At 71.3% G+C, this 52,976-nt stretch carries 59 protein-coding genes and 1 pseudogene (2 of these 60 only partly in view); 28 read left to right on the top strand and 32 right to left on the bottom strand.

All coding sequences use genetic code 11. The features are described 5' to 3' along the window. Window position 1 carries a 1-nt sliver of a hypothetical protein gene (locus ACIA8R_RS34870; RefSeq protein WP_397042134.1) on the top strand. It extends 575 nt beyond the left edge of the window, so only 1 of the gene's 576 nt is visible here; its start codon lies beyond the left edge, outside the window; the stop codon is cut by the window's left edge — 1 of its three bases falls inside, at window position 1. A gap of 140 nt (window positions 2-141) precedes the next feature. On the opposite strand, the gene ACIA8R_RS34865 is transcribed toward ACIA8R_RS34870, so the two are convergent. The 6 genes from ACIA8R_RS34865 to ACIA8R_RS34840 form a co-directional block, all read right to left on the bottom strand. Next, window positions 142-519 carry a hypothetical protein gene (locus ACIA8R_RS34865; protein ID WP_364102391.1) on the bottom strand — a complete coding sequence of 126 codons (378 nt, stop codon included), beginning with the start codon at window positions 517-519 and terminating at the stop codon, window positions 142-144. A 182-nt stretch (window positions 520-701) separates the two neighbouring features. Further along, a complete protein-coding gene (locus tag ACIA8R_RS34860; protein ID WP_364102388.1) occupies window positions 702-1,283 on the bottom strand; it encodes a hypothetical protein in 582 nt (193 codons plus the stop codon). Then, window positions 1,280-1,831, bottom strand: coding sequence for a sigma-70 family RNA polymerase sigma factor (locus ACIA8R_RS34855; RefSeq protein ID WP_357706421.1), 552 nt, complete (start codon window positions 1,829-1,831; stop codon window positions 1,280-1,282). The genes ACIA8R_RS34860 and ACIA8R_RS34855 overlap by 4 nt, the downstream gene beginning before the upstream one ends. A 155-nt stretch (window positions 1,832-1,986) precedes the next feature. Continuing rightward, window positions 1,987-2,451 (bottom strand): GNAT family N-acetyltransferase, encoded by a 465-nt coding sequence (locus ACIA8R_RS34850; RefSeq protein ID WP_397042133.1) that lies wholly within the window; start codon window positions 2,449-2,451, stop codon window positions 1,987-1,989. A 67-nt stretch (window positions 2,452-2,518) separates the two neighbouring features. After that, complete coding sequence (locus ACIA8R_RS34845) at window positions 2,519-2,980, bottom strand: NUDIX domain-containing protein (RefSeq protein ID WP_357706417.1); 462 nt, start codon at window positions 2,978-2,980, stop codon at window positions 2,519-2,521. 41 nt (window positions 2,981-3,021) lie between these two features. Beyond that, window positions 3,022-4,086 carry a hypothetical protein gene (locus ACIA8R_RS34840; protein ID WP_397042132.1) on the bottom strand — a complete coding sequence of 355 codons (1,065 nt, stop codon included), beginning with the start codon at window positions 4,084-4,086 and terminating at the stop codon, window positions 3,022-3,024. A 238-nt stretch (window positions 4,087-4,324) separates the two neighbouring features. Between ACIA8R_RS34840 and ACIA8R_RS34835 the strand changes: the two genes are divergently transcribed. Together ACIA8R_RS34835 and ACIA8R_RS34830 are read left to right on the top strand one after the other, a co-directional pair. Next, a complete protein-coding gene (locus ACIA8R_RS34835; protein WP_357706412.1) occupies window positions 4,325-4,660 on the top strand; it encodes a hypothetical protein in 336 nt (111 codons plus the stop codon). A gap of 41 nt (window positions 4,661-4,701) precedes the next feature. After that, window positions 4,702-5,514: an inositol monophosphatase family protein gene (locus ACIA8R_RS34830; protein ID WP_364102375.1), complete on the top strand. Its 813-nt coding sequence runs from the start codon at window positions 4,702-4,704 to the stop codon at window positions 5,512-5,514. An 8-nt stretch (window positions 5,515-5,522) separates the two neighbouring features. On the opposite strand, the gene ACIA8R_RS34825 is transcribed toward ACIA8R_RS34830, so the two are convergent. The 3 genes from ACIA8R_RS34825 to ACIA8R_RS34815 form a co-directional block, all read right to left on the bottom strand. Continuing rightward, window positions 5,523-6,020: a diadenosine tetraphosphate hydrolase gene (locus ACIA8R_RS34825; protein ID WP_364102372.1), complete on the bottom strand. Its 498-nt coding sequence runs from the start codon at window positions 6,018-6,020 to the stop codon at window positions 5,523-5,525. 62 nt (window positions 6,021-6,082) lie between these two features. Continuing rightward, window positions 6,083-7,132 (bottom strand): trypsin-like serine peptidase, encoded by a 1,050-nt coding sequence (locus ACIA8R_RS34820; protein ID WP_397042131.1) that lies wholly within the window; start codon window positions 7,130-7,132, stop codon window positions 6,083-6,085. A 138-nt stretch (window positions 7,133-7,270) separates the two neighbouring features. Beyond that, window positions 7,271-8,029 (bottom strand): NAD(P)H-binding protein, encoded by a 759-nt coding sequence (locus ACIA8R_RS34815; protein WP_364102366.1) that lies wholly within the window; start codon window positions 8,027-8,029, stop codon window positions 7,271-7,273. A 165-nt stretch (window positions 8,030-8,194) separates the two neighbouring features. Here ACIA8R_RS34815 and ACIA8R_RS34810 point away from each other — a divergent pair, with 165 nt between their 5' ends. Continuing rightward, window positions 8,195-9,082 carry a maleylpyruvate isomerase N-terminal domain-containing protein gene (locus ACIA8R_RS34810; RefSeq protein WP_397042130.1) on the top strand — a complete coding sequence of 296 codons (888 nt, stop codon included), beginning with the start codon at window positions 8,195-8,197 and terminating at the stop codon, window positions 9,080-9,082. 14 nt (window positions 9,083-9,096) lie between these two features. On the opposite strand, the gene ACIA8R_RS34805 is transcribed toward ACIA8R_RS34810, so the two are convergent. Together ACIA8R_RS34805 and ACIA8R_RS34800 are read right to left on the bottom strand one after the other, a co-directional pair. Then, on the bottom strand, window positions 9,097-9,510 hold the full coding sequence (locus ACIA8R_RS34805; protein WP_364102360.1) for a hypothetical protein: 414 nt from the start codon (window positions 9,508-9,510) through the stop codon (window positions 9,097-9,099). Continuing rightward, window positions 9,507-11,306, bottom strand: coding sequence for an alkyl/aryl-sulfatase (locus tag ACIA8R_RS34800; RefSeq protein ID WP_397042129.1), 1,800 nt, complete (start codon window positions 11,304-11,306; stop codon window positions 9,507-9,509). Before ACIA8R_RS34800 ends, ACIA8R_RS34805 begins: the two co-directional genes overlap by 4 nt. A gap of 159 nt (window positions 11,307-11,465) precedes the next feature. Between ACIA8R_RS34800 and ACIA8R_RS34795 the strand changes: the two genes are divergently transcribed. The 5 genes from ACIA8R_RS34795 (at window position 11,466) to ACIA8R_RS34775 (ending at window position 15,043) form a co-directional block, all read left to right on the top strand. Beyond that, entirely contained in the window at window positions 11,466-12,092 is a 627-nt protein-coding gene (locus ACIA8R_RS34795; protein ID WP_357706396.1) for an HAD family phosphatase, read from the top strand. Further along, a complete protein-coding gene (locus ACIA8R_RS34790; protein WP_397042128.1) occupies window positions 12,089-12,547 on the top strand; it encodes a GNAT family N-acetyltransferase in 459 nt (152 codons plus the stop codon). Before ACIA8R_RS34795 ends, ACIA8R_RS34790 begins: the two co-directional genes overlap by 4 nt. A gap of 18 nt (window positions 12,548-12,565) precedes the next feature. Then, window positions 12,566-13,504, top strand: a complete 939-nt coding sequence (locus tag ACIA8R_RS34785) for a ribose-phosphate pyrophosphokinase (protein ID WP_357706392.1) — start codon at window positions 12,566-12,568, stop codon at window positions 13,502-13,504. A gap of 53 nt (window positions 13,505-13,557) precedes the next feature. Then, window positions 13,558-14,304 carry a nucleotidyltransferase domain-containing protein gene (locus ACIA8R_RS34780; RefSeq protein ID WP_397042127.1) on the top strand — a complete coding sequence of 249 codons (747 nt, stop codon included), beginning with the start codon at window positions 13,558-13,560 and terminating at the stop codon, window positions 14,302-14,304. A 100-nt stretch (window positions 14,305-14,404) separates the two neighbouring features. Continuing rightward, a complete protein-coding gene (locus ACIA8R_RS34775; protein WP_364102345.1) occupies window positions 14,405-15,043 on the top strand; it encodes a maleylpyruvate isomerase N-terminal domain-containing protein in 639 nt (212 codons plus the stop codon). 19 nt (window positions 15,044-15,062) lie between these two features. Here the strand turns inward: ACIA8R_RS34775 and ACIA8R_RS34770 are convergent, their stop codons facing one another. After that, window positions 15,063-15,635: a TetR/AcrR family transcriptional regulator gene (locus tag ACIA8R_RS34770; protein ID WP_397042126.1), complete on the bottom strand. Its 573-nt coding sequence runs from the start codon at window positions 15,633-15,635 to the stop codon at window positions 15,063-15,065. A gap of 73 nt (window positions 15,636-15,708) precedes the next feature. On the opposite strand from ACIA8R_RS34770, the gene ACIA8R_RS34765 reads away from it, so the two are divergent. Together ACIA8R_RS34765 and ACIA8R_RS34760 are read left to right on the top strand one after the other, a co-directional pair. Continuing rightward, window positions 15,709-16,884 (top strand): FAD-dependent monooxygenase, encoded by a 1,176-nt coding sequence (locus tag ACIA8R_RS34765; protein ID WP_397042125.1) that lies wholly within the window; start codon window positions 15,709-15,711, stop codon window positions 16,882-16,884. 61 nt (window positions 16,885-16,945) lie between these two features. Further along, on the top strand, window positions 16,946-17,770 hold the full coding sequence (locus ACIA8R_RS34760) for an NmrA family NAD(P)-binding protein (protein WP_397042124.1): 825 nt from the start codon (window positions 16,946-16,948) through the stop codon (window positions 17,768-17,770). 1 nt (window position 17,771) lies between these two features. Here the strand turns inward: ACIA8R_RS34760 and ACIA8R_RS34755 are convergent, their stop codons facing one another. Genes ACIA8R_RS34755 through ACIA8R_RS34735 form a run of 5 tightly spaced genes read right to left on the bottom strand, consistent with a single transcriptional unit; the run spans window position 17,772 to window position 23,500 of the window. Further along, window positions 17,772-18,776, bottom strand: coding sequence for an ABC transporter ATP-binding protein (locus ACIA8R_RS34755; protein ID WP_364102336.1), 1,005 nt, complete (start codon window positions 18,774-18,776; stop codon window positions 17,772-17,774). Further along, a complete protein-coding gene (locus ACIA8R_RS34750) occupies window positions 18,773-19,753 on the bottom strand; it encodes an ABC transporter ATP-binding protein (RefSeq protein ID WP_397042123.1) in 981 nt (326 codons plus the stop codon). Before ACIA8R_RS34750 ends, ACIA8R_RS34755 begins: the two co-directional genes overlap by 4 nt. Further along, window positions 19,750-20,631, bottom strand: coding sequence for an ABC transporter permease (locus tag ACIA8R_RS34745; RefSeq protein ID WP_364102330.1), 882 nt, complete (start codon window positions 20,629-20,631; stop codon window positions 19,750-19,752). Before ACIA8R_RS34745 ends, ACIA8R_RS34750 begins: the two co-directional genes overlap by 4 nt. Next, window positions 20,628-21,683 (bottom strand): ABC transporter permease, encoded by a 1,056-nt coding sequence (locus ACIA8R_RS34740; protein ID WP_364102327.1) that lies wholly within the window; start codon window positions 21,681-21,683, stop codon window positions 20,628-20,630. Before ACIA8R_RS34740 ends, ACIA8R_RS34745 begins: the two co-directional genes overlap by 4 nt. Beyond that, on the bottom strand, window positions 21,680-23,500 hold the full coding sequence (locus tag ACIA8R_RS34735) for an ABC transporter substrate-binding protein (RefSeq protein ID WP_364102324.1): 1,821 nt from the start codon (window positions 23,498-23,500) through the stop codon (window positions 21,680-21,682). Before ACIA8R_RS34735 ends, ACIA8R_RS34740 begins: the two co-directional genes overlap by 4 nt. A gap of 146 nt (window positions 23,501-23,646) precedes the next feature. Here ACIA8R_RS34735 and ACIA8R_RS34730 point away from each other — a divergent pair, with 146 nt between their 5' ends. Beyond that, window positions 23,647-24,000, top strand: a complete 354-nt coding sequence (locus ACIA8R_RS34730; protein ID WP_357706372.1) for a DUF2809 domain-containing protein — start codon at window positions 23,647-23,649, stop codon at window positions 23,998-24,000. Between the two features lie 4 nt (window positions 24,001-24,004). On the opposite strand, the gene ACIA8R_RS34725 is transcribed toward ACIA8R_RS34730, so the two are convergent. Continuing rightward, window positions 24,005-24,265, bottom strand: coding sequence for a heavy-metal-associated domain-containing protein (locus ACIA8R_RS34725; RefSeq protein ID WP_357706371.1), 261 nt, complete (start codon window positions 24,263-24,265; stop codon window positions 24,005-24,007). Between the two features lie 113 nt (window positions 24,266-24,378). On the opposite strand from ACIA8R_RS34725, the gene ACIA8R_RS34720 reads away from it, so the two are divergent. Next, window positions 24,379-24,924: a type 1 glutamine amidotransferase domain-containing protein gene (locus ACIA8R_RS34720; protein WP_397042122.1), complete on the top strand. Its 546-nt coding sequence runs from the start codon at window positions 24,379-24,381 to the stop codon at window positions 24,922-24,924. A gap of 65 nt (window positions 24,925-24,989) precedes the next feature. Here ACIA8R_RS34720 and ACIA8R_RS34715 read toward each other — a convergent pair whose 3' ends face one another. Continuing rightward, complete coding sequence (locus ACIA8R_RS34715) at window positions 24,990-25,544, bottom strand: helix-turn-helix domain-containing protein (RefSeq protein WP_364102319.1); 555 nt, start codon at window positions 25,542-25,544, stop codon at window positions 24,990-24,992. Window positions 25,545-25,636: 92 nt separating this feature from the next. Here ACIA8R_RS34715 and ACIA8R_RS34710 point away from each other — a divergent pair, with 92 nt between their 5' ends. The 4 genes from ACIA8R_RS34710 (at window position 25,637) to ACIA8R_RS34695 (ending at window position 29,783) form a co-directional block, all read left to right on the top strand. Further along, window positions 25,637-26,653, top strand: coding sequence for a zinc-binding dehydrogenase (locus ACIA8R_RS34710; protein WP_364102316.1), 1,017 nt, complete (start codon window positions 25,637-25,639; stop codon window positions 26,651-26,653). Window positions 26,654-26,750: 97 nt separating this feature from the next. After that, window positions 26,751-28,280 (top strand): amino acid permease, encoded by a 1,530-nt coding sequence (locus ACIA8R_RS34705; protein WP_364102313.1) that lies wholly within the window; start codon window positions 26,751-26,753, stop codon window positions 28,278-28,280. A 119-nt stretch (window positions 28,281-28,399) separates the two neighbouring features. Next, window positions 28,400-29,236 (top strand): alpha/beta fold hydrolase, encoded by an 837-nt coding sequence (locus tag ACIA8R_RS34700; RefSeq protein ID WP_397042121.1) that lies wholly within the window; start codon window positions 28,400-28,402, stop codon window positions 29,234-29,236. Continuing rightward, window positions 29,229-29,783, top strand: a complete 555-nt coding sequence (locus ACIA8R_RS34695; RefSeq protein WP_397042120.1) for a TetR/AcrR family transcriptional regulator — start codon at window positions 29,229-29,231, stop codon at window positions 29,781-29,783. Before ACIA8R_RS34700 ends, ACIA8R_RS34695 begins: the two co-directional genes overlap by 8 nt. 4 nt (window positions 29,784-29,787) lie before the next feature. Here the strand turns inward: ACIA8R_RS34695 and lipB are convergent, their stop codons facing one another. Both lipB and ACIA8R_RS34685 read right to left on the bottom strand, forming a co-directional pair. Next, window positions 29,788-30,423, bottom strand: coding sequence for a lipoyl(octanoyl) transferase LipB (gene lipB, locus ACIA8R_RS34690; RefSeq protein ID WP_357706363.1), 636 nt, complete (start codon window positions 30,421-30,423; stop codon window positions 29,788-29,790). Then, entirely contained in the window at window positions 30,420-30,968 is a 549-nt protein-coding gene (locus ACIA8R_RS34685; RefSeq protein ID WP_397042119.1) for a TetR/AcrR family transcriptional regulator C-terminal domain-containing protein, read from the bottom strand. Before ACIA8R_RS34685 ends, lipB begins: the two co-directional genes overlap by 4 nt. Window positions 30,969-31,035: 67 nt before the next feature. Here ACIA8R_RS34685 and ACIA8R_RS34680 point away from each other — a divergent pair. Continuing rightward, window positions 31,036-32,388, top strand: a pseudogene (locus ACIA8R_RS34680) (FAD-dependent monooxygenase); the annotation flags it as partial. Between the two features lie 21 nt (window positions 32,389-32,409). Here ACIA8R_RS34680 and ACIA8R_RS34675 read toward each other — a convergent pair. From ACIA8R_RS34675 to ACIA8R_RS34665, 3 genes are all read right to left on the bottom strand, one after another. Next, complete coding sequence (locus ACIA8R_RS34675; protein WP_229824750.1) at window positions 32,410-32,541, bottom strand: PspC domain-containing protein; 132 nt, start codon at window positions 32,539-32,541, stop codon at window positions 32,410-32,412. Window positions 32,542-32,663: 122 nt separating this feature from the next. After that, the gene (locus ACIA8R_RS34670) at window positions 32,664-33,173 is read right to left on the bottom strand and encodes an HAD domain-containing protein (protein ID WP_364102302.1); all 510 of its coding nucleotides are present in this window, start codon (window positions 33,171-33,173) and stop codon (window positions 32,664-32,666) included. Further along, window positions 33,170-34,090, bottom strand: coding sequence for an AraC family transcriptional regulator (locus ACIA8R_RS34665; RefSeq protein ID WP_397042118.1), 921 nt, complete (start codon window positions 34,088-34,090; stop codon window positions 33,170-33,172). The genes ACIA8R_RS34670 and ACIA8R_RS34665 overlap by 4 nt, the downstream gene beginning before the upstream one ends. Before the next feature lie 75 nt (window positions 34,091-34,165). Between ACIA8R_RS34665 and ACIA8R_RS34660 the strand changes: the two genes are divergently transcribed. Together ACIA8R_RS34660 and ACIA8R_RS34655 are read left to right on the top strand one after the other, a co-directional pair. Continuing rightward, window positions 34,166-34,978 (top strand): NAD(P)H-binding protein, encoded by an 813-nt coding sequence (locus ACIA8R_RS34660; RefSeq protein ID WP_397042117.1) that lies wholly within the window; start codon window positions 34,166-34,168, stop codon window positions 34,976-34,978. 109 nt (window positions 34,979-35,087) lie between these two features. Then, a complete protein-coding gene (locus tag ACIA8R_RS34655) occupies window positions 35,088-35,912 on the top strand; it encodes an undecaprenyl-diphosphate phosphatase (RefSeq protein ID WP_357706357.1) in 825 nt (274 codons plus the stop codon). 5 nt (window positions 35,913-35,917) lie between these two features. Here ACIA8R_RS34655 and ACIA8R_RS34650 read toward each other — a convergent pair whose 3' ends face one another. Both ACIA8R_RS34650 and ACIA8R_RS34645 read right to left on the bottom strand, forming a co-directional pair. Then, a complete protein-coding gene (locus ACIA8R_RS34650; protein ID WP_397042116.1) occupies window positions 35,918-36,613 on the bottom strand; it encodes a hypothetical protein in 696 nt (231 codons plus the stop codon). An 80-nt stretch (window positions 36,614-36,693) separates the two neighbouring features. Beyond that, window positions 36,694-37,659, bottom strand: a complete 966-nt coding sequence (locus tag ACIA8R_RS34645) for a hypothetical protein (RefSeq protein WP_397042115.1) — start codon at window positions 37,657-37,659, stop codon at window positions 36,694-36,696. 71 nt (window positions 37,660-37,730) lie between these two features. Between ACIA8R_RS34645 and ACIA8R_RS34640 the strand changes: the two genes are divergently transcribed. After that, the gene (locus ACIA8R_RS34640; protein ID WP_364102289.1) at window positions 37,731-38,345 is read left to right on the top strand and encodes a TetR family transcriptional regulator; all 615 of its coding nucleotides are present in this window, start codon (window positions 37,731-37,733) and stop codon (window positions 38,343-38,345) included. Here the strand turns inward: ACIA8R_RS34640 and ACIA8R_RS34635 are convergent. Further along, on the bottom strand, window positions 38,294-39,445 hold the full coding sequence (locus tag ACIA8R_RS34635; RefSeq protein ID WP_397042114.1) for an MFS transporter: 1,152 nt from the start codon (window positions 39,443-39,445) through the stop codon (window positions 38,294-38,296). The genes ACIA8R_RS34640 and ACIA8R_RS34635 overlap by 52 nt on opposite strands. Before the next feature lie 89 nt (window positions 39,446-39,534). On the opposite strand from ACIA8R_RS34635, the gene ACIA8R_RS34630 reads away from it, so the two are divergent. The 3 genes from ACIA8R_RS34630 to ACIA8R_RS34620 are packed head-to-tail and all read left to right on the top strand — an operon-like array spanning window position 39,535 to window position 43,041. After that, complete coding sequence (locus ACIA8R_RS34630) at window positions 39,535-39,852, top strand: helix-turn-helix transcriptional regulator (RefSeq protein WP_357706352.1); 318 nt, start codon at window positions 39,535-39,537, stop codon at window positions 39,850-39,852. Then, window positions 39,839-42,355 carry an ATP-dependent RNA helicase gene (locus tag ACIA8R_RS34625; RefSeq protein WP_397042113.1) on the top strand — a complete coding sequence of 839 codons (2,517 nt, stop codon included), beginning with the start codon at window positions 39,839-39,841 and terminating at the stop codon, window positions 42,353-42,355. The genes ACIA8R_RS34630 and ACIA8R_RS34625 overlap by 14 nt, the downstream gene beginning before the upstream one ends. Beyond that, window positions 42,352-43,041: a hypothetical protein gene (locus ACIA8R_RS34620; protein ID WP_397042112.1), complete on the top strand. Its 690-nt coding sequence runs from the start codon at window positions 42,352-42,354 to the stop codon at window positions 43,039-43,041. The genes ACIA8R_RS34625 and ACIA8R_RS34620 overlap by 4 nt, the downstream gene beginning before the upstream one ends. Window positions 43,042-43,153: 112 nt before the next feature. Here the strand turns inward: ACIA8R_RS34620 and ACIA8R_RS34615 are convergent, their stop codons facing one another. Further along, window positions 43,154-44,332 (bottom strand): pyridoxal-phosphate dependent enzyme, encoded by a 1,179-nt coding sequence (locus tag ACIA8R_RS34615; RefSeq protein ID WP_397042111.1) that lies wholly within the window; start codon window positions 44,330-44,332, stop codon window positions 43,154-43,156. A gap of 57 nt (window positions 44,333-44,389) precedes the next feature. Here ACIA8R_RS34615 and ACIA8R_RS34610 point away from each other — a divergent pair, with 57 nt between their 5' ends. The 3 genes from ACIA8R_RS34610 to ACIA8R_RS34600 are packed head-to-tail and all read left to right on the top strand — an operon-like array spanning window position 44,390 to window position 46,845. Next, window positions 44,390-45,220: an SPFH domain-containing protein gene (locus tag ACIA8R_RS34610; RefSeq protein WP_364102274.1), complete on the top strand. Its 831-nt coding sequence runs from the start codon at window positions 44,390-44,392 to the stop codon at window positions 45,218-45,220. After that, window positions 45,213-45,386 (top strand): hypothetical protein, encoded by a 174-nt coding sequence (locus ACIA8R_RS34605; RefSeq protein WP_357706347.1) that lies wholly within the window; start codon window positions 45,213-45,215, stop codon window positions 45,384-45,386. The genes ACIA8R_RS34610 and ACIA8R_RS34605 overlap by 8 nt, the downstream gene beginning before the upstream one ends. 19 nt (window positions 45,387-45,405) lie before the next feature. After that, window positions 45,406-46,845, top strand: a complete 1,440-nt coding sequence (locus ACIA8R_RS34600; RefSeq protein ID WP_397042110.1) for an amidase — start codon at window positions 45,406-45,408, stop codon at window positions 46,843-46,845. Here ACIA8R_RS34600 and ACIA8R_RS34595 read toward each other — a convergent pair. The 4 genes from ACIA8R_RS34595 to ACIA8R_RS34580 form a co-directional block, all read right to left on the bottom strand. Further along, a complete protein-coding gene (locus ACIA8R_RS34595; RefSeq protein ID WP_357706345.1) occupies window positions 46,842-47,687 on the bottom strand; it encodes an aldehyde dehydrogenase family protein in 846 nt (281 codons plus the stop codon). The genes ACIA8R_RS34600 and ACIA8R_RS34595 overlap by 4 nt on opposite strands. 179 nt (window positions 47,688-47,866) lie before the next feature. Continuing rightward, window positions 47,867-49,285 (bottom strand): aldehyde dehydrogenase family protein, encoded by a 1,419-nt coding sequence (locus ACIA8R_RS34590; RefSeq protein WP_397042109.1) that lies wholly within the window; start codon window positions 49,283-49,285, stop codon window positions 47,867-47,869. Between the two features lie 84 nt (window positions 49,286-49,369). Continuing rightward, on the bottom strand, window positions 49,370-52,225 hold the full coding sequence (locus tag ACIA8R_RS34585) for an AAA family ATPase (protein ID WP_397042108.1): 2,856 nt from the start codon (window positions 52,223-52,225) through the stop codon (window positions 49,370-49,372). A gap of 104 nt (window positions 52,226-52,329) precedes the next feature. Next, complete coding sequence (locus ACIA8R_RS34580) at window positions 52,330-52,476, bottom strand: hypothetical protein (protein WP_357706342.1); 147 nt, start codon at window positions 52,474-52,476, stop codon at window positions 52,330-52,332. A 208-nt stretch (window positions 52,477-52,684) separates the two neighbouring features. Between ACIA8R_RS34580 and deoC the strand changes: the two genes are divergently transcribed. Then, window positions 52,685-52,976, top strand: partial view of a deoxyribose-phosphate aldolase gene (deoC, locus tag ACIA8R_RS34575; protein ID WP_357706341.1) — the start only. The gene runs 638 nt beyond the window's last position; only the first 292 of its 930 coding nucleotides appear in the window; the start codon lies at window positions 52,685-52,687; the stop codon falls past the right edge of the window.

The raw sequence follows: 52,976 nt of genomic DNA, 5'->3' as shown, positions 1-52,976 counted from the left end.
GGTCAGACGCGGCAGTACGCCGCGAAGCGGTGCTTGTGGCTGCTACTTCTCCGTACCGTTGAGGGGCGCGGCCTGCGTCCTCGTCGGCCTTGCCCAGGGTTTGGCGATGGCCCGTCACGCTCCATCGCGACGCCTGGCCGATCAATGCTCGAAATCACTTCGCAGGTAGCCGTGGAAGAGCGAGAAGGAGCTGTATTTTGATCGTTCTTCCTGGTCGAGGAACAGGTAGCCGGCGCGCACGTGGCCGGAGAAGTGGTCGTTTCCAAGAAGGAAGGTCACGCCGTCCGGATCGTCGTCGTTCGTGCGCTCGATGTCCACCACGAGCCCGTCCGGCATCATCGCGGGCAGGTTGATCTGGCGCACATCCTGGAACAGCAGCTCGATGTGCGGCGTATTCGGTTCGAACTCCGTCCGTAGAACGAGCCCGCTGTGCGTGGGCACGTAGCTCCAGATCCGGAAACGGCGGTTCGGGAAGCGCAGGGGGAAGGAGAGCCGGCCCGGATAGCGTTCGTGACTCACAACGGAAGCGCACCACGTCCGGGAAAGCCGAAGCAAGAGTCACCGCGTGATCGACGCGATTCCAGGCTGACGGCGCAGGTTCGGTTCCTGTCGCTCGCTTCGAGAACGAGAAGCCAGGTCAAGGGGTGGTCCTCGACCCGGCTTCGATCGTTTCCACTGGCTCTCGTGGACGCCGACTCAGATCAGCTCTTGTTGCCGCTCTTCCAACTCGGGTCATCGATCGCGACGCATGGTCCGACCTGCCCCTTGATCATCGATCCCGTCAGTCGCCACAACGTGTTCTGCTTACGCGTCTCGTTGGTTTCCTTGTCGTTGCCGGCGAACTCCAGCACCAGCGTCTGGTCCTTGCCGATGTTCCGGGGATCGATGTCGAGGCCGCCGTCGCGCATGCGGGCGGCCGCGTCGGCGCCCGGTCCCAGGGCCGTCACCGCGCCCACCGTCTTCCCTCTGCCGGTCTTGCACTCCTTGCCGGGCGGGAGGTAGGTGATGTCGGCCGTGACGCCTGCCGCGCCCAGGTCCTGCTCCAGCTGGTCGGCGTCCTTGAACTCGTTGATCTCCACTCGCACTGTGCCGTCGGCGTTCGTGCTCACGGCGTACGCGGAGGTCTCCGTCCCCGTCAGCATGGGGACGGCGAACGCGGCCGCCGCGGCGAGGAGGCCCACCACGCCTCCTGCGTACAGTCGTCGGGTGACGCGGCGGTGTCGCTCGGTGCGGTCCGCGATCTCGGCCTTCAGTTCCATCAGCAGGTGCTCCTCGAATGTCATCCTGATGCTCCACTCATGACGAAGGGCAGGTTCCGCAATGTCCGGCGAGCGCGGTGCAGGCGTACCTTGGCGGCGCTCTGCCGAATACCGAGGGCGAGCGCTGCCTCCGTGACCGTGAGCTGGTCGATCACGACCAGCTCCAGTACCGCGCGCTCCCCCTGCGGCAACTCGGCCATGGCCTCGAACACCTGCCTGGCGTTCCGCTCCGCGTCTATGCGCTCCTCAAGCCTGGTGACGTCGTCGGTGGCCAGCGTGCGCCGCCCGCTCACCCGATCCGTCAGCTGGTACTGCTTGTACGCCCTCCGCCGCTCGGCGGAGATCGTCTTGCGTGCCACGCCATAAAGCCAGGCGATCTCGGAGCCCAGCTCGCCTCGGTAGGTGTGGGCCGAGTCGAGCACTGCCACGAACACCTCGGCCACCAGGTCGGCGACAGTGTGCGGGTCGTCTACGCGGCGGGCGAGGAATCGGGTGACCGCATCGACATTCCGCCGGTAGAAGGCCTCGAAGGCCACAGGATCTGTGGCGATCTTCGCCTGTTTACGACGCACCGGTCATGCTCCCTTCATCGATTCGCCCCTGCTTGGTGAGAACCGACAAAAGGGTTACATCCGCAGGTCAGACGTCCTCATGACCTACCGGCCTTCTCGTGGACAGCCTGAGTGCCACGAGACGCCCCTTCACGAGGAGCCTGCCCTCCGGATACTCAGTGAAGGTCCAGCACGCCGACCTTCTCGCCGCCGCTCTCCTCGCCGGTGAGCTGGAATCCGAGCTTCCGGTAGAAGTCTTCGGGGCCGCCTTCTCCCGGCTCCCACGTGACGAACATCTGGCCGCCACCGCGACGCCTGACTTCGGCGGCCACGGCTCTGACGGCGAATCGTCCGACGCCCTGTCCCTGCGCCTCGGCGGACACGTTGAGGCGCCACAGGCCTGACCGGAAGTCGACCCCCTTGCCATTCCAGTCGATGTCGAGGAAGGCCATGAGGAACCCGACGGGACGATCACCGTCCAGGATGAGGCGAGGCCAGGCCACCTGTGGCTGCACGTAGGCCTCTGCGAGGGAGTTCGCCACCGGCGAGACGAAACGCTCCTGGTCGGGCCGGACCTGCACAGCGATGGCCAGCTCAACGTTCGCCGGGGTGATCGGCGCCAGCCGTAGCGACTCGTTCATGGGAGAACCATAGGGGCGAGACCGTCATATCGGACGTCCCGGACATCGAGGGGCTCGGCGCGCGGGGTCAGCCGTGCAGCAGCTCCGTGAGCGGCCCGCGCACGTCGGCGGGGTACAGGTTCAGCTGCTCGAACTCGGCGGCGCTCGCCCATCTGAGCTCGAAGGTGTTGTCCGGCCCGTGTTCCAGCGCCTCCTCGCCGGAGAGCGAGGGAACGCCGTTGACGTCCCGCATGAGGAAGTAGAAGGCGGGCCGGTCGGCGTGGAGGCCGGTGAGGAGCAGCCGGTCGATCTCTCCGGTGAGGGTCGTCTCCTCGTGGAGTTCACGCACGGCCGCGCTCTCCGGCGACTCGCCGTCCTCCACGTGGCCCCCTGGAAGAAGCGCGTAGTGGTGCCCTGGACACTGCGCCTCCCGACGGCCGCGGGCCTCGCAGATGCCGCAGGTGACGCCTGGTTCGCGCCGGAAGAACCGCTTGATGACCAGGACTCGTGTGCCGTCGACGACCACGGCGACCGCTCTGGGGATCGGCATGAGACGGATCATACGATTCGGGCCGGCGGAGACGGGCGCGTTCAGGTGGGCAAGGTCGCGGCCAGGGGGGCGCCGATCTGGATGTCGAAGTACCCCACCAGATCGCCTCTGCCGAAGAAGTTCGTTCGCGCGTCGATGATCACGATGGTTCCGGCCACGATGCCGACGAAGCCCGTACCGGACCTCCGGGACTGTTCGATGCGCTCCGTGACCGGACGGCGGACCGCCTCGGCCAGGAAGGTGAGGCCGTGCGGGAACTCCTCGGTGAGGCGGTGTCGTTGCCGCCCGGACTTCAGCCGGCTGCCGATGCCGAACCGCGCCATGACGATCTGGTCGCCACGGAGGTTGACACGGAAGTCCCCGTTCGACTGAGGGCGGTTGCAGCTCGTCTGAGGAGGATAGAAGCAGTCGTAACCACCGGCCAGAAGATCGTCGACAGCCGAGCTCATCGTGGTCGCGTAGTGCTCGGACCCGAACGGCCAGCGGCGCAGGGAGGCGTCCCGGGAGGTGACGACGAGTCCGTCGAGCGGGTCGTAGCTGTAGACCGCGTACGTGTCCCGCCACCCTGTCCGGGGATCGTCGTCGTCCGGTCGCGGTATGGCGGTGCGGAGATCGCTGTCGAAGTCGTCGATCTCCTCCCGCACCTCGGTGCCGGGCCAGATCGCGGTCAGCGCCAGCGCGGCGGTGACGGCGATCGGGTTCCCCTCGTAGTCCGCCTGGGTGGTCGGGAACCACGCCCAGGCAAGCCGGTCATTGCGGTCGAGCAGGAAGTGCGCCGTCTGCGGGTGGACCGTGCCCTCCTCGTTACGCCGCCCGATCCGGCACCACACGGCACGCCCGTCCGCATTGGCACGGACCTGTGCGCAGAACCAGCCGACCTCCCTCAACGGCCTGGTGAGAGCCCAGGCCGTACCGCTGGCCCGGACCGGCTCGGCCTGCGAGTTCTCACTCGCCGCGTCGTGCTCGTAGACACCGGCGGGCGGCAGCGACGGCGACTCGTCCGATCCGGTGCAGCCCGTCAGCGCGAGCGGTCCGAGGCACGTGATCAGGAGAACGAGGACGAGCGCTCGATGTCGGCGTACGGACGCGGAGAACGGTCGGAACACGGAGTTCATCGAAGCCCCTGATCCCGAAGTACGCAATTCGACCATCACGCACGGCGGTCCTGGTCTCAGGTGAAGTCCACATAGCGGGTCGGGCCCTTGGTCGGAGACCTCGACGGCGACGTCCTGGCCGGTGGCGCGCACCCGGACGGTGACGGGCCGCGCGCCCTTCCTCCTGCGGGGACGGAGGGAGGGTTGGTGGGACCTCGGGCCGGCCCCGGCGCGGGGCTACGCTGGGCGCATGGGTCATGCGAAGACGTCGTTCGTCTGCCTGCCGTGCCGTGCCTCGTACAAGCAGCCTTATCCGCTTCCTGGCGACAAGGGCCGGTCGTGCCCGCGGTGCGGCGAGTCGCTGATCCATGTGGGTTCCGCCTTCGCGGCGCCGCGAAGGCGCGACACCGCGGCCTGGCGGGTGCTCTCGCTGTTGCTGCACGCGGGCGTCGGGTTCCACAAGAGTTGTTGCGGCGGGCCCGGCTACCGGCCGCGCACGCTCGGCGAGGCTCGCGCGCGGATGGCACACGCACGGGCCGCCGGGGAGCCGTTCGCCACGGCCCTGGTACGCCGCGAGCTGCCTTGACGACGGCGTCCGGACACCTGCGTGAGAGCGGAGACAGCTGAATGAGCATCGACGTCCGGGCGCTGCTGCCCTTCGCCGAGCGGGCCGCGACGATCGCCGGCGAGATCATCACGACCAGGGCCCCCGGCGTCGTCACCGCCAAGGGCGACCGCGACATGGCCACCGAGGTCGACTTCGCCGTCGAGCACGCCGTACGGGAGTTCCTGTCGCGCGAGACGCCCGAGGTGGGCTTCCTCGGCGAGGAGGAGGGCGCCGGCCGGGCGGGCGAGGGCCTGACGTGGGTGCTGGACCCTGTGGACGGCACGGCGAACTTCCTCCACGGCATCCCCCTGTGCGGCGTCTCCCTGGGCCTGATCGACGGGGACCTTCCCGTGCTCGGCGTCATCGGGCTGCCGTTCCTGAACGTCCGCTACTCGGCCGCCGAAGGCGTCGGGGCGACGGCCGACGGATCGCCCATCCAGGTCAGCGGCGCCCGGAACCTGCGGGACGCCATCGTCGCCATGGGCGACTACGCGGTGGGCGAGGACGCACCGGAACGGAACCGGCCCCGATTCGCCCTCACCGAGGAACTGGCCGCTCGCGTCCAGCGCGTCAGGATGCTCGGCTCAGCCGCGATCGACCTCGCCTGGGTGGCCGACGGCAAGGTCGACGCCAACATCATGCTCAGCAACAACCCGTGGGACACCGCGGCGGGCGTCGTCATCGCCCGCGAGGCCGGAGCCCTGGTGGTCGACCTGGACGGCAGCCCCCACACCATGAGCTCCCAGGCGACGATCGCGGTGAGCCCCGCCCTCGCCGCCGACCTCCTGAAGCTGCTCAGCACCGCCCTTCTCCACGGCGGGACTTCCGAATAGGTCCAGCTTCAGCCGCCTGCCCGGGCCCCGTGTTGCGCGTACAGCGCGCCGAGTCGCCGGCCGATCTCCTCACGCACCGGGTCGTGTCGCGGGCCGAGGGCGAACCGCTGGTCGGTCCAGCTGTCGGGCGGATACAGCCAGACCGGCCGGCCGACCAGGTGGGCCGGTTCCCATTCGTAGCGCGGCCAGACGTGAGCGTGCAGGAAAGGGTCGGTGTTGCCGAGGATCTCCAGGTTCACCCGCCGGAACGCCGGGTCCAGCGCGCCGCAGGCCCGCTCGACCGCCTCGCCGAGCAGCTCCATGTCCGACAGGAACGCCATCCGCCTGGCCCGGGGCAGGTCGGACAGTCGTTGCACGCCGGGCTCGTCCGTCAGGAGAACCGAGTATCCCGGCAGGAACTGGGTGTCGCCGATCACGGCGAAACCGGCGTCCAGCCGCCTGAGCACCGTGGGATTCCCGCCCGCCAAGGCGCTGCCGATCCTGTCCTGCCGCCATTCACCACTCATGCCGCCCGACCCTACAAGTGAACGATCAAGAGCCGCTCGGGCGGAAGCGGGCCCCGGGTCTCCTACGGCACGACGATGGAGCCGCTCCACTGCGTTCCGGCGTCCGAGTAGACCGAGGCCAGTTCGCCGTCGAAGTACGGTGAGAAGCTCCTGTCGTAGCGCAGGTCGAGGTCGGTGTCGGCGACGCTGATGGTGATCGTGTTGAGGTAGCCCGCGCGGCTGCTCTTGTCGTAGCGCAACAGCCAGGAGGAGCCGAGGGAGCCTTCACCGGCGAACGTGGAGTCCACGGTGTTGAGCTCCTCGGCCTTCAGGGCGGGTGCGCGTGCGACGGACATGCGTCCCTTGTAGCTTTCGAGCGTGTCGCCCGTTCGCGGGTGTGTGCCGTCGGGATGGGCGCCGGCCGGGAAGCCGAAGATGTCGACCGAGGAATCGCGTGGCTGGTTCCAGGCCAGGCCCTGTGCGCCCACCTTGTCGACCAGCCTTCCGGTGTCGACCAGCCCGCCCGAAGAGGAGGGGACGACGCCGTTGTACACGGTGACGAAGGTGTAATCTCGGTCGTAGTCGTTGTACGACGAGAAATCGTAGTGAGTGAAGGCCGTCTTTCCGACGTAGAGGCCCGAGGGGGCCGTGCCGGCGGAGTACCCGGGGATGAAGACCCACTTGTCGAGGCCGCCGCCGGGTCCTTGTGTGTCGTACGCGCAGTGGCCGGCGGTGGCCACGAGGTTGCGGTACTGCGACTGTACGGCCGTGCCGGTGCACCAGTGCGGCTGGCCGTCGGCGCCGACGAAGAAGACCTTGCCCGTGCCGGCGGGCCCGTCGCCGGTGCCCCCGGCGTCGTCGGGTGGGAGTACCGGCGGGACGACGCCGGCTTTGCCGTCGGCGCTGTAAGGCCCGCCGAGAATGACCTTGTCGATGACGGTCTGGACACTGTAGGGGGTGGCGTTCGTCAGGTTGGCGCCGCTGTCGCCCAGCCAGAACTCGGCTACTTCGACGGCGGACGTCTGCGTGGTGGCCAGGAGATAGAAGTCCGTGCTGGCCGACGCGGCAACCGGCGCGGCCATGAGGCCGGAGGTCAGGAGGCCGACGGCTAACACGCCCAGTGTTGTCTTCATCTTGCCCTCTCCACTACTTAGGGGGCGACTTTTCGAACATACGATCGCCACCGAGGGCTGACGTTACCTGCCGGCCCCATGATGATCAACGCTTTTAACAGCGGGCTGTCAAAACTCCGCCGGAAGTAGGGACGCTCGTCAGGGTGTGTCCTGGAGGTGGGAGAGCATTGTGCGGGCCGGGTGGCCGAGGATGTGCTCCAGGTCGGGGGTCTGTCGTTCCAGGGAGCCGGCGCGGATCTGGGCGTTCAGCCAGGCCATCGGGCCGGGAGCGGCGTCGGGGACCTCGCGGTAGGGCACGCCCAGCGCCTCGGCGACCTCCGGATGGGTCCACAGCGGTCCGGTGAAGTCGTAGGCGCGGCCCTCGTGGCCTTCGCCGGTCAGCACGTTGGCCGCCGCCTCTGCCAGGTCGGACCGGAACGCGGTGTTCAGTCCGCGCCCTCCGGCGCTGCCCGTCAGCTCGCCGTCCGAGACCCTGGGGACGAACGCGTCGCCGTAGAACGGGTGGCGCAGGATCGTGTACGGCAGTCCGCTGCGCAGGAGGGCCTGCTCGGTGGCGTGGTGTGCCTCGGTCATGCCGGTGGCGACGGTGTCGGCGTCCAGGAAGCTGGTGTAGACGACGGCGCCGACGCCCACGTCCACGGCGGCGGCGAGGGCGGCCAGGTGGTGGCCGATCCTGCGTCCGGGGTCGAGCTCCGGCGAGGAGATCAGCAGCAGCCGGTCGGCCCCCTCGAACGCCGTACGCAGGCCCGCCGGGTCGTCGTAGTCCCCGCGCCGCGCCGGTACGCCCTCTGGCGCGCGGGCGGGGTCGCGGACGGCGGCGACGACGTCCGCCCTGGTACGCAGCCGGTCGACGACCAGCCGGCCGAGCGCGCCCGATGCGGCCGAGATCACGATCATGGAGCTCCCTCCGAGCAGGACAAGTGATCAAAGTGAACTGCCGGCACGCGACATGACGCCACTGCTTTTCGACGGGTCCGCGGACGACAGGCTCCAGCAAGGCATTCCTGGAGAAGGCTCCCGGCCCGGCACGGGTTAGCGTGATCGTGGACCCCTGGAGAGAACATGGACGAGCTCATCACGTACGGCAAATGGGCGTCGGTACGCGGCTCGCTCAAGACGACCGCCGACCGGTTCGCGAAGCTGATCTCCATCGTCGATCCCCAGGCCATGGCGACGAGGGAGTGGACGGTCGCCGAGACCGCGGCCCACGTCACCGCGATCGCCTCGCTCTACACCTCCGTGGTGCGCGGCGACGTGGCCTCGCCGTTCCCGGAGCTGGCGGAGGCGATACTCCAGGCCAACGTCGACACGGTCAGCGCGTTGAACGAGCTGGCGTTCGGGCATTTCGCCGAGCGTGACCCGCTCGTCCTGGCCGAGCGGCTGCGCGCCGACGTCCGGGAGATCCTGAGCGCCGGCGCGGAGGTCGATCCGGCGACGCCGGTCCCGTGGCTGGGCGACGCGCGGGTGCCCGTCGCGGGCGTGCTGGCCCACCTGCTGAACGAGCTGCTGCTGCACGGCTGGGACGTCGCCCGCGCGACCCGTACCCCCTGGTCGGTGCCCGCGCGGGACGCCGGCCTGTTCTTTGACCTGTTCCTCATCGGGATGATCAGGAACGACTACGGACGCCTGATGGACACCGGCTCGCCCGCCCCGCCCCGCCGGATCACCGTCGGGTTCCACTCCGCGCACACCGCGCCGGCGGCGCTGGTGCTCGACCGCGGACGGGTGTCGGTGGCGGAGGCGGGGGCGCGGGTGGACGCGCACGTGGGGTTCGACCCGGCGGCGCTGAACCTTTTACTGTTCGGCCGGATGTCCAGGACGCGGGCCGCGCTCACGGGCAAAGTGGCGGTCTGGGGGCGGCGTCCGTGGCTGCTGCCGGCCTTTCTGCGGTTCGTACGCCTGCCCACGACGACCGCGCCACGCGCACGTGTCGAGTCCATACAGGTGTGAACGCCACAAAGTATTCACGCAGTGGGCGCATACTGGAAGAGATGAAGCGAGCCAGCGGCGATTCTCGTCGTCACCTGCCCACAAGTCCCTTCAAACCGCCGCCTCCGGCGCCACCCGCCGAGCAGTTCGACATGAACGACCGGGTGAGCCATGACCGATACGGCCTCGGTGTCGTCATCGGGGTGGAGGACGATGTCGCCGTTCTGGTCGACTTCGGATCCCGGCAGGAGAGGATCACTACGCCGTTCAACAAGCTGTACAAACTCTGACAACCGGTCCGGACGCCCGTGTGCCATGACGGCCGCATGGGCGGGACCCGTCGTCGTGACATCCACCACACCAAGCAGGGCCGCGGTCTCGCGGCCGTGCTCGTCATGGTGCCCGTCATGGTGCCCGTCGTCATGAGCACCATCGGGCTCATGGCTCATGGGGTCACGATGGCGAAGTCGCGGCCCGGTGAGTCGAGCACGGCGACCAGCCGCTGCAGCGCCGTGATGTCACCCTCACGCTCCACCCCCTCCACGCCCTTCCCCGCCAGCAGGCCGAGAAGCTGCGCCCGGGTCAGGCGGAGCGTCAGGTCCACGGGCTCCTCGGGCGGGTTCAGCCGCTGGACGAGCACGCCGTTCGACAGGGTGGTGCGGTGCAGCTCCCCCAGGTCCGTCAGGTGCCAGTCGATCGACAGGCTCTCGTGCCACGCCTTGGGGCCGTCCACGCGGATGGCGAGCGAGTCGAAGATCTGTTCCACGGTCAGGGCCGCGAGCAGGTCGGGCGCGGTGGTGGTGACCGGGGTGGGCACGATGCCGTCGGTCAGTTCCATGGCCCCCGTCAGGTACGAGTTCCGCCAGGTCCCGTTCTCCGCGCCCTGGCCGAGCCGGGTGTAGACCTCGGCCAGCAGGTCCCTGGCCGCCTTGTTGCCCTCGTCGGCGAAGACGGCGTGGTTCAGGAGCTGGACCGCGAAGCGCAGGTCGTTCTCCTCGACGTACCTGCGGGCGAAGGCGACGACGGCCGCGCCGCCGCCCATGCACTCGACGTACCGGATCGCGCTCTCCCTGGGCGGGTGCTCCCAGAGGTGGGCGGGGTTGCCGTCGTACCAGCCGAGGTAGCGCTGGTAGACGGCCTTGACGTTGTGGCTGACCGAGCCGTAGTAGCCGTGGGTGTGCCAGACCTGCTCCAGCGCGGGCGGCACGCGCATCTGCTCGGCGATCTCGGCGCCGGTCAGGCCCTTGTTGAGCAGGCGGAGGGTCTGGTCGTGCAGGTAGGCGTACAGGTCTCGCTGTTCCTGGAGGAACCGGACGATGTTGGCCTTTCCCCAGGTGGGCCAGTGGTGGGAGGCGAAGGCGACGTCGGCCCGGTCGGCGAGCAGCGTGAGGGTCTCCGACAGGTAGCGGGCCCATATGCGGGCGTCGCGCACCTGGGCGCCGCGCAGCGTGAGGATGTTGTGCAGGTTGTGGGTGGCGTTCTCGGCCAGGCAGAGGGCGCCGCGGTCGGGGAACAGGAAGTTCATCTCGGCGGGGGCCTCGGTGCCGGGGGTGAGCTGGAAGACGAACCGCACGCCGTCGACGATCTCCTCCTGGCCGGTGCGGCTGACGTCCAGGGTGGGCGGGATGAGGGACGTGGTGCCGGTGGAGGAGGTCATGCCGAGGCCGCAGCCGATCTGGCCGTCCGGGGCGTGGGGCAGGGTGAGGCCGAACATGTAGCAGGCGCGGCGGTTCATGGCGGGGCCGGCGTAGACGTTCTCGGAGACCGCGTGGTCCATGAAACCGGCGGGGGCCAGGATCGGCACGTTCCCGTCGGTGACGCCGCGTACGCCGCCGAAGTGATCGATGTGGCTGTGGGTGTAGACGATCCCGGTGACCGGGCGGTCGCCGCGGTGGCGGCGGTAGAGCGCGAGCGCGATGGCGGCGCACTCGGTGGAGACCAGCGGGTCGATGACGATGACGCCGGTGTCGCCCTCGACCAGGGTCATGTTCGACAGGTCCAGGCCGCGTACCTGGTAGATGCCGTCGGCGACCTCGTACAGGCCCTGCTTGGCGCAGAGCTGGCTCTGCCGCCACAGGCTGGGGTGAGCCGTCTCGGGGCATTCGGCGTTGAGGAAGGCATAGGAGTCGTTGTCCCAGACGACCTGGCCGTTCCTCGACTTGACCACGGCGGGGGTCAGCTTCGCGATGAAGCCGCGATCCGCATCCTCGAAGTCGCCCGTGTCATGAAATGGAAGGTCTGCCATGTCTGCTCGCATGCCCCTGAATGGACGCTCGTAGCTCAATAACCAGCCCCAATAGCATGAAACTCGGGCAATAAGGGCAGGAGACGTCGGCGCAGCGGCTCGGACGGTGTGATTGGGTGGATCCAGTCTGATCTCTTGGGGGTGGCCATGGAAGCGTGCGTGTTCGACCTCGACGGCGTGCTCGTCGACTCCGAGCCCGTCTGGGAGCAGGTGCGGCGCGCCTTCGTCGCCGACCACGGCGGCACCTGGCAGCCCGACACGCAGTCCAGGCTGATGGGCATGAGCACCGGCGAGTGGGCGGCCTACCTGCACGAGCTGGGGGTGCGCCTGACGCCCGACGAGATCGCCGAGGGCGTGGTCGACCAGATGGCCGAGCGCTACCAGGACGGCGTGCCGCTGCTGCCGGGCGCCCGCGAGGCCGTTCGCCGGCTGGCCGCACGGTTCACGCTCGGCCTGGCCAGCTCGTCGCCCCGGCGGCTGATCGACGTGGTGCTGGACGCGTCCGAGCTGCGCGAGTACTTCGTCACCACGGTCTCCACCGAGGAGGTCGCGCGTGGCAAGCCCGCCCCCGACGGCTACCTGGAGGCGGCCAGGCGGCTGGAGATCTACCCGAAGGACTGCGTGGCGGTCGAGGACTCCAGCAACGGGCTGCGTTCGGCGCACGCGGCCGGCATGCGGGTGATCGCCGTGCCGCATCCCGGCTACCCGCCCGACGACGACGCCCTCGCCCTCGCCTGGCAGGTCCTCCCCGACCTCGACGCACTCACGGTGGAGGCGCTGGCGTGACCACCGGTGGCATGATCGTCCGCCCCCGGACGATGGCCGATCTGGACGCCTGCGCCGCGGCCCTGAGGCTGGTCCACAACGCCGACCGCTACCCCGTCGACTGGCCGGCCGACCCCCACGGCTGGCTGACCCCGCAGGGCCTCCTGAGCGCCTGGGTGGCGGTCACGGAGGACCGGGTGCTCGGCCACGTCGGCCTGGCCGACACCCCCGAGGGCCCGGAGGTCACCCGGCTCTTCGTCGCGCCCGCCGCCCGGGGCCGCGGGCTGGCCCCCCTCCTGCTGGACACCGCGCGGAAGGCCGCCGACGGGCCCGTCCTGCTGGAGGTCTCCGACGAGGGCCGGGCGGCCGTCGCGCTCTACGAGCGGCTGGGCTGGCGTCGCGTCGGCAGCACCCGCGCGCGATGGCTCAACGCCGCGGGCGAACCCGCCCTGCTCCACCACTACGTCAGCCCGTGAAGCTATCCTTTGGAAATCGTGCGAGACATCACGGTTTTCAGTGGCAGCGCCCACCCCGAGTTGGCCGAGGAGATCTGCTCCCACCTCGGCACCCCGCTCCACCCCGTCAAGGTCGCCCGCTTCGCCAACGACGCGCTTGAGGTGCAGCTCCAGGCCAACTGCCGCGAGCGCGACGTGTTCCTCATCCAGCCTCTCGTGCCGCCGACCCAGGAGAACCTGGTCGAGCTGCTGCTCATGATCGACGCGGCCCGCGGCGCGTCCGCGGCCAGGACGACCGTCGTCCTGCCGCACTACGCCTACGCCCGGTCGGACAAGAAGGACGCGCCACGCATCTCCATCGGCGGCCGGCTGGTCGCCGACCTGATGGTGGCCGCGGGCGCGAACCGGGTGCTGGCCATGACGCTGCACTCGCCGCAGGTCCACGGCTTCTTCAGCGTGCCCGTCGACCACCTGCACGCGCTGCGCGAGCTGGCCGCGCACTTCCGCCGCTACGACCTGTCGAACACCGTCGTCGTCTCCCCCGACCTGGGCAACGCCAAGGAGGCCGCGCACTTCGCCCGGCTGCTCGGCACCGGCGTCGCGATGGGCGCCAAGCAGCGTTTCCCCGACGACCGCGTGGTGATCAGCTCGGTCATCGGCGAGGTCGCGGGCAAGGACGTGATCATCCTGGACGACGAGATCGCCAAGGGCAGCACGGTCATCGAGCTGCTGGGACGGCTGCGCGAGCAGGGCGTCAACTCCGTCCGCCTGGCGTGCACGCACGGGCTGTTCGCGGGCGGGGCGATCGAGCGGCTGAGCGCGTTCCCCGAGGTCATGGAGATCGTCTGCACGAACACCGTGCCGCCGCCCAAGCCGAGTGACAAGCTGACCGTGCTGTCGATCGCCCCCGCGCTGGCCGAGGCCATGCGCCGGATCCACGACGGCGAGTCGGTGAGCGCTCTGTTCAGCACGTCCTGACGGCTCGCCCGGTGATCTTCCGGGACGGCCGGGAATGGATCATAGTGGACATCATGCATGCGGCCACAGACGTCCTGCTCCGGCGGTTCCGTGACGGCGTGGGGGAGGTCGTGCCCCTGGTTTCGCTGTGGGCGCACGGCTCGCTCGGCGCCGGCGACTACCAGCCGGGGCGCAGCGACCTCGACCTGATCGCGGTCGTCGAGACGCCGGTCACGATGGAGCAGTGGCGCCGGATCAAGGCGCTGCACCGGGGACTCGACCTGCCGCTCGCGGACCTGCTCCACTGTTCCTACCTGCCGGTGGAGGAGCTGGCGGACCCGCGGGTCGAGCACGTGACATGGGCCCACGAGGAGATCTTCCGCCGCCCGGTGACGGCGGTGACCCGCCGCGAGCTGCACACGGCTCCCCTCGTGCTGCACGGGCCGCCGCCCGCCGAGCTGCTGCCGTCCGTCTCCGACGCCGTCCTGGCCGACTTCGTCCGTACGGACCTGCGTGAGTTCTGGCTGGACAAGACCAGAGGGCGCCGGCGCTGGCTGCGGGAGGTCTGGGTGGACCTCGGCCTGCTGACCGTCGCCAGGGCGTCGGTCACGCTGCGGGAGGGCCGGTTGATCACCAAGCGGGAGGCCCTCGACGTGCTGGCCGGGATGGGCGCGCCGGAGGTCGTGCTGGCCGACGTGCGCGCGCGCCGCTACGACACCCCGCGTCCCGTGCTGAGCCGCTTCAGAAGGGGCACGCTGACCCGGGCCTTCGTCAGGTCCGCCATCGGGAAGGTGCTGGCGGAAGGCCACGAAGGGAGCTGAGCGCACCCCCGTCTCAGTGGGCAGGACGGCGGCCCCCGGCGGATCGCCGAGGGATAGTCTTGGCCCCGAGCTACCACCTGAACCGGGGAAAGGGCGGCATATGGGGGAGATCAGGCAGTCCTATCTGGTGGCCGCGGCGTCGGCGATGTCGCTGCTGCGCGACCCGGCCGTACGGGCGGCGTGGGAGAAGCCGAGCGCGCTGACCGAGTTCAGCGTCGCGGGCCTGGCCGGGCACCTGGCCCACCAGATCGTCAGGGTCGTCGACGTGCTCGACACCGGCGAGGAGCCCGGGGAGCCGATCCCGCTCATCGAGCACTACACGAGGTCGCCGTGGGTGCAGGCCGGCCTCGACCACGAGAGCAACGTCAGCATCCGGCGGGGCGGCCAGGCGGCCGCCGCGGACGGGCACGCCACGCTGGTCGACCACACGCAGGCGCTGCTGGACCGCCTCCTCGTCGAGCTGCCCGCCGAGCCGGCGGACCGGGTCGTGCGGCTGCCGTGGGCGGGCTGGTCGCTGCTGCTCGACGACTTCCTGCTCACCAGGGTGATGGAGCTGGTCGTGCACTCCGACGACCTGGCCGCCAGCGTGGGCATCGAGACGCCGGAGCTGCCGCCGGCGATCATCGAGCCCGTCGTGGAGCTGCTGGCCCGCCTGGCGGTGCACCGGCACGGCGCGACGGCGGTCATCCGCACCCTCAGCAGGGCCGAACGCGCGCCTGCCACGATAAGCGCCTTCTGACCTTCCCCCACGGGCCGTCCTACGACCCGCCGCCCACCATGCGCAGCGCCTCGGCCACCTCGCGCCCCGACAACGCGCTGTCCGGGTCGAGCAGCCACTGCGCCAGGAACCCCGTCAGCATGGCCTGGTAGAGCGAGCCCACCAGCCGGGCCCGCTCCGGGTCGCTCTCGGCCCGCACGTCCTGGAACAGCTCGGCGAGCCCCACGCGCGCGTCCGTGATCGCCGAGGCGAGCCGCTCCCGCACCTCGGGCAGGTGATCGATCTGCCCGAGCAGCTCAAGCTGGGTGATCCAGAGCGGCCGCAGCCGGTCGAACGACTCCACCACCCGGTCCCACGCCCCCGCGAACCGCTCCAGCGGCGACGCGCCCTCCTTGACGTCGGCGGCGAGCGTCAGCGCCAGGTCGTCGCCCCATTCCTTCATCACCTCGAACAGCGCCTCGTTCATCAGCGCGTCCTTGGACCTGAAGTGGTAGCCGATGCCCGCGAGGCTCACGCCCGACGCGTTGGCGATGTCGCGCGCGGTGGTACGCGAGTAGCCCTTCTCGATCAGGCAGCGCTTCGCCCCGGCCATCAGGTCTTCCCTGTTTCCCATGCCCAGACCGTAGCACAGGCGTCTGAAAAATCCGTCCTAGACAAGCGTCTGAGACAGGTGTACCGTTCACGGCATGAAGAACGTCCTCATCTCCGGCGCGAGCATCGCCGGCACCTCGCTGGCCTACTGGCTGCGCCGCCACGGCTTCACCGTCACCGTCATCGAGCGCGCCCCCGCTATCCGTACGGGCGGCTACAAGGTCGACATCCGCGGCGCCGCCCTCGACGTGATCCGGCGCATGGGCCTGCTGGACGCGGTCACCGCCCGCGCCACCGGCATGCGCGTCGCCACCCACTACGACGGCAAGGGCAGGCCGGTGGCCACCATGGACGCCGACCTGTTCGGCGGCCGCGAGGGCGAAGACGCCGAGATCATGCGCGGCGACCTCAACGAGCTCCTGTACGACCTCACCCGCGACGACGCCGAATACCTCTTCGGCGACTCCGTCACCGCCGTCGCCGACGACGGCCTGGTCACCTTCGAGCACGCCGAGCCGCGCCGGTTCGACCTGGTCGTGGGCGCGGACGGCATGCGCTCCAACATCCGCAGGATCGCCTTCGGGGCGGACGACCAGTACGTCCGCGACCTGGGCTACTACGTCTCGATCTCCACCGTCCCCAACACGCTCGGCCTGGACCGCGAGGAGGCCGTGCACGCCGCCCCCGGCCGGACCGCCAACGTCTACAGCACCCGCCGGGACGGCGCCGCCAAGGCCCTGTTCATGTGGGCGTCGCAGCCGCTGTCCTACGACCACCGCGACGTCGGCCGCCAGAAGGACCTGCTGGCCGAGGCCATGACGGGCGTCGAGTGGGAGGTGCCCGCGCTGCTCGGCGCGGTGCGCGAGGCCGACGACTTCTCCTTCGACTCGGTCAGCCAGGTGCACATGGACCAGTGGTCGAAGGGCCGGGTCGTGCTGCTCGGGGACGCCGCGTACTGCGCCTCGCCGGCCTCGGGGCAGGGCACGAGCCTGGCGATCGTGGGGGCGTACGTGCTGGCCGGCGAACTGGCCCGGGGTGGCGGCGCGGCGGGCTACGAGCGGGAGATGCGCGAGTTCGTCCGGGTCAACCAGGAGCTCGGCCCGGCGAACGTGCGGGGCATGGTGATCGGCTCACGCCTGGCGCTGTGGTTCCAGCTCAGGATGCTCAAGCTGATGCCGCACCTGCCGGGCAAGGACAAGGTCATCGAGCGCGTCGCCGGGGCGATCCACCGGGCGGCCACGGCGATCCGGCTCAAGAGCTACATGGAATGAAGTGTTCCGTTCTGCTATAGTAAGAGCAGAACGTTCCGTTCCGAAAGAAGTGGGGTTCAACATGACCATCCTCGTCACCGGTGCCACCGGAACCGTCGGCCGCCTCGTCGTCGAGGAGCTCCTCCTGGCCGGGCAGCAGGTCCGCGCCCTGACCAGGAACCTCGCCAAGGCCGCCCTCCCCGAGGGCGTCGAGGTCGTCGGCGGGGACCTCGCCGAGCCCGCCTCCCTGGCCGCCGCCTTCGAGGGCGTCACCGCGGCGCATTTCATCAACTTCGCCGGCGACGACTACGCGCCGCTCCCCGACGGCGCCGGGCTCGCCGAGCTGGCCGTCAAGGCGGGTGTGCGCCGGGTCACCGTGCTCGGCGGGCGTGAGGACGGCGAGCTGGAGCAGGCGCTCGCCGCCACCGACCTGGAGTGGACGCTGCTCCACCCGGTCGAGTTCATGTCCAACACGCTCCAGTGGTGGGCGCACACCATCAAGACCGAGGGCGTCATCAAGGAGCCGTTCGGCGACCGGCTGAGCGCGCTGGTGCACGAGCGCGACATCGCCGCGGTGGCCGCCAAGGTCCTGACCGAGGGCGGGCACGGCGGCCGGACGTACGTGCTGACCGGCCCGCGCGCGATCACCCTCAAGGAGAAGGTCGCCGTCCTGGGCGAGGCCATCGGCAAGGACGTCGAGTTCGTCGAGCTCACCGTGGACGAGGCGCGGGCCAAGTGGCGCGCCGACGGCATGGGCGAGCAGACCATCGAGTTCCTCGTCGGCGCGCTCGGCAACACGCCGGAGGTCGGCTACACGGTCGTCCCGACCGTCCGGGAGGTCACCGGCCGGGACGCGCGTGACTTCGCCGAGTGGGCGCGCGAGCACGCCGACGCGTTCCGCGGGTGACCTACCCGGAGACCGCCGCGTAGTGGCAGGCGGCCTGGGCGTCCGGCACGGCGGGAAGGATCTTCAGCACCTCCGACCGGCAGGCCGCGTCCACGCCCGCCTCCGCCGCCCTGCCCGAGGCCAGCACGTGGCAACGGGGGTGGAACCGGCAGCCACCCGGCACCCTGGTCGGGTCCGGCGGCTCACCGGTCAGCACGATCCGCTCGGGCGACTCCGGCAGCACCGACATCAGCGCCTGCGTGTACGGATGCCGCGGCGCCGTCAGCACCTGTTCGACCGGCCCGGACTCGACGATCCGTCCGAGGTACATGACCGCGACCCGGTCGGCGATGTTCCAGGCCAGACCGAGGTCGTGGGTGACGACCAGGGCCGACAGGCCGAGATCGGCCCTGAGCTTGAGCATCAGCGCCAGGATCTCGCCGCGTACGGAGGCGTCGAGCGAGGCCACGGGCTCGTCGGCGATCAGCACCTTGGGATTCAGGGCGAGCGCGCCGGCGATCACGACCCGCTGCCGCTGCCCGCCGGACAGCTCGTGCGGATAGCGCAGGAAGAAGCGCTCGGGCGGCCGCAGCCCGGCCCTGGACAGGGCGGAGGCGACCAGCTCCTCCTCGTCGGGCAGGCCGTGGATGCGCGGCCCCTCGGCGACCGCCTCGTAGACGGTCTGGCGGGGGTTGAGCGAGCCCATCGGGTCCTGGAGGACGAGCTGGACCTGACGGCGGTAGGCCTTGAGCGCCTTGGAGCCGTAGTTCAGCGGGGAGCCGTCGAAGCGGACCTCGCCGGACGTGGGGCGTTCGAGGCCGAGCAGCGTGCGGGCCAGGGTGGTTTTGCCGCAGCCCGACTCGCCGACCAGGGCCACGATCTCGCCCTGGCCGATCGCCAGGTTGACGCCGTCGACGGCGCGGGCGCTGCGGCCCCTTGAGGAGAACGCGACGTGCAGGTCACGGGCCTCCAGCAGCGCGCCCTTGCCCGTCGAGACGGTCTCGGCGGCGGTCTGCGTCTCGGTCATGAAGCCTCGACCTCCTCCTTGGAGCGTACGTGCACGCAGGCGGCGGCGTGGCGGGGGCCGGCGGGCCACAGCTCGACGTCGAGAAGCGCGCATTCCTCCAGCGCGACCGGGCAGCGCGGGTGGAACGCGCAGCCGGTCGGGAGCTGCATCGGGTCCGGCGGGTCGCCGCCGAGCCCCTTGGGGGCCAGCCGCGAGACCGGGTCGCCCACGGTCGGGAACGCGGCGGCCAGGGCCCGGCTGTAGGGGTGCCGGGCCTCGTGGAACACCTCGCGGGAGGGGCCGTGCTCGACCACGCGGCCGGCGTACATGACCGCGAGCTGGTCGCAGACGTCGGCCAGGACCGACAGGTCGTGCGAGATCATGATCAGGGAGATGCCGTGCTCGGCGATCAGCTCCTTGATCAACGTGAGGACCTGCGCCTGGACCATCACGTCGAGCGCGGTGGTCGGCTCGTCGGCGATGATCAGGCGCGGCGAGCAGGCCAGCGCCATCGCGATCATCACGCGCTGCCGCTGGCCGCCGGACAGCTCGTGCGGGTAGCTGCGGGCCCGCCAGGCGGGCAGGCCGACCTGTTCGAGCAGCTCGCCGACGCGCTTGCGGGCGCCGTCCGGCTTGGCCAGGCCGTGGACGAGCAGCGGCTCGGCGATCTGCTCGCCGATCCTGCGCACGGGGTTGAGCCCGTGCTGCGCGCCCTGGAACACGATCGAGGCCTCGGCCCAGCGCACGGCCCGCATGCGTCCCCACTTCATGGTGAGGACGTCGTCGCCGTCGAGCAGGATCCGGCCGCCGACACGCGTGCTCTTGGGCAGGAGCCTGAGCAGCGCCATGGCCAGCGTCGACTTGCCGGACCCCGACTCGCCGGCGACTCCGAGCGCCGCTCCGGAGTCGAGGGTCAGCGACACACCGCGCACCGCGGGCACCTCGCCCGACGCGATGCGGTAGGTCACCGACAGGTCGTCCAGTTCGAGGAGACTCATGCCGCCCTCCTGAGCCTTGGGTTCAGCACGGCCTCCAGCGCCCGTCCCACCAGGGTGAACGCCATGACGACCACGAGGATGGCCAGACCGGGGAGGATGATGTACCACCACGCGCCCTCGTTGGCCGCGCCGTAGTCGTAGGAGCCGCGCAGCATGGTGCCCCACGACGTCTTGTTCGCGCTGGCGCCGAGGAAGGCCAGCGTGGACTCGGTGACGATCGCGCTGGCCACCTCCAGGGTGGTGCTGGCCAGCAGCAGCGGCGCCACGTTGGGCAGCACGTGCCGGGTGGTGATGTGCCAGTGGCCGCCGCCGAGCGCCTTGGAACGTTCGATGTAGGGCCTGGCCTCGACCGCGAAGGTCTGCGCCCTGATCAGCCGGGCCGTGGACGGCCAGGTGGTGACGCCGATCGCCATGATGATGGTGAACGTGCTGCCGCCGAGGATGGCCGCCAGCACCAGCGCGGTCACCAGCGAGGGCAGCACCAGGAACCAGTCGGTGACCCGCATCAGCGTGCCGCCGACCCAGCCGCCGAAGTGCCCGGCGGCGATGCCGATGACCATGCCGATCACGATGCTGAGCAGCGCGGCCAGGAAGCCGATGAGCAGCGAGGCACGCGACCCCCACCAGATCATCAGCAGGATCGACCGGCCCGACTCGTCGGTGCCGAAGGGGAAGTCCAGGCCGGGGGCCTGGAACTTCTCGCCCGGCGCGTCGATGACGCTGGTCACGCCCTCGTCGATGAACAGCGGGGCGATCAGCGCGAGCACGACGGCGGCCAGCAGGACGACCGTCCCGATCACGCCCGCGCGATGCCGGCGGAAGTCGGTCCAGAAGTTGCCCAGCGCCTGCCGCCTGCGCGTGGCAGCGACACTCGTCATGCCGACCTCACCCTCGGGTCGAGAACGTGGTAGAGCACGTCGGCCAGTGTGTTCATGAGGATGACGGCCACGGTGATGAGCATGAACGTGCCCTGCATGAGCGTGAAGTCCGGCACCCGGACCGCCCGGTAGAACAGCTGCCCGAGGCCCGGCCAGGTGTAGATCGTCTCCACGGTGACCGCGCCGCCGACCACGAAGCCGATGCGCATGAAGACCAGCGTCACCGTGGGCAGCAGGGCGTTGGGCACCGCGTGGCGGCGGCGTACCTCGTCGTCGCGCAGGCCCTTGGCGCGGGCCACGGTGATGTAGTCCTGGCTGACCTCCTCCAGCAGCGACGACCGCATGACCAGGAGGTACTGGGCGTAGATCACCGCCACGAGGGTCAGGCACGGCAGCACCATGTGCGAGGCCACGTCGAGCAGGTACGCGAACCCGTCGGGCGCGTCGACGCTCTCGATGCCCCGGAACGGGAAGATGCCGGGGATCGGGCCGATGCCGACGCCGAGCACCATCATCAACAGCAGGCCGAGCCAGAACGTCGGCACCGACCACAGCACCAGCGACAGACCGGTGGAGAAGCGGTCGAACCGACTCCCCCGCTGCCAGCCCGCCCTGGTGCCCTGCCAGAGGCCGAGGCTGACCGCGATGACCAGACCGGTCCCGGCCAGCAGCAGCGTCGGGCCGATGCGCTCGCCGATGAGGTCGAGCACCGGCCGCTTGTACTCGTACGACGTGCCCAGGTCGAGCCTGAGCGTCTTGCCGACGAAGTCGATGAACTGGTCGAGCACCGGCTTGTCGAGACCGAGCCTGTGACGTTCCATGTCGAGCTGCGCCGGGGTCATGTTGCGGCCCTGCGCCAGGTTCCGCACCGGGTCGCCGGGCAGCAGGCGGAAGACGAAGAACGTCCCGGCGATCACCGCGGCGATGCTGAACAGCGCCCCGCCCGCCTTCGACAACGCGTACTTCAGCGTGCCGCGGCGAGCGGGGCGGTCCTCAGCAGGGCCCGCCGCCTGGACGGCGGCGGGCTCTGCCGCTTCGAGCGGTGTTGTCATTCGCGCTCGTCCGCGACGCTCTTACGCCGCCTGGTCAGGAAGAAGGCCGCCAGACCGATGACGACCACGCCGCCGACCACGCCGACGATGAGACCGGTGTTGGAGCCGGAGTCGCCGCCCGCGCCGGAGCCGCCGGCCGCGGACGCCTTGACGTCGGCCGTGTAGAACGGCCAGTAGCCGCTGCCGCCGTACAGCAGGCCCTTGTCCTCGGGGATCGGGGTGATGCTGGTGACCCGGTCCTTGCGGTAACCCTCAAGGTCGTTGGGGTAGTAGATCGCGATCACCGGGGCGTCGGTGTAGAGCCGCTGCTCCATCTGCTTGATGATCTCGGCGCGCTTCGGCCGGTCGAGCTCCTTGAGCTGCTCCTGGTAGAGCTTCTCGAAGGTCGGGTCGCAGTAGAACGACTCGGTGCCGCCGCCCTCGCCGCCCGGCGCCGGCCGGCGGCTGCACAGGTGGGTGGCCAGGATCTCCTCGGGGTCGGGGTTGACCGACCAGCCGCTGATCGCGATGTCGAACAGCGCCGTGACGCCGGTCTCCTCGCCGAACTTGCTGGAGTCGAGCTTCCTGGTGGTCAGCGTGATGCCGACCTCCTTGAAGAAGCCGGTCAGGTACTCGGCGAGCTTGTCCTCGACCGGCGTGTCGGTGTGGATGCTGAAACGGAACTCCAGCTTGCGCTTGCCGTCGGGCATCGTGCGGACGCCGTCGGCGCCCTTCTTGTAGCCGGCGTCGTCGAGGATCTTGTTCGCCTTGGCCACGTCGTAGGTGACCTTCTCGTCGCCCGTGGCCTCCCAGAAGAAGTCCTTGAACATGGGCGGGATGATCGAGCCGTCGGCCGGCTTGGCCAGGCCGCCCTGCACCTCGTCGACCAGCTTCTGCTTGTCGATGGCGAAGTGGATCGCCTGACGCACCTTCGGGTCCTTCAGCGCCGGGTGGCCGTCGCCGATGGGCTTGTTGTCGGTGGTGGTGGCGCCGTGGTTGATCTGCAGGTACGCGGCCCGGCGGCCCTGGGTGTTCCACGCCTCGATGTTCGGGTCGTTCTCGATGGCCTGGAACTCCGGCGGCGTCATACGGCCGAGCAGGTCGATGTCGCCCTTCTTCAGCCCGGCGATGGCGGCCTGCGGGTTGTCGTAGAAGATGAACTGGAGCTCGTCGACCTTCGGCTTGCCCCGCCAGTAGTTGGGGTTGGCCTCCAGCTTGACGAACTGGTCCTTCTTCTGCTCGACCGCGATGTACGGGCCGCTGCCGACCGTCGGGTACGTCTCCGCGTCGTAGTTGGCCATGTCGGTGACCTTCTCCCACACATGCTTGGGCATGATCGGGATCGGGTTCTCCAGCATGGACGCCTGCGGGGCCTTGGTCTTGATGACCAGGTCCTGGCCGTTGGCGGTGACGCTCTCGAAGTTCTCCACGGCGGGGCCGTTGGCCGTCTTGGCCGCCTCGTCCGTCATGATCTTGTTGAACGTCCAGGCGGCGTCCTCGGCCGTGACCGGCTGGCCGTCGGACCACTTGGTGCTACGGATCTTGAACGTCCACGTGAGCCCGTCGTCGGACGTCGTCCACGACTCGGCCAGGTCGGGGCTGGGCTGGAGCGTCTTGGAGTCGGGGACCGTGAGGTAGCCGTACATCGTGCGGTGGATCGCGGTGGAGACCAGCCGGACCGCCAGGAACGGGTTCATCGAATCCATCGCCTGGGTGGCGCCGACGCGTAGGACCTTCTTCCCCGCCGCAGGTTCCTGGGCTTGGGCCGCCGTGGCGCCTTGGCCGGCCACCAACATCGCGACGCCTAGCACAGCCAGGCGTGCGAACCATTTCCTCATGATGCCTCACCTTCAGGCGGGGGATTCCTGTGTAGATGAAGGCACACCATAGAGAGACCGCGTGTCAACGCAGCACGGAGAATTGTTTCATTCTCGTTTCATTTTGCGGTGTAAATTTTCAGCAGCCCTGGCGCTACCGTGATCTGGTGCCTCGCCTGCCCGTTCTCCTCGCTGCCGTCGTGACCGTGGTGGCGGGGCTCGGCGTCCGGCTGCTGTGGGACGGGCCCGTGCCCAAGTACGCGGGCGACGCGCTCTACACCGTGCTGATCTACGCGCTCGTCGTCCTGGCCCTGCCGCGCGTGCGGCCCTGGGTCGCCGCGGTGGGGTCGGGCGGGCTGAGCTGGGCGATCGAGTTCGCCCAGCTCGGTGAGATCCCGGCAGTCCTGCGGCCACTGCTGGGCAGCACCTTCAACCCGCCCGACCTGCTCTGGTACGCCGTCGGCGCGGCCACCGCATGCGCCGCGCACACCCTGTGGAGCTCCCGGCGCCGATCCCCCTGAGGGGTCAGTGGCAGCCGCCCGAGCCGCAGCACGACCCGGCCTGCGGCAGCAGCTCCCGGCCCCCGCCCAGCTCGTAGCCGGCCTCGACCACGGCCGACTCGATGACGGCGGCGTCGATCGGGGCGCTGCTGGTCACGACCATCTCCTTGGCCGCGAGGTCGACCTCGACGGCCTGGACCCCGTCGACCTTGCCGACCTCGGCCCGCACCGAGCTGACGCAGTGGCCACAGGTCATGCCCTCGACCTGGTACGCGGTGATCACCATGTCCGAACTCCTCACTGTCCCGGCTTCCCGGCCACTATATACCCCTGGGGGGTAAGAACGCATACTTCCTGATCGCCCGGATAGAGGGAAGGGAAAACACGAAGGGGACCGTCATGTTGAACGGCAAGACCATCGCGTTCCTGGTCGCTCCGGAAGGGGTCGAGCAGGTGGAGCTCACCGAGCCGTGGAAGGCGGTCAAGCAGGCGGGCGGCACGCCCCGGCTGGTCTCCACGTCCTCGGGGAAGATCCAGGCGTTCAACCATCTGGACAAGGCCGACACCTTCACCGTGGACGCCACGGTGGACGACGCCGACCCCGGCGACTTCGACGCCCTGCTGCTCCCCGGCGGTGTCGCCAACCCCGACTTCCTGCGTACGGCGCCGCCGGCCGTGGAGTTCGCGCGGGCCTTCTTCGACGCCGGCAAACCGGTGGCCGCCATCTGCCACGCCCCCTGGACGCTGATCGAGGCGGACGTCGTCCGCGGGCGTACGCTCACGTCCTGGCCGAGCCTTCAGACCGACCTGCGCAACGCGGGCGCGACCTGGAAGGACCAGGAGGTCGTCGTCTGCACGGACGGCCCGAACACCCTGGTCACCAGCCGCGAACCGGACGACCTCAAGGCCTTCTGCCAGGCCGCGACGGACGCCTTCTCGGCCTGACCACGCGAGCCCGCGCGAGCCCGCGCCGATCCCGCCCGGGCCGCGCGAGCCCGCCTGAGACCGCCTCAGCCGCGCAGCAGGGCTTCGGCGACGCCGCGCACAGAGGCCCTGAGCCGGTCGGCCCCGCCCTCGGCCATCACGTGCCGGGCGAGGTCGGCGTCGAAGGAGGCCAGGAGGGTGTGGGCGGCGAACGCGGCGTCGAGCCCCGGCGCCGCCGCCGCGACCAGCGCCGTCACGTGGGCGTGCCAGCGCAGGTAGGTGGGATCGCGGTATTTGTCGGCCGCGCAGGCCCGTTCGTGCGCGGCGAACAGCGCCAGGTTGCGTTCGGCCAGCCCGGCCAGCTCGTCCAGGAACGCGAGCAGCCGATCCCGTGGCGGCGCCCCCGGGCCGAGCGGCGAGCCGGGCGACTCGATGGCCTCGGCCAGGGCGGCGGCCCGCTCGGCCAGCAGCTCCTGGAACAGGCCGGTCCTGCTGCCGAAGCGCCGGAACAGCGTGCCCTTGCCCACCCCCGCCGCCGCGGCCACCCGGTCGAGCGAGATGTGCTCGGCGCCGTGGGCGGCCAGGAGCTCTTCGGTGGCCCGCAGGATCGCCTCCCTGTTGCGGGTCGCGTCTGATCGCACCAACGCCCCTCCCTTGCAAGCGGACTGTTGGTCCCCATAGTATCCGGCAACGAAGCGGACCGCCGGTCCGCATGGTTGCAGGAGGACTTCCCATGCACGCATTGGTGGTCGGCCCCGGGGCCGCAGGACGGCTCGCCGACGTTCCCGAACCCGTTCCGGAAGCCGGGCAGGCGCTCGTCGAGGTGCACAGGACGTCGGTCAACTTCAGCGAGCTGCGGCACATGGGCCGACTGCCGGAGGGCACGGTGCTCGGCTACGACGCCGCCGGGGTGGTGCTGCGGCCCGCCGCGGACGGCACGGGCCCGGCCGAGGGCGCGCGGGTGGCGGCGTTCGGGGCGGGAGCGTGGGCGGAGCGGGCGGCGTTCGACACCGGCGCGCTCGCCGTGGTGCCCGACGGGGTGGATTTGTCGACGGCCGCGGCCCTGCCGATGCCCGGCCTGACCGCCCTCCGCTCACTACGCGCCGCCGGCGTCTCCCCCGGGCCACGCGGACTCCCCACCGACGTCCCGCCGGAACCGCACGGACTCTCCGTCAGCCCGCCGTCGGAGCCGCGCGGACTCATGACCGGGGCGTCGGGATCGCGGGTGCTCGTGACCGGGGCGTCGGGGGCGGTGGGGAGGCTGGCGGTGCAGCTCGCCGGGCTGGCCGGGGCGCACGTCGTCGCCTCGGTGAGCACGCCGGACCGCGCCCGCGCCCTGGCCCTCGGCGCGGACGTGGAGGTCGTGACCGGCCTGGACGGCGTGACCCCCGTGGACGTCGTCATCGAGGTGGTCGGCGGCCCGACCCTGGTGGCGGCGTGGGGCCTGCTCGCACCGGGCGGCAACCTCCAGAGCATCGGCTGGGCCTCCGGGCAGCCGGCCGTCTTCCCGCCCGGCTCGACCTTCTCCCTCGGCCCCGCGCGTTCGATGAACTCGTTCGGCGACGTCGACTCCCCCGGCCCCGACCTGGCCTTCCTGCTCGGCCTCGTGGCGGCGGGCGACCTGTCCGTCGAGATCGGCCGGCGCCTGCCGTGGGAACGCCTGGAGGAGGCCGCCGCGGCCCAGCTCGACCGCACGGTCACCGGCAAGGTCGTGCTGGACGTCGTCCCGGCGGGCCACGTTCTTTCCTGACCACATCGAAACTCATCTGTCACGCCTTGTCCCTCGGGGAGAAATGGTCTAGACCTAGACCAAACAGAGCGTCCTCCGCGCCCCCCAGGGAGACCTCATGTCACTCGAAGAGGATTCCAGGCGACTCGCCGAGCTCGGCTACAAGCAGGAGCTGGCCCGGACCTGGAGCGGCTTCTCCAACTTCGCGATCTCCTTCTCCATCATCTCGATCCTCGCCGGCTGCTTCACGACCTTCGGGCAGGCGTGGAACAACGGCGGCCCCATCGCCATCTCGTGGGGCTGGCCGCTGATCTCCGTGTTCATCCTCATCATCGGTTTCTGCATGTCGGAGCTGGTCTCGGCGTTCCCGACGGCGGGCGGCATCTACTGGTGGGCCGCCACCATGGGCAAGCCGATCCACGGCTGGTTCACCGGCTGGCTCAACCTGATCGGCCTCATCGCGGTCACCGCGTCGGTCGACTACGGCTGCGCCACGTTCCTCAACATCACGATCAGCCGCCTGACCGGCGGCGCGTGGGAGGGCACGCTCCCCCAGGCGTTCCTGCTGTTCGTGATCATCCTCATCCTGCACGCGCTCATCAACATCTTCAGCCACCGGCTCATCTCGCTGCTGCAGAACATCAGCGTGTGGTGGCACGTCGCGGGCGCGGTCGTCATCGTCGCGATCCTGGTCTTCGCGCCGTCCGAGCACCAGTCGCTCGGCTTCGTGTTCGGCGGCACGATCAACAACTCCGGATTCGGCGACGGCGACGGCGGCCTGCCCTTCTGGCTGTACGTGCTCCCGCTCGGCTTCCTGCTCACCCAGTACACGATCACCGGCTTCGACGCCTGTGCCCACGTGTCGGAGGAGACGCAGGGCGCCGCCAGGACGGCCGCCCGCGGCCTGTGGCAGTCGATCTTCTACTCGGCGATCGGCGGCTGGGTCCTGCTGCTGGCCTTCCTGTTCGCCGCGACGAACGTGGACGAGATCAACAAGCAGTCCGGCTTCGTCGGCGCCATCTTCGAGACCGCGCTCTCCTCCCCGCTGGCCACCGCGATCTTCGCGATCTCCACGATCGGCCAGTTCTTCTGCGGGATGAGCTGCGTGACCTCGATGTCGCGCATGACGTACGCGTTCTCGCGCGACGGCGCGGTGCCCGGCTGGCGGCTGTGGTCGAAGGTGGACCGCAACCGCACCCCGGTCAACGCGATCCTCGCCGGCTGCCTCATCGCCGCCCTGATCACCCTCCCCGCCCTGTACGCCCCGGCCGGCTCGACGACCCCGGTCGCCTTCTACGCCGTCGTGTCGATCGCGGTCATCGGCCTCTACCTGGCGTTCCTCATCCCGATCTGGCTGCGCCTGCGCATGGGCGACGCCTTCAGGCCCGGCCCGTGGACGCTGGGCCGCAAGTACCGGGTGCTGGGCTGGATCGCCTGCGTCGAGATCGTCATCGTGTCGATCTACTTCATCATGCCGTTCTCCCCGGCCGGCGTGCCGGGCAACAAGGACTTCGCCTGGACGTCGGTCAACTACGCGCCGATCGCGGTCGGGGTCGTGCTGATCGGCATCTGGTTGTGGTGGAGCCTGTCGGCCAGGCACTGGTTCACCGGCCCGCGCCGCACGATCGACGAGGTCCCGATCTCCTGAACTCCCCCTGTCGGCGGGCACGGCTGATCCAGCCGTGCCCGCCTTTTTTCGACGCTTGACACTCATCGGCTAAAGGGTTTAGCTTTACGGCTATAAGGGTTAGCCGAGAGGGGTTGGACATGACGGAGTTCCTGACGGTCGAGGGCGGGCAGCTCGCTTACGACGTGACCGGCGAAGGGCCGCTGATGGTGCTGGCGCACGGCATGGGCGTCGGGCGGCAGTCGTTCAGGTTCCTGGTGCCCGAGCTGGTGGCGGCGGGCTTCCGGGTGGCGACCACCGATCTGCGTGGCCACGGCGAGTCCAGCCTCGACTGGCCCTCCTACACCCGCGCCGACGTCGCGGACGACCTCCTCGCGCTGGTCCGCCACCTGGGCGGCCCGGCGGTCCTGGTGGGCCACTCGTTCGCGGGCGGGGCCGTCACGATCGCCGCCGCGCAGGCGCCCGAGCTGGTCAGCGCCGTGGTGGAGATCGGCCCGTTCACCCGGGCGCAGAAGATCGACGGCGGCGGCCTGCTGCGCAACGCCCACCATCGCAAGGGCGCCCTGCTGCTGCTCGGCGCGGCGTTCCTGCGCAACATCGGGATGTGGAAGAAGTACCTCGACCACGCCATGCCCGGCGCCAAGCCCGCCGACCACGCGGAGCACATCGCGGCGCTCGAAGCCGACCTGCGCCGGCCCGGCCGGATGGCCGTGGTCTCCAAGATGGGCCAGTCCGCCCCCACCGACGCCGGCGACAGGCTTCCCGACCTGACGCGTGACGTGCTGGTCGTGATGGGCACGCTCGACCCCGACTGGGCCGACCCGCGCGCCGAGGCGGAGGGCGTCGTGGCCGCCATGCCCGCCGGGCGCGGCCGGGTCGCCATGATCGAGGGCGCGGGCCACTACCCGCACACCCAGTTCCCGGCTCAGGTGGCCGCCGAGGTGCTGTCGTTCGTCAAGGGGCGCGTCCATGCCTAGGGCGGCGCTGTCCCCGGACGCGGTGGTCGACCTGGCGGTGTGCATCGTGGACGAGAGCGGCCCCGAGTCCCTGACGCTCTCGGCGCTGGCGGCTCGCGCCGGGGTCGCGACGCCGTCGCTGTACAAGCACGTGCGCAACCTGGCCGAGCTGCGCGAGCTGCTGTCGGTGCGGATCGCCGACGAGATCGCCGGCGAGCTGGGCCAGGCGGTGCTGGGCCGTTCCCGCGACGAGGCCGTCGGCGCGCTCATGGACGCCTGGCGCGCCTACGTCACCCGCCACCCGCACCGCTACGCGATGGTCATCCAGCAGCCGCACCCGGCCATGCGGGCGTCGGGCGAGCGCCTGGTGGACATCATGCTCGCGGCGCTGCGCGGCTACGGGCTGGCCGGCTCCGACGCGATCCACGCGGCCCGCTGCCTGCGCGCGGCGGCGCACGGGTTCGCGGTGCTGGAGGCGTCGGGCGCGTTCGGCCTGCCGGAACTGCTCGACGAGAGCTACGGCCTGCTCAAGCACATGATCGTGGCCGGGGTGACCACCCCCCGCTGACGGGTCAGGACGCCTCGAAGGCGGCCGCCACGGCGGCCCGCACGTCGTGCATGGTGATGTCGCCCAGCTCGCGCTTGAGCGAGGTCATGTCCACGTCGGGCATGCCGCAGGCCACCGCCCAGTTCCAGGGCGTGAGGTCGCCGTCGACGTTGAGCGCGAACCCGTGGCTGGTGACGCCCCTGCTCTGGCGCATGCCGATCGAGATGATCTTGCGGCCGGTCGCGGACGTCCAGACGCCGGTCAGCAGCTCCGAGCCCGGCGGGGTGTCGCGCCGCTCGGCGGCCAGGCCGAGCTTGCCCAGCGCCTCCACCAGGCGCAGCTCCACCTCGCGCACGTAGTCGACGATGCCCTGGTCGTCGCCGAGCTTGACGATGAGATAGCCGACGAGCTGGCCGGGGCCGTGGTAGGTGAGCTGCCCGCCGCGCCCGGTCTCCAGCACGGGGATGCCGCGCGAGGGGTCGGGCAGGTGTTCGGCGGGCGTGCGCCGGCCGACGGTGTAGACCGGCGGGTGGCTGAGCAGCCAGAGCGTGTCCGGCCGTTCGTCCTGCTGGCGCTGCCCGACGAGGTCGGTCATGCGCTCCATCGCCGTGTCGTAGTCGACGAGATCGTCCTGGACGAGTGTCAGCGGCCTTGCCCTCATCCTTCGAGGATAAGACGCATCCCGGACACCAGCGCACGCAGCCCGAACTCGAAGTCGCCGTCGGGGTCCTCCTCCGGCCGCACGTCGAGCGGCACGGCGGCGCCGCGCTCGTCGATCGCCGAGCCGAGCGCGAACCTGCCGACCGAGATCAGGGCCCTGATCGCCTGCTCCCCGGTGAAACCCGCCTCGGTCAGCGGCCTGATGAGCTCCGGGACCTCCGCCAGCCGGCGCGGAGTGGGCCGGGAGCCCGCGTGCACGAGCGCGCCGTCCCGGTACGACAGCAGCGTGCGGCGGATCACCCGCCCGCGGGACATGAGCCAGTTGTCCCATTCCTGGCCCGGCTCCGGCACGTCGAGACGCTCCAGGGTGTCGGCGAGCATCTCCTCGGCCATCTCGTCGAGCAGCTCCTGCTTGTTCTTGAAGTGCCAGTAGAGGGCCGGCTGCTTCACGCCCAGCTCGTCGGCCAGCCTACGGGTGGTCAGCCCGTCGATGCCCACCTCGTTGAGCAGCCGCAGGGCCGCGCGTACCGCCGTCCGCCGTTCCACGCTTGACAACTTATCAAAGATAAGGCTTTATCAGTGATAAGCATTTATCGTTGATAAGGAGACGCGGATGGACGTCGTCATCGCCGGGGCCGGCCCGGCCGGGCTGATGCTGGCCTGCGAGCTGCGCCTGCACGGTGTGCGCACGCTCGTGCTCGAACGGCTCGCCGCGCCCGCGGGGCTGTCCAGGGCGCTCAACCTGCACCCCCGCTCGGTCGACACCTTCGCCATGCGCGGGCTGCTCGACCGGCTCGAAGACGCGCCCCAGCTGGCGTTACAACACTTCGCCGGCATGCGGGTGCTCGACCTCACGGCCACACGGACCCCGCACCCGTACGGGCTGCTGGTCCCACAGTCGCGGGTGGAGGAGATCCTGGAGGCGCGGGCGCTGGAGCTGGGCGCGGAGATCGTCCGGGGCCGCGCGGTGACCGGGCTGGCCCAGGACGGGTCGAGCGTGACGGTCGAGACCGGCGACGGCACGACGTACCGGGCGAGCTGGCTCGTCGGCTGCGACGGCGGCCGGAGCGCGGTGCGCAAGCTGGCCGGGATCGCCTTCCCCGGCACCCCCGCCACCGTGGCCGCCTACGTCGGGGACGTCACGGTCGTCGGCGGCACGCCGACCGGCTGGCTCCGCACCGGCCACGGCCTCTTCCAGTGGCCGTTCGTCCGGCCGGACGGCTCGACCAGGATGCTGACCGTCGACTACGGCCGGGTGCACGAGGACAGGGACGCGCCCGTGACGATCGAGGAGTTCGCGGCGGGCGTACGCCGGCACCTCGGGGACGCCGCACCCGAGATCACCGGCGCGACCTGGTTGTCCCGCTTCTCCGACGCGGCCAGGCAGGCCGAGCGATACCGGGCCGGCCGGGTGTTCCTGGCCGGGGACGCGGCCCACGTGCACATGCCGTTCGGCGGCCAGGGGATGAACACCGGCCTCCAGGACGCCGTCAACCTGGGCTGGAAACTGGCCCTGGCGGTGCGCGGGACGGCCCCCGCCGGGCTGCTCGACAGCTATCACGCCGAACGCCACCCGGTCGCCGCCGACGTGCTGGCGAACACGCTCCAGCAGGTCGAGCTGGCCGCGCCGGACGCCGGGACGACCCGGCTGCGCGACCTGTTCGCCCAGCTCATGACCGTGCCGGAGGCCAACAGGAAGCTGGCCGAGGACGTGAGCGCGGTGTCGGTCCGGTACGCGCCGGGCCCGAACCCGCTCGTCGGCGCCTTCATGCCCGAGGGGCTGCGGCTGGACGACGGGCGCGGGCTGCTCGTCACCTCCGACCCGGCCCTGCTCGCCGCCGGGGCGCGCTGGGCCGATCGGGTGGACGTCGTACGCGGTGACCGCGGGCTGCTGGTGCGCCCCGACGGTTACGTGGCCTGGGCCGAACCCTGCGCGGAGCCCGCCGAGGCGGCGCTCACGCGGTGGTTCGGCGGCCCGGCCGACGCGTCAGTGGGCGGAGTAGCCCCTCGGCTCCTCCGGGATGAGGATCCACATGGCGACGTAGACCACCCACAGCGGCCCGGGGATGAGCGACAGCAGCAGCCAGAGGATCCGGACGAGGGTGGGGGGCAGACCCATCTTGTCGGCGAGCCCGCCGCAGACGCCGGCCAGAATCCTGTGCTCCCTTGAGCGGTACATGCTGTTCCTCCGTGTCGTGATGACCTACCGGTGAAACGGACAGCAGTGCCGCCGATATCCCGCTAGGGACCCTGAGAAAACCCTGTAAGGGTCAGCCACTCATGTGCCATTCCCAGATGTTCCCTGGTCAGTCCATGTCTGGGGTCGACGTGGACCAGGAGGAAATTCTCCAGACCCTGATGCACCCTGAGGTACTCCTCGTCCTGGGCCCACACCTGGTCGTCGAACCACACGAACGGCCGCCGCCCGGCGTACGCCGCGACGTACGGCGTCTTGAACATCTCGCCGTGCTCGGTCCGGGGCTGGTCGGGGTTCATGGTGATGACCGGGAGCGCGGGCAGGCCGATCCTGGGGGCGATCCACTCGTTGGCGTGGTGCTCCCAGGTGGTGGCCCAGACCAGCTCGGCGCCCGTGGTCAGGGCCAGGTCGAGGAGCCTGCGGCCGTGGCGGGGGTTGAGGTGCACGGTGTAGACGTCGGTGCCGATCGTGCAGCGGTAGCGCCGGAAGTCGGGCGTGGGGCGGCCCATCGGGTTGAGCACGCCGTCGACGTCGAGCAGCAGCAGGGGCTTCATCTCGCCGCTCCGGTGCGATGCTCCTGGGGGCTGATGCCGCGTACGCGCTTGAAGGCCGCGCTGAGCGCGAACGGGCTGCCGTAACCGACCTTCCTGGCCACCGAGCCGATCGTGGCGTCGGGCTCGCGCAGCAGGTCGGCGGCCAGCGCCAGACGCCAGTCGGTGAGGAAGGACATCGGCGGCTCCCCCACCAGGTCGGTGAACCGCCTGGCCAGCGCCGCCCTGGAGACCCCCACCTCGGCGGCGAGCGCGGCGACCGTCCAGGGGTGGGCGGGGTTGTTGTGCAACATCCGCATGGCCCTGCCCACGATCGGGTCGCCCATCGCGCGGTACCAGGCGGGCGCCTCGTGCGTGGCGAACCACGACCGCAGCACCGCGATCAGCAGCAGGTCGAGCAGCCGGTCGAGCACCGCCGACTGGCCCGGGTCGTCCTTGACGATCTCGGCGCCGAGCAGCGCGATGATCGGCCCGCCGGGCTGCACGAGCAGCTGGGGCAGCGCGTCGAGCAGCCGCCTGCTGACCTCGCCCTCCATCGTGTACGTGCCGGTGATCAGCACGGTGCCGCCCTCGGCGTCGTTGCCCCAGGTGCGCACGCCGAGGTCCATCGACTGGTACAGCGACTCCCCGTCGACGGTGGCGCAGCGCTGGCCGGGGTGGATGACGATCTGCGGCGCGGTGCCGGGGTCGTCGGCCACCACGTACGGCTCGGGCCCTCGCAGGAGGGCCACCTGCCCGGGGTCGAGGCGGGTAGGCCCCCCCTTGTCCGGCAGCACCCACGCCTCGCCCGACACCAGCGCCACGAGCGTGAGCGGGGCCTCGTCCTGGATGCGCATCGACCACGGCGGGTCGAGGACCGACCGGAGCAGGAAGGCGCTCCGCGCTCTCGGTCCGTCGAGCAATGCCGCGAGCTGATCCATGGGCTAGACGATCGCATATGGCAACGCGCTTCTCAACCATGGAGAGTCTTATGGGTATGACGGCTTACTAGATGCATGACGATTTTGGTTCTGGGCGGGACCGGCAAGACCGGCCGCCGCATCGCTGACCGGCTCACCTCTCTCGGCCTCCCCGTGCGGATCGGCTCCCGCTCGGCCACCCCGTCCTTCGACTGGGCCGACCGCTCCACCTGGGCCGCCGCGCTCGACGGCGTCGAGGCCGTGTACGTCGCCTACTACCCCGACCTGGCCCTGCCCGGCGCGTACGAGGACATCCGGGAACTCACCCGGCTCGCCGCGGAGGCCGGAGTGCGGCGGCTGGTGCTGCTGTCGGGCCGGGGCGAGCCGGGCGCCGAGGCGAGCGAGCAGACCGTGCGGGACTCCGGCCTGGAGTGGACGATCGTGCGCTGCGGCTGGTTCATGCAGAACTTCAGCGAGGGCTTCCTCTTCGACCAGGTCCTCGACGGCGTGCTGGCGATCCCGGTGGCCGACGTGGCCGAGCCGTTCGTGGACGCCGACGACATCGCCGACGTGGCCGTGGCCGCCCTCACCCAGGACGGGCACGCGGGCCGCCTGTACGAGCTGACCGGCCCGAGGCTGCTGACGTTCGCCGACGCGGCGGCCGAGCTGTCGAAGGCCACGGGCCGCACGATCATCTCGATCCAGGTCACGCCGGAGGAGTACGTGGCCGGGGCGGTGGCGGCGGGCGTGCCGAAGGAGGAGGCCGAGGGTCTGACCGGGCTGTTCACCGAGGTGCTCGACGGCCGCAACGCCCACCTGGCAGACGGCGTCCGGGAGGCGCTCGGCCGTCCGGCCCGCGACTTCGCCGACTACGCCGGGGCCAACGCCGCGGCGTGGGCCGGACGCTGAGGGCGGGCCGGCTCCGGCCGACCCCGCTCAACGTTCCGGGCGGGCAACTGCACGGCCTCCGTTTCCGCTAACCTCACCCTGGTCACTCCCGTAACCGGAAGGTGTAGTCGTGATCGGCTGGCTCGAAGCGGTGGTGCTGGGGCTCGTCCAGGGGCTCACGGAGTTCCTGCCGATCTCCTCCAGCGCCCACATCCGTGTGGTCTCGGCCTTCTTCGGCTGGCAGGACCCGGGGGCGGCCTTCACGGCGGTCATCCAGCTCGGCACCGAGGCCGCGGTGCTCATCTACTTCCGCAAGGAGCTGTGGGAGATCGTCTCCACCTGGGTCCGCTCCCTGTGGGACAGAGAGCTGCGCGGCCACTGGGCCGCGCGCATGGGCTGGTACGTCATCGTCGGCACGCTCCCGATCGGCGTGCTCGGCCTGGCGTTCAAGGACCAGATCGAGACCGTCTTCCGCGACCTGCGCGTGGTCGGCACGACGCTGATCGTCTTCGGCTGCATCCTGTGGTTCGCCGACCGCACCGCGCGCAACAAGCTCACCCTGGAGAAGCACCTCAGCTTCACCCACGCCGTCGTCTACGGCTTCGCCCAGGCGCTGGCCCTCATCCCGGGCGTCTCCCGCTCGGGCGGCACGATCACGGCGGGCCTGCTGCTCGACTACCGCCGCGAGGACGCCGCCAAATACTCGTTCCTGCTGGCCGTCCCCGCCGTGCTGGCCTCAGGCGCGTTCGAGCTGAAGGACATCGGCGAGCACCAGGCCCCCGCCTGGGGGCCCACCATCCTGGCGACGCTGATCTCGTTCGCCGTCGGCTACGCGGCGGTGGCGTGGTTCCTGAAGTACATCAGCACCCACCGCTTCACCGCGTTCGTGATCTACCGCATCCTCCTGGGCTTCTTCGTCATCCTGGCGGTCACCCTGAACTGGATCCCGGCCTAGTCGATCTAGGCCGACTGGGCCGGGACGGCCGTCCGGTCGAGGGCGGGCGAAGGGTAGTAGGACGCCCAGGCCTCGTCGCCCATGCGCAGCACCTTCAGGCCGGTCCAGCCGAGGCCGACGACGGGCAGGGCCCAGAACAGCACGGTCAGGGGGCCGTACTCGATGGGGAAGGAGACGACGTACCCGACGAAGACGAGCAGCGGCACCCACCAGCCGACGAACCCGGTCCGCCACACGGCGGCGACCAGCAGCGGCAGGCCGAGCAGCCCGAAGAACATCCACGGGATCTGGAAGCCGAAGATCACGCCGGGCAGGTTCAGCATCTCGTCGAGGATCTTCTGCGCCTGGTCCGGCGGGTTGTGGCGGCCCAGCCACCACTCGACGGGGTCCATCATCAGCAGGGCGGACATCGAGATGTAGCCGACGACCGTGGCCGCGCCCGCGATGTGCCCGAGCACCGTGACCCGGCGCCTGGTGAGGTGCACCAGGCCGAGGGCCGCCAGGGCCATGAGCAGCCAGCTCCAGTGGTAGAGCGCGGACTCGGCCTGGGCGAGGGCGGGGTTGTCGCCGTAGCTGACCGCCTCCCGGGAGTCGCCCCACGTGCCGGGGTCGAGGACGACGGCCACGGTCTGGAGGAGCGGGGCCACGATGAGCAGCGTGCCCGCCGCGACGCGGCGGAAGGTCACCTGATTCCTGAACATGCCGGCGACGGTACGTGCCGGCGCCGCCACCCGTCGTCCGCCTGCTGGGCGACCGGAGGTCACCTCCGAGGCGGAGAAGATCAGGCCGCCACCGGCGTGCGCGGGACGGCGGGAGCCGCCTGCGCCCGGCGTCCCGGCAGGGCGAGCAGGACCAGGCCGAGCAGCGCCCACAGGGCCAGCACCCCGATCGGCGTCCACAGGGCGGCCCCGCCGAAGAACACCGTGTTGCGCACCGCCTCGGCGGCCGGGCCGACGGGCAGGACGCGGCCGACGGCGGCGTACCACTCGGGGATGTAGCGGGCGCCGAGCGGCCCGCCGCTCGCCGGCAGCCCGATGGGGACGAACAGCAGCGCCGCCACCCCGACGCCCGGCGTGCCGATGACCTTGACCAGCCCGGCGACCACCAGGCCGACCGCGAGCGCGATGCCCGCCGAGACCGCCACCAGCGGCCCGAAGCTGCCCGGCAGCGCACCGAACACGACGTCGGCCAGCCACGCGTTCGCCGTGCCCGCCACCAGCGAGCCCGCCAGCAGGACGCCGGCCCGTGCCGCCAGGCCCAGCCCCGGCGCGACCCGGGCGAGCAGGACGGACAGCGCGATCCCCGGCAGGATCACGCTGAGCACGTAGAACATGCCGGAGATGCCGCCGGCGTCTCCGGGCGGCAGCGGCACGGCGTCCTCGACCTTCAGGGTGCGGCCCTGCGCCTGCGCGGCCGCCTGGAAGGCCGCGGTGATCACCGTCGCCCCGGTGCGGCCGCCCGCGCTCGCCACCACCAGCCGGCCCTCCGCCGGGACCAGCACGGCGTCGACCTCCCTGTCCAGCAGCGCGGCCCGCGCGGCCGCGGCCGAGCCGTACGCCCTCAATGTGAACGCCCCGGCCCGCCGCCCGTCGATGCCGCCCTGGAGCTGCCCGACCTGCTCGGCGGGCGCGACGACGGCGACGGGGACGCCGTGCGGTTCGGGCGCGTGAAAGGCCCCGAGGAACGACCCGGCGAAGAGCATCCCGAGCAGGGCGACCCCGATGACGAGGCCAATGATCCTGCGCATTTTTCACCACCTGATGAGTTCATCGATGTTGAATTTGAGGGTAGATGAATTCCACGTGGTTGAATAGCCCCATGGCCGAGGAACGCGGAAGACGACCGGGAAACCCGCAGACCAGGCACGAGATCCTGGAAGCGGCCATGGAGTCCTTCGCCGCCCACGGCTACGGCGGCACCACGATCAGGGCCGTGGCGCGGGCCGCGGGCGTCGATCCGGCCCTGGTGATGCACTTCTTCGGCAGCAAGGACGGCCTGTTCGAGGCCGCGATCAAGGCCAGCATGCCGGTCGCGCTGATGGTCGGCGCCCTCGACGGCGACGTGCCGGGCATGGGCGAGCGGCTGGTGACCCGCTACCTGGAGCTGTGGGAGCACCCGGAGCACGGCCCCCGGCTCTCGGCCCTGCTGCACGCGGCCGCCGCCACCCCGGCCACGGCCGCGCTGCTGAAGGAGCTGCTGGGCAGGGAACTGCTGGCCCCGATCGCCCGCCGGCTGCCCGGCGGGCAGCCCGAGGTCCGCGCGCTGCTGGCGGCCTCGCAACTGCTCGGCCTGGCCATGATCCGCTACATGCTCAAGCTCGACCCGCTGGCCTCGCTGCCCGCCCGCCAGGTGGCGGCCCTGACCGCGCCCAACGTCCAGCACTACTTGACGGGCACGCTCCCGCTCGACGAGACCGCCGCCACCCGGGGGTAGGTGACCAGGGTGAACAGCAGCGCCACCAGGCCCAGCCCGGTGGCCAGCACGACCACCCCGGTCCTGCCGTAGGCGTCCAGGGCCACGCCGCCCGCGATGCCGGCCGCGAAGAGGCCCACGTACTGGGCGGAGGCCAGCAGGCCCAGCCCGATCGAGACGTTGCCCGGCACCGCGGCCACCGTCCTGAACTGCTGGGCCGGCGCGATCAGCCAGCCGAGCGCGCCCCACAGGAGCGCCCAGACCAGGGCGATCGGCAGGGCCAGGTTGGCGACGGGGATCAGGGCCAGGAACACCGTGGAGGCGGCCAGGCCGATCAGCACCATCCTGCGCGGCCCGTACGCGTCGGTGAGGCGCCCGCCGAGCTGGTTGCCCACGATGCCGCCGAGCCCCCACGCCCACAGCACGGCCGGCAGCGGCAGGTCGAACAGCGACCCGATGTAGGTGTAGGCGGTGAACCCGGCGCCGAACATCAGCAGCTGCGTGACCAGCACCACCAGCACCCGCCGGTCGGCCAGCGGCGCGAACCGCTCGCCGAGCCGTCCCGACACGGCGATCCGGACGTCGGGCACGAGGGCCGCCACCCCGGCGAACCCGACCACGCCCAGGCCGACGACCAGCCACAACGTCGCCCGCCAGCCCGAGACCGAGCCCAGCCAGGTGCCCAGCGGCACACCGACGGCCGAGGAGACGGACAGCCCGCCCATCACCAGCGCCAGCGCCCGCCCGCGCCGGTCGGGCGAGGTCAGCGCGTTGGCCACGCCGGAGGCGGTCGGCGTGAACATCGCCGCGCCGGCCGCGGCCACCACCCGCGTGGCCATGACCAGCGGGTACGTCGGAGCCAGCGCGGTCAACACGTTGCCCGCGACGAACACGGCCAGCGCCGTCAGCAGCAGCCGCTTGCGCGACAGCCGGGCGGTGAGCGCGGCCAACAAGGGCGACAACACCGCGTACGCCAGGGCGAACACGGTCATGAGCTGCCCGGCGGCGGACGTGGAGATCCCGAGGTCTCGGGAGATGGGGGTGAGCAGCCCAGCGGTGACGAACATGCCAGTACCGATGGCGAAATTTCCGGCAGCAAGGGGATAGAGCCGGGAACTCATGGAACCTCCAGTCAAACAGTTGGACGCCCGTCAAACTGTCATTATTGTTGGATAGTTGTCAAACAATGAGAGGGAGGTAGGGTGCCACCATGCGCCTGCTACCGCACCCCGCGAAGGAGGACATCCAGCTCACCGAGGTCCTGCGTGCGCTCGCCGACCCCGTCCGGCTGGAGATCGTGGTCCGCCTGGCCACCCTGGGCGAGATGACGTGCACCGCCGCGGGCGACCATCTCGGCGTCCACAAGTCGACGGCCTCCCACCACTACCGCGCGCTGCGCGAGGCGGGCGTGATCGTCTCCAAGCAGGAGGGCCGGCTCAAGTACATCAGCCTGCGCCGCGGCGACCTCGACGCACGTTTCCCCGGCCTGCTCGACTCCGTGCTGTCGGCCTCGCATGCCACGACCTGACCGGCTGCCGATCCACGACGCGCTGCCCGAGCTGCTCGCCACGCTGGACCGGCACGGCACGGCGGTCCTCACCGCGCCGCCCGGCACGGGCAAGACCACGGTCGTGCCCCTGGCGCTGGCCGAGACCGGGCTGCGGGTGCTGGTCGCCGAGCCCCGGCGGCTGGCCGTACGCGCGGCGGCCCGACGCATGGGCGTCAGCTACACGATCCGCGGCGAGCGGCACACCGGGGCGAACCCCATGGTCGAGGTCGTCACCACCGGCGTGCTGCTCCAGCGGCTCCAGCGCGACCAGGAGCTCGCCGGGGTCGACGCGGTCGTGCTCGACGAGTGCCACGAACGCCACCTCGACGCCGACACCGCCCTCGCGTTCCTGCTCGACGTGCGCGAGACCCTCCGTCCCGATCTGCGGCTGCTGGCCACGTCGGCCACCGCGGACGCGGCCCCCTGGTCGCTGTTGCTCGGCGGGCCGGTGGTGGCCGCCACGGGTTCGGCCCATCCGGTGGAGACCGTGTGGGCGCCGCCGGAGCGTCCGGTCGCGCCGCCCCACGGCCTGCGCGTCGATCCCGCGCTGCTGGCGCACGTGGCCTCGGTCGTCCGGCGGGCGTACGCCGAGCGCGACGGCGACGTCCTGTGCTTCCTGCCGGGGGTGGGCGAGATCGGCAGGGTCGCGGGCATGCTGGGCGACCTCGACGTGCTCCAGGTGCACGGCCAGGCGCCCGCCCGCGTGCAGGACGCCGTCCTGTCACCCGGGGCCGGACGCCGGGTCGTGCTGGCCACGTCGGTGGCCGAGTCGAGCCTGACGGTGCCGGGTGTCCGCGTGGTGGTGGACTCGGGGCTGGCCCGCGAGCCCCGTACCGACCACGCCCGGGGGCTCGGGTCGCTCACCACGGTCAGGGTCTCGAAGGCGTCCGCCGACCAGCGGGCCGGCCGCGCCGGGCGGGAGGCCCCGGGCGCCGTGTACCGCTGCTGGTCGGCGGCCGAGCACGAGCGCCTGGCCGACCACGCGCGGCCGGAGATCGCACTCGCCGACCTGACCGGGTTCGCGCTCCAAGCGGCCTGCTGGGGCGACGCCGACGCGGTCGGCCTGGCCCTGCTCGACCGGCCGCCGCCCGCCGCGATGGCGGCCGCCGTCCGCACCCTGGAGGCTCTGGGCGCGCTGGAGGCCGGGCGGGTGACCGGTCGCGGGCGGCGCATGGCGCTGGCGGGCGTGCATCCCCGCCTGGCCAGGGCCCTGATCGACCTCGGCCCTCGGGCCGCCGAGGTGGTGGCGCTGCTGTCGGAGCAACTACCCAAGGACGCGGGCGACGACCTCGCCGAGGTCTGGCGTACGGCCCGGAGGGGCGGCACGGGCTTCGCCGCCCGCTGGCGCCGGGAAACCACCCGCCTCACCCGAGCCGCCACGCAGCCCCCGGCCGCCCCGACCCCCGCGGGCTCCCGCTCCTCCGGTACCGGCTCCTCCCCGAGCCCCTTGGGCTCCCGCCCCTCCGGTGCCGGCTCCTCCCCGACGCCTGCGGGCCCCCGTTCCTCCGGTGAAGGGGCCGGCTGCCGGGAGGTGAGTGACGACGTGCTGGCCGGGATGGCGGTGGCGTTGGCGTTCCCGGAGCGGGTGGCGCGGCGGCGCGGCGGCGGGTACCTCATGGCGTCGGGCACGCAGGCCCAGCTCGCCGAGGGCTCCAGGCTGGCCACCGCGCCGTGGCTGGCGATCGCCGTCGCCGACAGGCCCACGGGTTCGGCCTCGGCCCGCGTGCGCCAGGCCGTGGTGATCGACGAGGAGATCGCCAGGCTGGCCCTGCCCACGACGGTCGAGGAGGAGGTCACCTGGCGGGTCCCGCCGGGCGAGCGGCGCGGCGACGTGTCGGCCCGCGTGGTCGAACGCCTGGGCGCGATCGAGCTGTCGTCCACCCCGCTCAAGGACGCCGACGTACGCCCCGCCATCCTGCACGGCCTCCGCACCGAAGACCTGCTGACCTGGACGAGACCCGCCAGAGAACTCAAGGACCGCCTGACCTTCGCCCACCGCGCGATCGGCCCCCCGTGGCCCGCCACCGACGACCTGATCGCCCTGGCCGACCAGTGGCTGGAGCCGGAGCTGTCCAGGGCCCGCCGCCGGGCCGACGTCGAGCGCATCGACGTGGCCGCCGCCCTGCGCCGCCTGATCCCGTGGAGCGAGCGCCTGGAGAACGTGGCCCCCGAACACGTCGAGGTCCCCAGCGGCTCGCGGATCAGGGTCGACTACTCCGGCGAGCAGCCGGTGCTGGCGGTGAAGTTGCAGGAACTGTTCGGCTGGGAGGAGACGCCGCGGATCGCCGGGGTGCCCCTGCTGGTCCATCTGCTGTCCCCGGCCGGCCGTCCGGTGGCGGTGACCGCCGATCTGGCGTCGTTCTGGCGGGACGCCTACCGGTCCGTACGGGCCGAAATGAGGGGACGTTACCCTAAGCACCCATGGCCGGAGGATCCACTCACCGCGCCGCCCACCCGCCGCGTCAACCGGAGCCGACCTTGATCGACGAAGCCGTCCGCAACAACGCCGCCTGGTGCGACACGATGTGCCGGGCGCACGGCCGTCCCGGCGTCTTCGGCCCGCTCGCCTGGACCAACCCGGCCAGGACCCCCGTCCTCTATCCCGACGCCGTCACGCTCTCCCCCGGCGCCGGGGCGGCCGACGTGCTCGGCGGCATCGACGCGGGCTCGGGCGCCTCGGTCAAGGACAGCTTCGGCACGCTCGACCTGCCCGGCTTCGACGTGCTGTTCTCCGCCCAGTGGATCGGCCGGCCCGCTCCGGACGCGCCGCGGCGTCCCCTCCGGGCGGCCACCGGGGACCCGGTCGTGTGGGAAGTGGCCGGCGACCCGCGAACGCTGGAGGAGTGGGCGGCGGCCTGCTTCTCCGGCAGCGCGCCCGGCCTGTTCCCGCCCGCGCTGCTCGACGATCCCGACGTGCGGCTGGTGTGCGGCCGGATCGGGGGCGACGTGGTCTGCGGCGCGGCGCTCAACGCGAGCGGCACGGTGACGGGCGTCTCGAACGTCTTCGCGGCCGGCTGCGACGAGTCCGCCGCCTGGGAGGGCACGGTGGCGATGGCGGCCGAGCTGTTCCCCGGCCGCCCGCTGGTCGGCTACGAGAGCGACCCGTCGGCCGCCCTCGCCCACGGCTTCACCACCCTCGGCCCTCTCCGCATCCTGCTCAAGCCCTGAGGGGTAGGGCCGGGCGCAAGAGGGCCGAGGGCCGGGGGCCGAAGGCCGAGGGCCGGGGGCCGAAGGCCGAGGGCCGGGGGCCGAAGGCCGAGGGGGCGGCGGGCAGGAGGCGTCAGTTCGTCAGGTCGGCCAGGGTCAGACCCGTGCGGGCCGGGTGGGTCTCCTCGCCCACCCCCAGGTCCTTGAACCCGCTCGACGTGCCCACGCACACCACCGGCCCGTCGAAGTCCCGGCGCAGCTTCCGGTAGGCCGCCAGGCCCGCCGCCCCCGACAGCTCCTGCCACACCCCCTGCCGCGCCAGGTCCCGCTGGGCCGCGCGCATCTCGTCGTCCGTCACGAGCACCGCCTCGCCGCCGCTGTCGCGCACCGCCAGCACGCCCCGGTGCCCGCCGACCGACCCCGCGATCCCGTACGCCGCGCTGGCCCCCAGCTCGACGATCGCCGCGGGCGCCCCGTCGGCCAGGGCCCGCGCGTTGGGGCCGCCCGCGGCCGGCTCGCAGGAGAACATCCGCGGCACACCCCCGGCCAGCCCGAGCAGCCGCAGCTCGGTGAAGCCCTTCCACACCCCGAACAGCAACTCGGCGTAGCCCGTGGGCGCGAAGACCGCCGCGGGCACCCGTCCGAGCTGGAGGAACAGCTCGTACGCGATCGTCTTGTACCCCTCGGGCCCGTACGGATGGCCGGTGTGGGTCACGGTCTGGTTGCTGACCGGGTGGTATCCGAGCCGGTCCACGATCTCCCGCAGCAGCGGCCACCGCTCGTCGGCCGGCATGGAGAACACTTTGGCCCCGTACGCCCGCACGAACGCCTGCACCGCGGCCGGCGACTCCGCCGAGGCCAGCACGATGGCGGGCAGCCCGGCGCGGGCGGCGTACGCGGCGGCCGAGGCGCCGTGGTTGCCCGACGAGGCCACCACCACCCCGGCCGCCCCCTCCGCCACGGCCGCGCTGACCGCAACGCGGTTCAGCCGGTCCTTGTGCGACCAGGTCGGGTTCTGGGACTCGTCCTTGAGGTGGATCCCGTCGAACTCCAGCAGCGGGGTGCCGCCCTCGCCGAGCGTGGGCGCCTCCAGGGACGGCAGCAGCGGCGACCAGCGCGCGATGTCCGGCCCCGGCTCCTGGTCGAACAGGCCCTTGTCGACGCGGCCGTAGTCGTAGACGACCTCGACCGGATAGGCGATCTCGTCGGTGCTGGTACGCGGACAGCCCTTCGTGAGCGGCGGGGACAACGGGAACTCGATCGAGGGGTCGCCCAGCGAGCGCTGGCCGACGGCAAGTGAAGATCCGTTCACGCGCATGGAGTTTATATGGCTATCATGGTGATATCACTTCGATAGCAAGGAGTCGCGATGGAACGTCGTGCTTTCCGGATCAACGGATTCCTGGTCCTGCTCGTCCTCCTCCTGCTGGCGGGCGGCGCGGCGCTGGTCTCGTTCGAGACGCTCGGCATAGCCTGGATCGTGCTCTTCGCGCTCATGGCCTCCGGCTTCACCGTGGTCAACCCCAACGAGGCGAAGGTCGTGCAGTTCCTCGGCCGCTACGTCGGCACGGTCGACGTGGCGGGGCTCCAGTGGGTGGCGCCGTTCACCACCAAGCGCCGGATCAGCCGCCGGGTCCGCAATTTCGAGACCGCCAAGCTCAAGGTCAACGACGCCGACGGCAACCCGGTCGAGATCGCCTCGGTGGTGGTCTACAAGGTCACCGACACGGCCAAGGCCGCCTTCTCCGTCGACGACTACGAGCAGTACATCGCGATCCAGTCCGAGGCCGCCGTGCGGCACCTCGCGACCACCCACCCGTACGACTCGCACGAGCCCGAGCGCACCAGCCTGCGCGACGGCGCCGAGGTCGCCGGCGAGCTGACCGCCGAGCTGCGCGAGCGCACCGAGCTGGCCGGGATCGAGATCCTGGAGGCCCGCATCACCCACCTGGCCTACGCGCCGGAGATCGCCCAGGCGATGCTCGTGCGCCAGCAGGCCGGCCAGGTGGTCGCCGCCCGCACCAGGATCGTCGAGGGCGCGGTCGGCATGGTCCAGCTCGCGCTCGACCGGCTGGCCGCGGAGGGGGTCGTGGAGCTCGACGAGGAGCGCAAGGCCCAGATGGTCTCCAACCTCCTGGTCGTCCTGTGCGGCGACCGGGCGACCCAGCCGGTGGTGAACGCCGGCAGTCTGTATGCCTGAGCGCAAGAAGCTCCTGCTCCGCCTCGATCCGGCCGTCTACGACGCCATCGCCAAGTGGGCGGCCGACGACCTGCGCAGCATCAACGCGCAGATCGAGTTCGCGCTGCGGCTGGCGTTGAAGGAGGCCGGGCGGGAGCCGGGCAGGAGCTCTCGCAAGGAAGAGTGAAAACCTGCACACTCTAGACATGTTGTGGGCAGGCAGGACCGCCATCGAGATCGCGACGGCCGTCCGGCGCGGCGAGGTGACGGCCACGACCGTGGTGGCGGAGCACCTTCGCCGCATCTCCGGACGGGATTCCCAGGTGGGCGCGTTCCGGCTGGTCAGGCAGCAGGCGGTGGACGAGGCGCGGGCGCTGGACGACCGCCGCGACCTGGCCGACCTGCCGCTCGCCGGGGTGCCGGTGGCCGTCAAGGACAACCTGGAGGTGGCCGGCGAGCCCACCCGCGGCGGCTCGGCCGCCACCCCCGGCACGCCCGCCCCGGAGGACCATCCGGCCGTGGCCCGGCTGCGCGCGGCGGGCGCGGTGGTCGTCGGGCTGACGAACCTGCCGGAGCTGGGGCTGGTCGGCTTCGGCGACGGCCCGTACGGCGTCGTCCGCAACCCCTGGAACCTCGCCCGCACCGCCGGCGGCTCCTCCTCGGGCAGCGCGGCGGCGGTGGCGGCCGGGATGGTCCCGATCGCGCTCGGCAACGACGGCATGGGGTCGCTGCGCATCCCGGGCGCCTGCTGCGGCGTGCTGGCCGTCAAGCCGGGGACCGGCCTGGTCCCCCCGCCCGCCGACGACTGGGACGGGCTCACCGAGAACGGCCCCCTGGCCACGACCGCGGCCGACCTGTCGCTCGCGCTGTCCGTGCTGGCCGCCGACCCGGCGCTGGCCGAGGCGTGGCGTACCGGCCACCGGGTCGAGCCGAAGCCGCGCATGCTCCGCTCGGTCTGGGCCGACGACGACGAGGTGTGGGAGCCGCAGCCGCCCCAGGACAGCCCGGAGCCGTTCGACCTGCGGGTGGCCTACGCCCCGCAGCCGCTGCCGCCGGGCCTGCCCGTCGACCGGGAGTTCCAGGGGGCGGTGCGAGCGGCGGCCGAGACGTTGCGGCAGGCCGGGCACACCGTGGTCGAGCACCCGCACCGCCTGCCCGCCTGGCTCGGCCCCGCCGCGGTGGCCACCTGGCTGGGCCGGGCCGCCGCCGCGGCGGACGGCCTCGACCCGCGCGGTCTTGAACGCCGCACCCGCGCACTCGCCCGCGCCGGACGCGTGCTCACCAGGATCGGTCTGGACGGCCGGCGCGGCCGCGAGCGCTGGAGCGGCTACGGCGCCGACACCTGGTTCGGCGACGCCGACGTGATGATCACGCCGACGCTCGCCGCGCTCCCGCCGCGCGCCGACCGCTGGGCCGGGCGCGGCCTCCTGCCCAACCTGCTGGTCAACGTCAGGTACGCGCCCACCACCAGCCCCTGGAACCTGTGCGGCTGGCCGGCGATGACCGTGCCGGTCGCCACGCACTCCAGCGCGTTGCCGATCGGCGTGCAGCTCGTGGCGCCGCCGGGCGGCGAGCCGCACCTGCTGGCCCTGGCCGCCCAGCTCCAGGCGGCCCACCCGCCGCTGCGCCCGCCCGGTTTCTCCTAGACGCCGGCCGGATGCCAGACGGTCTTGGTCTCCAGGAACCGCGTCATGCGCCCGAGCCCCGGATCGGCCGTCCAGTCCTCGCGCACGGGACGCAGCACGCGCTTGAGGTTCTCGGCCGCCTCCTGCTCGCAGCGCAGCGCCAGGTCGGCGTCCTCGACGCCGGTCAGGTCGAGGCCGTTGACGTCCATGTGCGCGGCCAGCCAGGGCGCCAGCTCGGCCTGCCGTCCGGTCAGGATGTTGACCACCCCGCCCGGCAGGTCGGACGTGGCCAGCACCTCGGCCAGCGTGATCGAGGCGAGCGGTGAGGGCTCGGAGGCGACCACGACGCACGTGTTCCCGGTGACGATCACCGGCGCGACCACGGACACCAGCCCGAGCAGCGGATCGGCGGGCGCCACCACGGCCACGACCCCGGTCGGCTCCGGCGAGGACAGGTTGAGGTACGGCCCCGCCACCGGGTTCGCCGACCCGCGCACCGACGTGATCTTGTCCGACCAGCCCGCGTACCAGACCAGCCGGTCGACCGCAGCGTCCACCGACTCAAGGGCGGCCTTCTTGCCCGTGCCCAGCTCCTCGGCGAACTGCCCGCGCCGCCCCTCCAGCATCTCGGCGACGCGGTAGAGGATCTGCCCCCTGTTGTAGGGGGTCGCGCCGGACCAGCCGGGGAACGCCTTGCGCGCGGCGACCACGGCGTCACGCGCGTCCTTGCGCGAGGCGCGCGAGGCGTTGGCGAGGAAGTCGCCCTTGGGCGAGGTCACGGGATAGGACCTCCCACTCTCCGAGCGCGGGAAGGCCCCGCCGATGTACAGCTTGTAGGTCTTTCTGACGGACAACCTACTCATCGCCCCGACCTCTCCACGTGGACTCCTGCGTCGTCTGAACCGGGGCGAACACCTGGCCGCACCTGCTGACGCCGCAGCGGTGGGCGAACCAGCCGACGCGTGCGGGCCGGCCGGCACGGGCGAAGGCGTGGCCGCCGGTGGCCTGGGCACGCCGCCCGGACCGCCGGGCACGGCGATGATCACACGTCAAGGTAGGCCTCCAGCCCCGCGAGACCGCCTTCACGGCCGTACCCCGACTCCTTGTAGCCGCCGAACGGCGAGGTGGGGTCGAACTTGTTGAACGTGTTGGCCCAGACGACCCCGGCCCGCAGCCGGTCGGCCATCCACAGGATGCGCGAGCCCTTCTCCGTCCAGATGCCGGCAGAGAGCCCGTACGGGGTGTTGTTGGCCTTCTCCACGGCCTCCGCGGGGGTACGGAAGGTCAGCACGGACAACACCGGCCCGAAGATCTCCTCCCGGGCGATCCGGTGGGACTGGGCGACCCCGGTGAACAGGGTGGGCGGGAACCAGTAGCCCCGGTCGGGCAGCTCGCACGCGGGCGACCAGCGCTCGGCGCCCTCGTCGGCCCCGGCCTCGGACAGCTCGCGGATCTTGGCGAGCTGCTCGGCCGAGTTGATCGCGCCGATGTCGGTGTTCTTGTCGAGCGGGTCGCCGAGCCGCAGCGTGCCGAGCCGCCGCTTCAGCGACTCCAGCAGCTCGTCGTGGACGGACTCCTGCACCAGCAGCCGGGAGCCCGCGCAGCAGACGTGGCCCTGGTTGAAGAAGATGCCGTTGACGATGCCCTCGACCGCCTGGTCGATGGCGGCGTCCTCGAAGACGATGTTCGCGGCCTTGCCGCCGAGCTCCAGCGTGAGCTTCTTGCCGGTGCCCGCGACCGTGCGGGCGATGAGCCGGCCGACCTCTGTGGAGCCGGTGAAGGCCACCTTGTTGACGTCGGGATGGGCCACCAGCGCGGCGCCGGTGTCGCCCGCGCCGGTCACGATGTTGACCACGCCCGGCGGCAGCTCGGCCTGCTGGCAGATCTCCGCGAACAGCAGCGCGGTCAGCGGCGTGGTCTCGGCCGGCTTGAGCACGACCGTGTTGCCGCAGGCCAGCGCGGGAGCGATCTTCCAGGCCAGCATGAGCAGCGGGAAGTTCCACGGGATGACCTGACCGGCCACACCGAGCGGCTTGGTACCGAACCCGGCGTAGGCCAGCTTGTCGGCCCAGCCCGCGTAGTAGAAGAAGTGGGCCGCGACCAGCGGCAGGTCGACGTCGCGCGACTCGCGGATCGGCTTGCCGTTGTCGAGCGACTCCAGGACGGCCAGCTCGCGGGCCCGCTCCTGGATCAGGCGCGCGATGCGGAACAGGTACTTGGCCCGCTCGGCGCCCGGCAGGGCGCTCCACACGCCGAACGCCTTGCGCGCCGCCTGCACGGCCCGGTCGACGTCGTCGGAGGAGGCGGAGGCGACTTCCGCGAGCTTCTCCTCCGTCGCCGGGTTGACCGTCTTGAAGGGAGAGCCGGAGCCGTCCACGAACTCACCGTTGATGAACAACCCGTACGACGGCTTGAGGTCGACAATGTCGCGCGACTCTGGCGCGGGTGCGTAGTCGAACATCGCCGTCAGCCCAGGGTGAGGTATAGGGACATCACCTTGCCAGCGTAGACGGTCGGTCCGAGTGCTCCGAGGGGCCTGGAGCTCCTACGCGAGGAGGGACAGGCGATGCGCCGCCGCGGCGGCCTCTCCGCGCGTGGTGACACCCAGCTTGGCCAGGATGTTCGACACGTGCACGCTGACCGTCTTCGCCGAGATGAACAGTTGGGCGGCGATGTCCCTGTTGGTGCGGCCCTGGGTCACCAGGCGCAGAACCTCCAGCTCACGCGGCGTCAGCAGCTCCGGCGTTGTCTCCTGGGCCTGCTGGCCGCCGCCCACGCGGCGCGACAACGCCTCGATCTCCTCGACCAGCGGGGTGGCGCGCAGCTCGACGGCGAGCGGGCGCGCCTGCCGGAGCCGGGTCGCCGCGCCCTCCCTGTCGCCGCTCCTGGCCGCGGCGCCGGCCGCGCGCAGCAGGGCCTTGGCCTGGTTGTGCGGGCGCATCAGCCGCTCCCACGCCGCCGCCGAGGCGTCGAAGTCACCGCTGTAGGACAGCCGGTACGCATCCGCCACCGGCCCGCTGATCGTCAGCTCGGCCGCCAGCTCGGCGGCGTGCGCCCGGACCGCGGCGGTCCGGTCGGGTTCGAGGTCTTCCGCCGCGTCGCAGACCGTGCGCAGCAGGGAGAGCAGCCGCCAGCCCAGCATGGCCTTGCTCGGCAGCCGCGGATGCGACAGCGCCCGCTCGGCCACGGCCAGCGCCGCCCACGGCTCGCCCTTGAGCAGGTGCCAGCCGATGTGCAGGCGCGCGTTGCTGATGACGTCCTGGACGAAGTCCTCAGGGCGGTCCTTGAGCACGCCGATCTCCGACAGGATGCCCTCGACGAGCTGCACCTCGCCCCTGGCCAGCCCGATGTCGGCCCGGACGCGCAGCACGGCGTACCGGGTGCGCAGGACCGGCCCGTAGTTGAGCGTGCTCTCCACGCGGTCGAGCGCCTCGTCCCAGCGGCCGAGGGACTCCAGCGCCTCGGCCCAGTTGTTGAGGATGAACAGCCCGCTGCCGCGCAGCCGGCCGTACTTCTTGGCGTAGCGCCAGGCCTCCTCCGACAGGCGCAGGGCCTCCTCGGCGCGGCCCATGTCGATCAGGGAGTCGATGTTGTTGCCGAGCGCCCTGATGATGATCCGGCCCGAACCCTCGTCCTTGCCGAGGCCGATCGCCTGCTCGTTGACGGCGATGACCCGCTCCAGCTCACCCCGCAGCGAGTGGCCGAGCGCCATGTTCATCAGCAGGTCGGCTTCGAGGCACCGGTCGCCCGACCGCCTGACCAGGTCGAGGCCCTCGACGATCAGCTCGTCGGCCTCGGCGACGTGGCCGCGCAGCATGAGCTGCCTGCTCAGCGTCATGACGACCTCCGCGCGCACCGGGCACGGCTCGGGCACCAGTCGCAGGGCGTGCCGGAGCAGCTCGATGACGCCCATCTGGCCCTTGGACACCTTGAACGACGCCTGGCGCACGATGAGCTGGGCCACCCGGTCCGGTTCCTCGTTCTCGTCCAGCTCGGCGAGGGCGGCCTTGACGAACTTCACGCCCTTGTCCACCTCGCCGCCGGCGTTCGCGGCCTCGGAGGCGCGTTCGAGCACGGCGGTGTGGTCCACGCCGATGCGCCGGGCGGCGTCGGGGACCCGGTCCCAGAGCATGAGCACACGTTCCAGCAGCGGCACGGCCTCGGTGTAGGCGTACGCCTTGAACGACTTCTGCGCGGCCTCCCAGGCCGACACCAGGGCCCAGAGGTCGTTGCGGGCCCCGTACCAGTGGTGGGCCAGCTCAACGGCGGCGCGACCGGGCGGGACGAGCGAGCGGTCCTTGGAGATCTCCTCGGCGTACCTGGAGTGCAGGCGCTGGTGTTCGCCCGGCAGCAGTTCCTCGTGCACGGCCTCCCGGATCAGCGCGTGCCGGAAGACGTAGGCGCGGTTGTCGGCGATCTGCAGCACGTTCCCGGCGATGGCGGGGCGCAGGGCCGCCTCCAGCTCGATCTCCGACAGCCCGCTGACGGCGGCCAGCAGCGCGTGACCGACCCGGTTGCCGCCCGCCGCGGCCATGCGCAGGACGCGCTGGGTCTCCTCGGGGAGCCGTTCGACGGCGTTGAGGATGAGGTCCTGCATCGACTCGGGGAACGTGCAGTCCTCGCCGCTGTCGAGCAGGGCCTCCACGAACAGCGGAATGCCCTCGCTGCGTTCGTAGACCTTCTGGACCTTCACGTATTCGGGGGCGGCGCCGAGGATGCCGGCCATCTGGGCGGCCACCTCGTCGCGCGACAGGCGGGGCAGGTCCAGGCGGTGGACGCCGTTGACGCGTCCGAGCTCGGCCAGCACCGGGCGCAGCGGATGCTGCCGGTGCAGGTCGTCGGAGCGGTAGGTCATGACGATGAGCACCTGCGGGGCGTGCAGGTTGCGGCTGAGAAAGGCGATCAGGTCGCGGCTGGACCGGTCGGCCCAGTGGATGTCCTCGATGACGAGGATCGTGGGGCGGCTGTCCGCGAGGCGTTCGAGGAGGGTGAGGAACTGCTCGAAGAGCCGGGCGCGACCCGTGTCGGTCTCGCCGTCGCCGCTGGGCTCGCCGAACTCCGGCAGCAGCCTGGCCAGATCGCGCTGGCCCCCTTCGGGCAGCAGCGCGGCCACCGCGGCGGGGCCCTGCTCTCTGACGAGCTGCCTGAGCGCGGCGGTGAAGGGCGCGTACGCCAGACCCTCGGCCGACAACTCCACGCAGCCACCGACCAGCACCTGCGCGCCATCGGCCACGCAGGTCTCGGCGAAGCGCTGCACGAGCCGGCTCTTGCCGACCCCAGCCTCTCCGCCCATGAGCACGGACGTCACCGTGCCCTTGCGCGCCTCGTCGAAGCTCTCTCCGAGAGCGACGAGCTCCTCCGCCCGCCCGACGAAGACGGGACTCACCGAACGTCCCAGCATGTCGTTCAGCATGCCATGCCCTATCAATCGCATTCGACGGGTTTAGGGGGGTGCAGAGGCCCGGCCGCCACATGCGATGACGCGGCCGGGCACTCTTGGGGCGGTCATGACGAACGGCGCTTGCCGAAGACCGAGCGCCGCTCGGTCTTGTTTCCCTTCATGGCCTCGCGTACTCGGCGGTGCTCGGCGGCGGCCTGCCGGAGCTCGCTGGCGTAGGACTTCATGAGCTCGTACTCGAGTTCGGGGTTCATCTTGTTCTCCTGAACATGTGCTGCTTTTCCCTGACATCTTCAATGTTCGGCCTAAGGCCCGGCCCGGCACATCGGGTGGATGCCCTATCTGCGGGCGCACCCAGGGCGGGACATACCTAGATCGGGGCCCGTCCCGCCTTAGGCGGCGTTCCGTCCGTCCGGTTTGGAGGTAGTGGCCCTGGTCGGCGATGCTGTGAAGGTGTCAACTGTGACTACCTCGCTCGCGGACGTCGCCTCGTCCCACGCGACGCTGCGCGCCTTCCTGCACGGCCTTCCCGGAGTCGACCGGGTGGGCGCCGACCAGCGGGCGGCCATGCTCGGCACCCGTTCCATCAAGACCACGGCCAAGGCCCAGGCCATCGACCTGGCCATCTCCATGGTCGACCTGACGACGCTCGAAGGCGCCGACACGGCGGGCAAGGTCCGGGCCATGTGCACCAAGGCCGTGCACCCGGGCGGCGGCGCCCCCAGGGTGGCGGCGGTGTGCGTCTATCCCGACA

The organism is Nonomuraea sp. NPDC051191 (assembly GCF_044455665.1).
In the GTDB taxonomy this organism is placed as follows: domain Bacteria; phylum Actinomycetota; class Actinomycetes; order Streptosporangiales; family Streptosporangiaceae; genus Nonomuraea.
Note: the sequence above shows the minus strand (reverse complement) of the source record. Positions and strands in the feature narration are given on the sequence as shown.

What these genes read in the sequence shown, in the direction of transcription:
- ACIA8R_RS34635 (WP_397042114.1), bottom strand. Translation starts at nt 39,445, where the DNA reads ATGAGTTCCCGGCTCTATCCCCTTGCTGCCGGAAATTTCGCCATCGGT.
- ACIA8R_RS34585 (WP_397042108.1), bottom strand. Translation starts at nt 52,225, where the DNA reads ATGCTGGGACGTTCGGTGAGTCCCGTCTTCGTCGGGCGGGCGGAGGAG.
- ACIA8R_RS34825 (WP_364102372.1), bottom strand. Translation starts at nt 6,020, where the DNA reads ATGAGTGGTGAATGGCGGCAGGACAGGATCGGCAGCGCCTTGGCGGGC.
- ACIA8R_RS34675 (WP_229824750.1), bottom strand. Translation starts at nt 32,541, where the DNA reads ATGGGTCTGCCCCCCACCCTCGTCCGGATCCTCTGGCTGCTGCTGTCG.
- ACIA8R_RS34600 (WP_397042110.1), top strand. Translation starts at nt 45,406, where the DNA reads ATGTTGTGGGCAGGCAGGACCGCCATCGAGATCGCGACGGCCGTCCGG.
- ACIA8R_RS34630 (WP_357706352.1), top strand. Translation starts at nt 39,535, where the DNA reads ATGCGCCTGCTACCGCACCCCGCGAAGGAGGACATCCAGCTCACCGAG.
- ACIA8R_RS34705 (WP_364102313.1), top strand. Translation starts at nt 26,751, where the DNA reads ATGTCACTCGAAGAGGATTCCAGGCGACTCGCCGAGCTCGGCTACAAG.
- ACIA8R_RS34860 (WP_364102388.1), bottom strand. Translation starts at nt 1,283, where the DNA reads ATGACATTCGAGGAGCACCTGCTGATGGAACTGAAGGCCGAGATCGCG.
- ACIA8R_RS34595 (WP_357706345.1), bottom strand. Translation starts at nt 47,687, where the DNA reads ATGAGTAGGTTGTCCGTCAGAAAGACCTACAAGCTGTACATCGGCGGG.
- ACIA8R_RS34735 (WP_364102324.1), bottom strand. Translation starts at nt 23,500, where the DNA reads ATGAGGAAATGGTTCGCACGCCTGGCTGTGCTAGGCGTCGCGATGTTG.
- ACIA8R_RS34775 (WP_364102345.1), top strand. Translation starts at nt 14,405, where the DNA reads ATGGGGGAGATCAGGCAGTCCTATCTGGTGGCCGCGGCGTCGGCGATG.
- ACIA8R_RS34815 (WP_364102366.1), bottom strand. Translation starts at nt 8,029, where the DNA reads ATGATCGTGATCTCGGCCGCATCGGGCGCGCTCGGCCGGCTGGTCGTC.
- lipB (WP_357706363.1), bottom strand. Translation starts at nt 30,423, where the DNA reads ATGAGGGCAAGGCCGCTGACACTCGTCCAGGACGATCTCGTCGACTAC.
- ACIA8R_RS34750 (WP_397042123.1), bottom strand. Translation starts at nt 19,753, where the DNA reads ATGAGTCTCCTCGAACTGGACGACCTGTCGGTGACCTACCGCATCGCG.
- ACIA8R_RS34710 (WP_364102316.1), top strand. Translation starts at nt 25,637, where the DNA reads ATGCACGCATTGGTGGTCGGCCCCGGGGCCGCAGGACGGCTCGCCGAC.
- ACIA8R_RS34670 (WP_364102302.1), bottom strand. Translation starts at nt 33,173, where the DNA reads ATGAAGCCCCTGCTGCTGCTCGACGTCGACGGCGTGCTCAACCCGATG.
- ACIA8R_RS34830 (WP_364102375.1), top strand. Translation starts at nt 4,702, where the DNA reads ATGAGCATCGACGTCCGGGCGCTGCTGCCCTTCGCCGAGCGGGCCGCG.
- ACIA8R_RS34580 (WP_357706342.1), bottom strand. Translation starts at nt 52,476, where the DNA reads ATGAACCCCGAACTCGAGTACGAGCTCATGAAGTCCTACGCCAGCGAG.
- ACIA8R_RS34845 (WP_357706417.1), bottom strand. Translation starts at nt 2,980, where the DNA reads ATGCCGATCCCCAGAGCGGTCGCCGTGGTCGTCGACGGCACACGAGTC.
- ACIA8R_RS34605 (WP_357706347.1), top strand. Translation starts at nt 45,213, where the DNA reads ATGCCTGAGCGCAAGAAGCTCCTGCTCCGCCTCGATCCGGCCGTCTAC.
- ACIA8R_RS34720 (WP_397042122.1), top strand. Translation starts at nt 24,379, where the DNA reads ATGTTGAACGGCAAGACCATCGCGTTCCTGGTCGCTCCGGAAGGGGTC.
- ACIA8R_RS34640 (WP_364102289.1), top strand. Translation starts at nt 37,731, where the DNA reads ATGGCCGAGGAACGCGGAAGACGACCGGGAAACCCGCAGACCAGGCAC.
- ACIA8R_RS34800 (WP_397042129.1), bottom strand. Translation starts at nt 11,306, where the DNA reads ATGGCAGACCTTCCATTTCATGACACGGGCGACTTCGAGGATGCGGAT.
- ACIA8R_RS34725 (WP_357706371.1), bottom strand. Translation starts at nt 24,265, where the DNA reads ATGGTGATCACCGCGTACCAGGTCGAGGGCATGACCTGTGGCCACTGC.
- ACIA8R_RS34760 (WP_397042124.1), top strand. Translation starts at nt 16,946, where the DNA reads ATGACCATCCTCGTCACCGGTGCCACCGGAACCGTCGGCCGCCTCGTC.
- ACIA8R_RS34590 (WP_397042109.1), bottom strand. Translation starts at nt 49,285, where the DNA reads ATGTTCGACTACGCACCCGCGCCAGAGTCGCGCGACATTGTCGACCTC.
- ACIA8R_RS34660 (WP_397042117.1), top strand. Translation starts at nt 34,166, where the DNA reads ATGACGATTTTGGTTCTGGGCGGGACCGGCAAGACCGGCCGCCGCATC.
- ACIA8R_RS34770 (WP_397042126.1), bottom strand. Translation starts at nt 15,635, where the DNA reads ATGGGAAACAGGGAAGACCTGATGGCCGGGGCGAAGCGCTGCCTGATC.
- ACIA8R_RS34835 (WP_357706412.1), top strand. Translation starts at nt 4,325, where the DNA reads ATGGGTCATGCGAAGACGTCGTTCGTCTGCCTGCCGTGCCGTGCCTCG.
- ACIA8R_RS34610 (WP_364102274.1), top strand. Translation starts at nt 44,390, where the DNA reads ATGGAACGTCGTGCTTTCCGGATCAACGGATTCCTGGTCCTGCTCGTC.
- ACIA8R_RS34700 (WP_397042121.1), top strand. Translation starts at nt 28,400, where the DNA reads ATGACGGAGTTCCTGACGGTCGAGGGCGGGCAGCTCGCTTACGACGTG.
- ACIA8R_RS34745 (WP_364102330.1), bottom strand. Translation starts at nt 20,631, where the DNA reads ATGACGAGTGTCGCTGCCACGCGCAGGCGGCAGGCGCTGGGCAACTTC.
- ACIA8R_RS34695 (WP_397042120.1), top strand. Translation starts at nt 29,229, where the DNA reads ATGCCTAGGGCGGCGCTGTCCCCGGACGCGGTGGTCGACCTGGCGGTG.
- ACIA8R_RS34850 (WP_397042133.1), bottom strand. Translation starts at nt 2,451, where the DNA reads ATGAACGAGTCGCTACGGCTGGCGCCGATCACCCCGGCGAACGTTGAG.
- ACIA8R_RS34820 (WP_397042131.1), bottom strand. Translation starts at nt 7,132, where the DNA reads ATGAAGACAACACTGGGCGTGTTAGCCGTCGGCCTCCTGACCTCCGGC.
- ACIA8R_RS34740 (WP_364102327.1), bottom strand. Translation starts at nt 21,683, where the DNA reads ATGACAACACCGCTCGAAGCGGCAGAGCCCGCCGCCGTCCAGGCGGCG.
- ACIA8R_RS34625 (WP_397042113.1), top strand. Translation starts at nt 39,839, where the DNA reads ATGCCACGACCTGACCGGCTGCCGATCCACGACGCGCTGCCCGAGCTG.
- ACIA8R_RS34780 (WP_397042127.1), top strand. Translation starts at nt 13,558, where the DNA reads ATGCATGCGGCCACAGACGTCCTGCTCCGGCGGTTCCGTGACGGCGTG.
- ACIA8R_RS34805 (WP_364102360.1), bottom strand. Translation starts at nt 9,510, where the DNA reads ATGAGCCATGAGCCCGATGGTGCTCATGACGACGGGCACCATGACGGG.
- ACIA8R_RS34810 (WP_397042130.1), top strand. Translation starts at nt 8,195, where the DNA reads ATGGACGAGCTCATCACGTACGGCAAATGGGCGTCGGTACGCGGCTCG.
- ACIA8R_RS34650 (WP_397042116.1), bottom strand. Translation starts at nt 36,613, where the DNA reads ATGTTCAGGAATCAGGTGACCTTCCGCCGCGTCGCGGCGGGCACGCTG.
- ACIA8R_RS34755 (WP_364102336.1), bottom strand. Translation starts at nt 18,776, where the DNA reads ATGACCGAGACGCAGACCGCCGCCGAGACCGTCTCGACGGGCAAGGGC.
- ACIA8R_RS34645 (WP_397042115.1), bottom strand. Translation starts at nt 37,659, where the DNA reads ATGCGCAGGATCATTGGCCTCGTCATCGGGGTCGCCCTGCTCGGGATG.
- ACIA8R_RS34665 (WP_397042118.1), bottom strand. Translation starts at nt 34,090, where the DNA reads ATGGATCAGCTCGCGGCATTGCTCGACGGACCGAGAGCGCGGAGCGCC.
- ACIA8R_RS34765 (WP_397042125.1), top strand. Translation starts at nt 15,709, where the DNA reads ATGAAGAACGTCCTCATCTCCGGCGCGAGCATCGCCGGCACCTCGCTG.